The sequence below is a fragment of the Burkholderia sp. GW821-FHT14F03 genome (assembly GCF_058803765.1).
This window is the reverse complement of the sequence record NZ_JBXAPG010000039.1, coordinates 1-54,297: the sequence shown is the minus strand read 5'-3', so window position 1 is coordinate 54,297 and position 54,297 is coordinate 1. Positions and strand designations below refer to the sequence as shown.

Sequence of the window (54,297 nt, the reverse complement as noted above, 5' to 3'; positions counted from 1 at the left end):
GGAGTCGGCAGTGCTGCGCATTGAAAAACAACGGCGCGGATGGATGCGGTTTCTGAAACGGGGCCTGTTCGCGCTCGGCATGCTGATCGCGTTGGCGGCGCCCTGGGCGGCCGCGCGCGCCGAGACCTGCACGGTGACCGCGCCCGCGCCGAGCTTCGGTTCGGTGAGCCCGATCGCGCTCACCGCGGTCACGACCACGTCGACCATGACCGTCACCTGCACCTGGTCCGCGATCACGCTCGTGCCGAACGTGCTCGTGTGCCTGAACCTGGGCGGCACGAGCCCGCGCTACCTGACCAGCGGCGCGAACCAGATGCAGTACGACCTGTATCAGGACGCCGGCTATACGACGAGCTGGGGCTCGACCTACTCGGGCACGACGCCGATTTCGCTGATCCTGACGAAGCCGGCGCTGTCGACCACCACGAGCGCGAACGTGACGATCTACGGAAAGATCGCCGCGAACCAGCCGACGGTGCCGTCGGTCGGCAACGCGAACACGGTCTACTCGCAAAACTTCGGCGGCAGCCAGACCTCGCTCAACTACCTGTTCTACCTGTTGGGGCCGCCGAGCTGCACGGGGCAGACCGCGTACGGCACGTTCGCGTTCACGGCCACCGCGACGGTGATCAACAACTGCAACATCACGGCGACCAACGTCGCGTTCGCGGCGGCCGGCCTCTTGACGAGCGCGCTGACCGCGACCGGCTCGATCAGCGCGCAGTGCACCAACGGCGACGCGTTCGAGATCGCGCTGAACGGCGGCACGAGCGGCAGCGTCTCCGCGCGCACGATGCTGCGCTCGGGCGGCGGCGGTTCGGTCGGCTATCAGCTGTATCTCGATGCCGCGCACGCGAACCCGTGGGGCGACGGCACGAGCGGCACCTCGATGGCGACCGGCACGGGCAGCGGCGTCGCGCAGGCGCTCACCGTGTACGGCCGGGTGCCGACGCAGGCCACGCCCGCGCCGGGCAGCTACAGCGACACGATCACCGCGACCATCAGCTTCTGAGGGGCGGCGCGTCGCCCTCGCGCACCAGCACGACGAGCTTGAGATCCTCGCGATGCGCGGGCTTGAGCGTCAGCTGCTGGTAGACGAGCCGCCCGTCGCGCGGATGGTCGAACTCGCGCACGCCGCCCTCGCGCTCGCCGACATCCTGCGACGCCCAGTAATGCGCGAACGCGTCGCTGTCGGCGAGCAGGGCGTCGATCAGCGCGCGGGTCGGCGCGTCGTTCTGGTGGCGGATCGAGTCGGCGCGGAATTCGGCGGCCAGCCGGCGCGCCCGGGTTTCCCAGTCGACGATCAGCGTGCGCGCGGCCGGATCGATGAAGGTGAAGCGCAGCAGGTTGCGGTCGTGCTCGCCGTCGAGCCAGCCGGTGAACAGCGCGGCGGCCGGTGCGTTCCACGCGAGGGCGTTCCATTGGCGATCGAGCAGGTAGGCGGGCGTCGTGATCAGCGCGACTGTCGCGACCAGGGTGGCGGGCACGTCGGTGGCCGCGAGCGCCGGTTCGGCCGGGTCGCGCTGCGCGGCCAGCTCGAACAGGTAGGCGCGCTCGGCGCGCGACAGCTGCAGCGCGACGGCGATCCGCGCGAGCGCATCGGCGGAGGCCGACACCTGCCGGCCCTGCTCGATCCAGGTGTACCAGGTCGGACTCACGCCGCACAGCTGCGCGACTTCCTCGCGCCGCAGCCCCGGCGTGCGCCGGCGCGGCCCCGGCGCGAGCCCGACCGCCGCGGGCGTCAGGCGCTCGCGGTGGGCGCGGATGAACTCGCCGAGCGCGCGGGCCGGCGTGGCGTCGAGGGGGGGCGGGGCGGATGAGGTGGTGCGCATGCGAAAAACAGGGGCGGATAACAGACGGGTGGCACGGATACCGGAATAACTGCTTGACTTGTACCGGTACTGATCGGGTTCTATTGTAGCGGCTCGCCGGCTCGTGGTGCGTCGAGCCGGCCTTCCCTTCAATACCAGCATAGAGAGGTGCATGCGATGAAACATCACGATCAGGTGGCGGATGCGTTCGGTTCGACGGCGGCCGCCTATTTGACGAGCACGGTGCACGCGACCGGCGCGGATCTCGCCGCGCTGGCCGCGGAGATCGCCGCGACGCCGGACGCGCTCGTGCTCGACCTGGGCTGCGGCGCGGGCCATGCGAGCTTCGCGGCGGCGGGCGCCGGCGCGGCCGAGGTGGTCGCCTACGACATCGCGGCGCCGATGCTCGCGACGGTGACGGCGGCCGCGCGCGAACGCGGCCTCGGCAACATTCGCGTGCAGCAGGGGCCGGCCGAGTCGCTGCCGTTCGCGGACCAGGCGTTCGACTGGGTCGTGAGCCGGATGAGCGCGCACCACTGGCACGACGTGCCGCGCGCGCTCGCCGAGGTGCGCCGCGTCCTGAAGCCGGGCGGCCGCGTGCTGTTCATCGATATCGCGGGCGGCGACCACCCGCTGCTCGATACCCACATCCAGGCGATCGAGCTGTTGCGCGATGCGTCGCATATTCGCGACTACCGCGCGGACGAATGGCTCGCGCTGTTCGCGCGGGCGGGCTTCAGCGCGCAGGTGCGCACGCGCTGGCGCTTGTCGATCGAGTTTGCGTCGTGGGTGGCGCGGATGCGGACGCCGCCGGAGCGGGTCGAGGCGATCCGCTCGATGTGGCGCGGCGCGCCCGACGAGGTGCGCGCCCATTACGCGGTGCAGCCCGACGGCTCGTTCGAGCTCGACGCGCTGATGATCGACGCGCGCTGACGGCGGCGGCCCGCCTGCGGGCGGGCGAGCCGCCGCGCAGGGGCCGCGCCGGCGCGCGGGTCAGCCGGTGTTGCGCAGGCCGGCCGCGATGCCGTTGATGGTCAGGTGGATCCCGCGCCGCAGCCGCGCGTTGCTGTCGCCCGCGCGGTGCCGCTTGATCAGCTCGACCTGCAGGTGGTTGAGCGGATCGAGGTACGGGAAGCGGTTCTTGATCGAGCGCGCGAGCAGCGGGTTGCCGGCGAGCCGGCCTTCATGCCCGGTGATCTCGGCCAGGGCCGCCGAGGTGCGCTCCCATTCGGCGACGATGCGCGCGAACACGTGCTGGCGCAGCTTCTTGTCCGCGACCAGCTGCGCATAGCGCGAGGCGACCGCGAGGTCGGTCTTCGCGAGCACCATGTCCATGTTCGACAGCAGGTGCGCGAAGAACGGCCAGGTCTTGTTCATGCGGCGCAGCAGCGCGACCCGCTTGGCGCGCGCGGCGGCGTCCGGCGCGGTGTCGAGATAGGCGGCCACTGCGCCGCCGAAGCCGTACCAGCCGGTCAGCAGCAGGCGGCACTGGCCCCACGAGAAGCCCCACGGGATCGCGCGCAGGTCCTCGATCTTGCGCTGCTTCGGATCCTGGAGCTTGCGCGAGGCCGGCCGGCTGCCGATGTTGAGTTCGGCGATCTCGTTGATCGGGGTCGACGAGAAGAAATACTCGGTGAAACCGGGCGTCTCGTAGACGAGCGCGCGGTAGGCGGCCATCGCCTCGTCGGACAGCGTCTGCATCACGGCCTCGAACGCGGCCAGCTGCGCGGGCGCGTTGTTGCGCGGCAGCAGCGACGCCTCGAGCGTCGCGGCCACCACCGTTTCGAGGTTGCGCCGGCCGATCTCGGGGTTGCCGAACTTGCTCGCGATCACCTCGCCCTGTTCGGTGAGGCGGATCTGGCCGGCGACCGTGCCCGGCGGCTGCGACAGGATCGCCTGATAGGTCGGGCCGCCGCCGCGGCCGACCGTGCCGCCGCGCCCGTGGAACAGCCGCAGCGTGATCCCGTGCGCATGGAACAGCTCGACGAGCGCCAGCTCCGCGCGGTACAGCTCCCAGTTCGAGGTCAGGAAGCCGCCGTCCTTGTTGCTGTCGGAATAGCCGAGCATCACCTCCTGCTCGCCGCCCTGGTGCGCGACGAGCGCCGCGACGCCCGGCAGGGCGAGGAACTCGCCCATGATGTGCGACGCGTTGCGCAGGTCGGCGATGGTCTCGAACAGCGGGATCACCATCAGCGCGTTGCGCGCGTCGCCGGCGTCGAGCGCGCCGGCGAGCAGGCCGGTCTCCTTCTGCAGCAGCAGGACCTCGACCAGGTCGCTGACGGTCTCGGTGTGCGAAATGATGTAGTTGCGCACCGCGCGCGCGCCGAACTGCGCGCGGACCTCGCGGGCCTTTTCCAGCACGCCCAGTTCGCTCTGCGCGAGCGCCGAGTAGTCGAGGAACGGCGAGCGCAGCGGGCGCGGCTGGGCGAGCGCGTCGAGCAGCACGCGCAGCTTGTCGGCCTCGGACAGCGCCGCATAGTCGGGCTCGACGCCCGCGCGCGCGAACAGCTCCGCGACCACGGCCTCGTGGATGTCGGAGCTTTGCCGCAGGTCGATGCTCGCGAGGTGGAAGCCGAACACCTCGGCCGCGCGGATCAGCGGCTTGAGGCGCGGCGTCGCGAGCGATTCACCGTGATGGCGCGCGAGCGACGCGAGCAGCACGCGCAGGTCGGCGGCGAATTCGTCGGCGTCCGCGTAGGGCGTGGCGCGCACGGGCGCCGCGCCGCGTCCGGCGCTGCGCACCGGCACCGTGCCCTGGCCGAGCCGCACCCGCGCGCTCGCGGCGAGCCGCGTATACACGCCGATCAGCGCGCGCCGGTAGGGCTCGTCGACGCGGTGCGGCGACTGGTCGGGCGAGGCGGCGGCGAGCGCCTTCAGCTCGTCGCTCGCGCCCACCAGCAGGTGCGACACCGACAGCTCGGCGCCGAGCTTGTGCACCTGCTCCAGGTAGTGCTCGAGGATCACCGCGGCCTGGCGGTTGATCGCCTCGTCGAGCGTCGCGGCCGTCACGTTCGGGTTGCCGTCGCGGTCGCCGCCGATCCAGCTGCCCATCTGGAAGAACGCCGGCAGGCGCGCGGGCAGGCCGTGCTCGGCGAGCGCCGCCTCGATGTCGCCGTACAGCGCGGGCAGCTCCTCCAGGAAGGTGGCGCGGTAGTAGGACAGCGCGTTCTCGATCTCGTCGGCGACCGTGAGGCGCGCGTCGCGCAGCATCCGGGTCTGCCACAGCGAGGTCACGCGCGCGCGCAGCAGCGCCTCGTTGGTCGCGCGCTCGCGCGCGGTCAGCGGCTGGTCGCGCTCGGCGAGCAGGCGCGCGATGTCGTGCTGGGCGTCGAGGATGCTCTTGCGCTGCACCTCGGTCGGATGCGCGGTCAGCACGGGCACGATCAGCGCGTTGTCGAAGAAGCGCGCGATCGCCGCCGCGGAGCCCTCGCCCGCGTCGTCCAGCTGGGCGAGCGCATAGGCGACGGTGCCCGCCTGCGGCGAGGAGCCCGCGAGCGCGTGGATGCGGCGGCGGCGGTTGTGGTGGCGGTCTTCCGCGATGTTCGCGAGGTGCGAGAAGTAGCTGAACGCGCGCACCACGCTCACGGTCTGCTCGGGCGTCAGCTTGCGCAGCTTCTTCTCCAGCGTCTGCGCGGCTTCCTTGTCGTCCTCGCGGCGGAACTTGACCGCGGTCTGGCGGATCGTCTCGACCACGTCGAACACCGCATCGCCTTCCTGCTCGCGCACCACGTCGCCGAGCAGCCGGCCCAGGTAGCGGATGTCCTCGAACAGCGGCTGATCCTTGTCCTCGCGCGTACGACCGTTCGTGCGGGGCGCGGGGCCGGCCGGATCGTTGGCGGCGCGGCGGGCGGCGGGGGCCGGCTTCGCGCGCTTGCGCGCGCTGACGGGGGTGTCGGAGGACGAGGCAGCATTGCGGCGCGTGGCGCGCGCCGATCCGGAAGACTTCACGATGGGTTTCCTTGGGAAAGCACGAGTGAACAGGGAACTGCGGTCTGGCTGGATTGCGGCACTGCGGCCCATCACGCGGCCCGCGCGGGCCCGGCCGGCGCGCCTTCCCGCCGCAGGGCGGGCAAGGCGTGCGTGCTACCATTGTTCGTTCCTAGATCCCGTCCTGCAATGTATCTGCAATGAATTCCGAGACCCTTTCGGCCAAGCTCCCCACGACGCTGACGATCGCCTCGCGTGAAAGCCGCCTGGCCCTGTGGCAGGCCGAACATGTGCGTGATGCGCTGCGCAAATTATATCCAGCTTGTGACGTGAACATCCTCGGGATGACCACGCGCGGCGACCAGATTCTCGACCGCACGCTGTCGAAGGTGGGCGGCAAGGGCCTGTTCGTGAAGGAACTCGAGGCCGCGCTCGCGGACGGCCGCGCCGATCTCGCGGTGCATTCGCTCAAGGACGTGCCGATGGAGCTGCCCGACGGCTTCGCGCTCGCGGCGGTGATGAGCCGCGAGGACCCGCGCGACGCGTTCGTGTCGAACGACTACGCGAGCCTCGCCGAGCTGCCCGCGGGCGCCGTGGTCGGCACCTCCAGCCTGCGCCGCGAGGCGATGCTGCGCGCGCGCCATCCGCACCTCGAGGTGCGGCCGCTGCGCGGCAATCTCGATACGCGGCTCGGCAAGCTGGACCGGGGCGACTACGCGGCGGTGATCCTCGCGGCCGCCGGCCTCAAGCGGCTCGGCCTCGGCGCGCGGATCCGCGCGCTGCTCGAGGTCGACGCGAGCCTGCCCGCCGCCGGCCAGGGCGCGCTCGGCATCGAGATCGCCGCGCGCCGCGCCGATGTGGCCGCCTGGCTCGCGCCGCTGCACGACCCGGCGACCGCGCTCGCGGTCGAGGCCGAGCGGATGGTGTCGCGCCGCCTGGGCGGCAGCTGCGAGGTGCCGCTCGCCGCGCATGCGGTGTGGCGCGGCGGCGTGCTGCATCTGGCCGGCAGCGTGTCGTCGACCGACGGCCGCCGGGTGCTGCTCGCCCGCGCCGAGGCGAACGCGGCCAGCGTGGCCGATGCGCTCGCGCTCGGCCGCGCGGTCGCCGACGACCTCGAACGCCAGGGCGCGCGCGAGATCGTCGACGCGCTGCTCGCCGCGAGCGCGCAGAAGGGCGACGCGTGATGGCGGGCGGGCGCCGCTTCACCGCGCTGCTCACCCGTCCCGACGGGCAATCGACGGCGCTCGCCGCGCGTCTCGCGGCCGAGGCGTTCGAGGTGCTCGACTTCCCGCTGATCGACATCGCGCCGCTCGACGATCCCGAGCCGCTCGCCGCCGCGTTCGCGCGGCTCGACGCGTATGCGCTCGTCGTGTTCGTGTCGCCGAATGCGATCGACCAGGCGTTCGCGCGCCATCCGGCGATCTGGCCGCATCCGCTGCCGATCGGCGTGGTCGGGCCGGGCAGCGTCGCGGCGCTCGAGCGGCACGGCATCGCGGGCGGCGCGTATCGCGTGATCGCGCCGCACACGCCGGCCGACGGCGGCGAGCCGCATTACGATTCGGAAAGCCTGTTCGTGGCGATCGACGCGGCCTTCGGCGGCGCGGCGGGCCTGGCCGGCAAGCGGGTGCTGATCGTGCGCGGCGACGGCGGGCGCGAGTGGCTGGCCGAGCGCCTGCGCGACGCGGGCGTCGAGGTCGAGCTGGTGGCGGCCTACCGGCGCATCGTGCCGGAGCCGTCGATCGGCGCCTGGGAGCGCGTGCATGCGCTGCTGTCGGGCGCGCCGCACGCGTGGCTCGTCACGAGTTCCGAGGGCGTGCGCAATCTCGACGCGCTCGCGCACGAACACCTGAACGATGCGGAGATCGAGGCGCTGCGCCACGCGCCGCTCGTCGCGCCGCATCCGCGCATCGCGGAGACCGCGCGCGCATTGGGTTTTGATAGGATTACGCTGTCCGGCGCGGGCGACGAACGTATCGTCCGCGCCTTCCGTTCGTTGGCCGAAACGGCCGCTCAACCGGCGACAGCCGCACCGGTGCCCCCACGCATGACAGATACCAACGATACCCATTCCAATCCGTCCCGTCCCGCCGCGCAGGCTGTTCCGCCCAATCCGCCGTTCACGCCGTTCGAGGCCAAGGCGCGGCGCGGCGGCGGCGCGCTCGCGGCGCTGTGGCTCGTGGCCATCGCGATCGGCGCCGGCGCGGGCGTCGGCGGCTACGCGCTGAATCGCAAGATCGACCGGCTCGACCAGCACACGGTCGACCGCCAGAAGGCGCTCGACGCGCAGACGGCCGAAACCCGCGTGAAGACCGACCAGGCGCTCGTGAACGTGCATCAGGTCGACGCGCAGCTCGCGCAGTTCGAGGGCAAGCTGTCCGACGCGCAGAACGCGCAGCAGGCGCTCCAGCAGCAGTACCAGGATCTCGCGCGCAACCGCGACGCCTGGATGCTCGAGGAGATCGACCAGATGCTGTCGAGCGCGAGCCAGCAGCTGCAGCTGACCGGCAACACCCAGCTCGCGCTGATCGCGCTGCAGAACGCCGACGCGCGGCTCGCGACCTCGCAGAGCGCGCAGGCCGTGACGGTCCGCAAGGCGCTCGCGCAGGACATCGACAAGCTGAAGGCCGCGCCGTCGGCCGACCTGACGGGGCTCGCGATCAAGCTCGACGACGCGATCGGCCGGATCGACGCGCTGCCGCTCGCGGGCGAGGCGCTGACGCCGCACGCGGGCCCGCAGCCGGTCCATGCGCAGGCGGACGCCGCGCCCGGCGAGCCGCGCTGGAAGGGCTGGTGGCGCGACTTCTCGGCGGGCGTCGGCCAGCAATTGAAGGGGCTCGTGCAGGTGCGCCGGATCGACAACGCGGACGCGATGCTCGCGGCGCCCGACCAGGGCTACTACGTGCGCGAGAACGTGAAGCTGCGGCTGCTCGCCGCGCGCCTGTCGCTGCTCGCGCGCAACGATGCCGCGATGAAATCCGACCTGCACGCCGCGCAGGCGGCGCTCGCGCGTTATTTCGACGGCGCGGCGCGGGATACCCGGGTGGTTCAGGACCTGCTCAAGCAGCTCGACGCGGCGTCGCTGACCGTGGCGGTGCCGAACCTGAACACGAGCCTGAACGCCGTGCAACAGTTCAAGAGCCGGGGGTGACATGAGCGTGCGTGGAATCATTTGGCTCGCCGTGCTGTTCGCGATCGCCGCGGCGCTCGCGACGGTGGGGCGTTTCGACACCGGCCAGGTGCTGCTCGTCTATCCGCCGTACCGGGTCGACCTGTCGCTGAACCTGTTCGTGCTCGGCATCATCGTGCTGTTCATCGCGCTGTATGCGCTGCTGCGGATCGTGCGCAACATCTGGCGCATGCCGCAGCGGGTCGCCGCGTATCGGGCGCGCGCGCGCAACGAGAAGGCGCAGGTGGCGCTGCGCGACGCGATCGCGAACCTGTACGCGGGCCGCTTCACGCGCGCCGAGAAGGCCGCGCGCGATTCGCTCGTGATCGACGCGAACCAGGGCGCGGCGGGGCTCGTCGGCGCGACGGCCGCGCACCGCATGCACGAGTACGCGCGGCGCGACGAATGGCTCGCGAAGGTCGACGCGCCGGAATGGCAGGACGCGCGCCTGCTCGCGACGGCCGACATGCGCGCCGACGGCCGCGACGCGGAGGGCGCGCTGGGCGCGCTGGCCGAGATGCAGGCGTCGGGCGGCAAGCGGATCCATGCGCAGCAGGTGGCGCTGCGCGCGCAGCAGCAGTTGAAGAACTGGGCGGAAGTGCTGAAGCTCGCGAAGCTGCTCGAGAAGCGCGAGGCGCTGCATCCGGCCGCGGCCGTGCGGCTGCGCCAGCAGGCGGCCGAACATCTGCTGCGCGACCGCCGGCACGATCCGGACGCGCTGCTCGAAGTCTGGCAGTCGCTGTCGGTCGCCGAGCGCCAGTCGCCGCGCCTCGCCGATCTGGCGGCCGAACTGATGGTCGCGCTCGAGCGCCGCCCGGAAGCGCGCCGGATCGTCGAGGATGCGCTCGCGCACAACTGGGACGCGCGGCTGTTGCGCCGTTATCCGGATACGGCGGGCGCCGACGCGCTGCCGCTGATCCAGAAGGCCGAGACCTGGAAGAAGGACCGCCCGGAAGACGCCGACCTGCTGTTCGCGCTCGGCCGGCTGTGTCAGCAGCAGCAGCTGTGGGGCAAGGCCCAGTCGTTCCTCGAGGCGGCGCTCAAGCTCGCGGACAGCGAGGCGCTCAAGGTGCGCACCCACCGCGCGCTCGCGCGGCTGTTCGAGCATCTCGGCGAGACCGACAAGGCGGCGAAGCACTACCGCGAAAGCGCGCTGGCGATGACGACGGTCTGAACGCGTCGCGGCATCGTTGCCTGACGAAACCCCACGCGCCCGAAGGGCCCGTGGGGTTTGTTTTTGGGGGCGACGTGCAACGGCGACGTGCGACGACGACGCGCAGCCGTCGACATGCACCGCATGCCGTGCCGCTCAGCGGTTGACGAGCGCCTTCGGCACCGACAGCGCCAGCAGCCCGCCCAGCACCATGAAGCCGGCGAGCATGTACATCCCCGCCGCGGTCGACGCGGTGACCTGCTTGAGCCAGCCGATCAGATAGGGGCTCAGGAAGCCGGCGAGATTGCCGACCGAGTTGATGAGCGCGATGCCCGCGGCGGCGGCCGCGCCGCCGAGGAACGCGGTGGGCAGGCTCCAGAACAGCGGCAGCGTGGTCAGGATGCCCATCGTGGCGAGCGTGAGGCCGAGCATCGCGAGCGCGGTCTGATGCGCCCACACGACCGAGAGCACGAGCCCGAGCGCGCCGAGCGCGGCCGGCAGCGCGACGTGCCAGCGCCGTTCGCCGCGCCGGTCGGCGCTGCGCGCGATCAGGATCATCGCGACCACCGCGGCCGCGTAGGGGATCGCCGAGAGCAGGCCGATCATCAGCGAATCGGTGACGCCCGTCGACTTGATGATGGTCGGCAGCCAGAAGCCGACGCCGTAGAGCCCCATCACGAACGAGAAATAGATCGCGGCCATCAGCCACACGCGCGGGGTCGCGAACACCGCGCCGAGCGACGGGTGCTGCTTGCCGGCCTCCTCGGCGTGGACGTTGCGCGCGAGCAGCGCCTTCTCTTCGTCGGTGAGCCAGCGCGCGCCGTCGATGCGGTCGTCGAGCTTGAGCAGCACGAGCAGGCCGACCAGCACGGAGGGGATGCCTTCCAGCAGGAACAGCCACTGCCAGCCGTGCCAGCCGTTGGCGCCGTCGAACGCCTTCAGGATGTAGCCCGACACCGGGCCGCCGATCACGCCCGACAGCGCGATCGCCGTCATGAAGAAGGTGGTCATGCGGCCGCGCCGGTGGGCCGGATACCAGTAGGTGAGGTACAGGATCACGCCCGGGAAGAAGCCCGCCTCGGCGACGCCGAGCAGGAAGCGCATCACGTAGAACATCACGGGCGTCGTGACGAACATCATCAGCGCCGAGATGATGCCCCAGGTGATCATGATGCGCGCGATCCACAGGCGCGCGCCGACCCGGTGCAGGATGATGTTGCTCGGCACTTCGAACAGAAAGTAGCCGAAGAAGAAGATGCCGGCGCCGAGCCCGTAGACGGCGTCCGACAGGTTCAGGTCGGCCGCCATCTGCAGCTTCGCGAAGCCGACGTTGACGCGGTCGAGGTAGGCGACCACGTAGCAGAGCAGCAAAAGCGGCGTGAGGCGCCACGAGACCTTGCGATAGATCGCTTCCTCGAACGCGGACGACGCGGGTGCGGAACTGGCCATGATGTCTCCTGCGAGTGTCGTGGGGAATCGGCGCGCGGCGGCGGGCCGCCGCGCGGGTTACACGCAGCGTCCGCCGTCGACCTCGAGGCACACGCCGGTGATGAACTCGGCTTCGTCGGAGGCGAGATAGAGCGCGGCGTTCGCGACGTCCTGGGGCGTCGACAGGCGGCCGAGCGGAATCGTCGCGAGGAAGCGCGCGCGGTTGTCGGGGGTGTCGGGGACGCCCATGAACTCGGTCATCAGCGAGGTTTCGCCGAGCACCGGATTCACGCAGTTGACGCGGATCCGGTCCGGGCCCAGCTCGGCCGCGAGCGTCTTGCTCGCGGTGATCAGCGCGCCCTTGGTGCTGTTGTACCAGACGAGGCCGGGGCGCGGCCGCACGCCCGCGGTCGACGCGATGTTGACGAACACGCCGCCGCCCCGGCCGCGGAAGTAGGGGACGAGGGTGCGCACGCACCAGAACAGGCTCTTCATGTTGACCGCGTAGACGCGGTCGTACTCGGCCTCGGTCACGTCGAGCACCGGCTTGTTGCGATGCGTGGTGCCGGCGTTGTTGACGACGATCTGCACCTGGCCGAAATCGTCGAGCGCCGCGGCCAGCAGCGCGCGCCAGTCGTCCTCGCGCGCGACGTCGCCCGGCGCCGCGATCGCGCGGCCGCCCGCGAGCGCGATCTCGCTCGCGACGCGTTCCGCGGCGGCGCGGTTCAGATCGTTGACGACGACCTGCGCGCCTTCGCGCGCGTACGTCTTCGCGATGCCTTCGCCGAAGCCCGAGCCGCCGCCCGTGACGATGGCCGTCTTGCCGTTCAAGCGCATGATGGTGTCTCCTCCTGTCGATGGATCGTGATGGGCGCGGCCGCGCCGCTAGCCGTGCTTGAGCGCGATGGTCTTCAGCACGGTGAAGCCGTACAGCGCCTCGAAGCCCTTCTCGCGGCCGTGCCCGGAGCGGCCGACGCCGCCGAACGGCAGCTCGACGCCGCCGCCCGCGCCGTAGTTGTTGACGAACACCTGGCCTGCGCGCACGCGGCGCGCGATGCGCAGCTGGCGCGCGCCGTCGCGCGTCCACACGCCCGCGACCAGCCCGTACGGCGTGCCGTTGGCGAGCGCGAGCGCTTCCTCCTCGTCGCGAAAGCGCAGCGCCGCGAGCACCGGGCCGAACACTTCCTCCTGGGCGAGCCGATGGCTCGGCGGCACGTCGCGCAGCAGCGCGGGCGCCTGGTAGAAGCCGGTCTCGGGAGCCTCGGGCACGACCTCGCCGTGCGCGGCCATCGCGATGCCGTCGTGCTGCGCGTCGGACAGGAAGTCCCACACGCGTTGCTGCTGCTTCGCGTTGATCAGCGGCCCGCAGTCGAGATCGGCCTGGCTCGGACCGACCCGCAGCGCGTTGAAGGCGGTCGCGAGCCGGTCGATGAGCGGCTCGTAGATCGCGTGCTCGATCAGCACCCGGCTGCCCGCCGAACAGGTCTGCCCGCTGTTCTGCACGATCGCGCCGACGAGCACCGGCAGGGCGGCGTCGAGGTCGGCGTCGGCGAACACGATCTGCGGCGACTTGCCGCCGAGTTCGAGCGTGACGGGCACGTGGTGCTCGGCCGCCATCTGCGCGACGAGCCGGCCGGTGTCGGGCGAGCCGGTGAACGAGAGGTGGTCGACGCCCGGGTGGCGCGCGAGCGCCGCGCCCGCCTCGTGGCCGTAGCCCGTCACGAGATTCAGCGCGCCCGCCGGCAGGCCGGCCTCGGCCGCGAGCGCGGCGACCCGCAGCAGCGACAGGCAGGCATCCTCGGCGGGCTTCACCACGCACGCGTTGCCTGCCGCGAGCGCGGCGCCGACGCTGCGGCCGAAGATCTGCATCGGATAGTTCCACGGGATGATATGGCCGGTCACGCCATGCGGCTCGCGGATCGTCAGCACGGTGTAACCGGGCTGGTAGGGCAGCGTTTCGCCGTGCAGCTTGTCGGCCGCGCCGGCGTAGAACTCGAAGTAGCGGGCCAGCGCGGCGGCGTCCGCGCGGGCCTGGCTCAGCGGCTTGCCGGTGTCGCGCGCCTCGATCCGGGCGAGCGCCTCGCGTTCCTCGGCGACCCGCTGTGCGAGCCGGTACAGCACGCGCCCGCGTTCGGCCGCGCCCGTCGCGCCCCACGGACCCTCGAAGGCGGCGCGGGCGGCGCGCACCGCGGCGTCGACGTCGGGGGCGGCGCCGCGCGCGAGCTGCGCGAACGGCGCGCCGTCGGATGGATCAATCACGGGGATCGTTTCGCCGTGCGCGGGCGGGACCCACTCGCCCGCGATGAAGTGTGCCGCCTGGGGTGCCATGCCGCCTCCTTGCGTGTCGCGACCGGTCATTCGAGTGCGAAGCGTCGCCGGTCGATTGGCTATAATGGCGCATTCTTCCGGGGCCGCGCTATCGTGGCGCACCCTGTCCCGAATTCCACCACTCGAACCTCAGAGCACACTATGAGCTTTAGCAACGTTCCGGCCGGCAAGGACCTGCCGCAAGACTTCAACGTCATCATCGAAATTCCGGCGCAGAGCGAGCCGGTGAAGTATGAGGCCGACAAGGAACTGGGCCTGCTCGTGGTCGATCGCTTCATCGGCACGGGCATGCGTTACCCGGTCAACTACGGCTTCATTCCGCAGACGCTGTCGGGCGACGGCGATCCCGTCGACGTGCTCGTGATCACGCCGTTCCCGCTGCTGGCCGGCTCGGTCGTGCGCGCGCGCGCGCTCGGCATGCTGCAGATGACCGACGAGTCGGGCGTCGACGCGAAGCTGGTCGCGGTGCCGCACGACAAGGTCTGCCCGATGACGGCGAACCTGAAGTCGATGGACGACGTGCCGGGCTACCTGAAGGATCAGATCAAGCACTTCTTCGAACAGTACAAGGCGCTCGAGAAGGGCAAGTGGGTGAAGGTCGAGGGCTGGGCCGGCATCGACGCGGCGCACAAGGAAATCACCGACGGCGTGGCGAACTTCAAGAAGTAAGCCGGCATGCGGCGGCGCGGCCGGCGCATGCCGGTCGCGACGTCGAAGCGCATCACGAACCGCGCGAGTCTCCCTGGAGGCCGCGCGGTTTTGTTTTGCGCGCGCGCCGCGGCGGCGCGGAGGCAAGGACGGCTTCTTTGGCCGGGCCGCGCTTGGGGCCGGGGGGCTTGGCCTGGGTTTTGATTTGGGCCTTGGCTTCGGTTTTGACGCCGGCTTTGGCTTTAGCCTTGGCACCCGCACCCGCACCCGCACCCGCACCCGCACCCGCACCCGCACCCGCACCCGCACCCGCACCCGCACCCGCTTTTACTTTTGCTCCGGCTCCGGCTCCGGCTCCGGCTCCGGCTTTGGCTTTCGTCTTGACCTTGGCTTCGACACCGACGTCGACGCTCCCGCTGGTTTTGGCCTGGACTTTGCGCCGGGTTTCGCGTTTGACTGCGGTCTTGCTCCCGGCCGCGGCGGCGTTCTCCCCGGCGCGTCTGCTTCGTTTGGCCCGGGCGGGCGGCGTGGCGGCGACTTCCGCGTCATCGGCGGCTGCCTCGCCGGCCTCCGCTTTCACCTCGACCGGCACCGCCGCCGCGACCGGCAGCACCGATTCGAGCGTGCGCACGCCGGCCGCCAGCTCGCGCTTTTGCACGGGCGTGAGCCGTTTCACCCAGTATTCGGCGCGCGAGGCGCTCGAGCGGTCGGGCAGCGGAAACGACGCGAGCACGGCGAGCGGCTTGCGCGCGCGCGTGTAGCGCGCGCCCGTGCCGTTCGCATGCTGCTCGAAGCGCGTCGCGACATCGGTGGTGATGCCGGTGTACACGCTGCCGTCGGCGCATTCGATCAGGTAGAGATGCCAGGACATGAAGGGAAGGCGGAACGCGAAGCCGCCAGTGTCTCAGAAAAGCGCCGGGCCGCCTCGTTTCAGCCCGCGCCGTCCTTGAACGGATTGTGTTCTCGCAGTTCGTCGACATACGCGTGGATGTGGCCGGTCTCGCGTTCGAGGAAGCGCCCGACCGCATCCGCGAACGCCGGATGCGCGAGCCAGTGCGCGGAGCGCGTGACGGTCGGCAGGAAGCCGCGCGCGAGCTTGTGCTCGCCCTGCGCGCCGCCCTCGAAGGCGTCGAGCCGCTCCTCGATGCAGAAATCGAGCAGTTGGTAATACGCGGTCTCGAAGTGCAGGCAAGGCACGTCCTCGAGCGCGCCCCAGTAGCGGCCGTACAGCGTGCCGCCGCCGTCCGGGCCGCGCTGGTAGACGGCGAGCGCGCTCGCGATCGGCTTGCCCGCATGCTCCGCGATCACGAGCAGCAGGTTGTCCGGCATCGTCGCGCCGAGGGTGCGGAAGAATTCGAGGTTCAGGTAGGGCGTCGAATAGTGCTCGCGGTAAGTGCGCTGGTAGCAGCGCGAGAAAAAGCGCCAGTCGGCGTCGCTCGCGTCCTCGCCGCGCACGCGGCGGAACGTGATGCCGGCGTCCGCGACCTTGCGGCGTTCCGCGCGGATGTTCTTGCGCTTCTTCTGTTCGAGCGTCGCGAGAAACGCGTCGAAGTCGCGATAGCCCTGGTTGAGCCAATGGAACTGCACGCCCTCGCGCAGCATCATCCCGAGCCCGGCGAGCAGCTCGGCCTCGGCCTCGGTCGGGAACAACACATGCAGCGACGATACCTCGCTCTGCCCGGCGAGCGCGACGAGCGTCGCGGCCAGCTGGCGGCGCGCATCGTCGTCGACGGCGAGGAGGCGCGCGCCCTGGACCGGCGTGAACGGCACCGCGCACAGCAGCTTCGGATAGTAGGGCACGCCGTTGCGCTGGTAGGCGTCGGCCCAGGCCCAGTCGAACACGTATTCGCCGTACGAGTGGCTCTTCAGGTAGGCCGGCGCGGCGGCCGCGAGGCGGCCCGTGCGCGGGTCGGTGAGCACCACGTAGCGCGGCGTCCAGCCGGTGTCGTCGACCGCGCAGTGCGCGCCGTGCAGCGCGCTCAGGAAGGCGTGGCGCAGGAACGGCGTCGGCCGCCCGGAGGCGGCGAGGAGGGCGTCCCATTCGGCCGGGTCCGCGTCGAGCGGAGAGGACAGAATGCCCGTGCGATAATCGATGCGTTCGTGTTTCAACGGTATCAATCCGTTCCGTTCCATGTGGCGGACGCCGCGGCGTCCGCCGGCAGGTTTATCCAAAGCCGTTCGCGCGGCGCGCCGGCGAGGCCGCCGCTGATCCCGTCATGAAGACTCGTATCGCTCTTGCCCAACTCAACGTCACCGTCGGCGATTTCGCCGGCAACGTCGCGCGGCTGGTGGCCGCCGCGCACGCCGCGCACCAGGATGGCGCACACCTCCTGATCACGCCGGAACTCGCGCTGTCGGGCTATCCGCCCGAGGATCTGCTGCTGCGTCCGGCGTTCTACGCGGCCTCGGCCGCCGCGCTCGCGGAGCTGGCCGCGCAGCTGAAGCCGCTCGACGGCCTCGCGGTGCTGGTCGGCCATCCGCTGCGCGCGCCCAGCGCCGATGGTAATGCAAACCGCCCGATCGAGCGCGGCGCGGCGCCCGCCGACACCTACAACGCGGCGTCGCTGATCGTCGGCGGCGAGATCGTCGGCACCTACCGGAAGCAGGACCTGCCGAACGCCGAGGTGTTCGACGAGAAGCGCTATTTCGCGACCGATGCCGAGCCGTTCGTGTTCGACCTGCATGGCACGCGCTACGGCGTGGTGATCTGCGAGGACGTCTGGCATGCGTCGGCCGCGCAGATCGCGAAGGCGGCGGGCGCGCAGGTGCTGCTCGTGCCGAACGGCTCGCCGTACCACCTGAACAAGGAGGCGGTGCGCGTCGACATCCTGCGCGCGCGGATCCGCGAGACCGGGCTGCCCGTCGTGTACGTGAACCTCGTCGGCGGCCAGGACGAACTGGTGTTCGACGGCGGCTCGTTCGTGCTCGACGGCGCGGGCGAACTGGTCGCGCGGATGCAGCAGTTCGCCGAGGGCCACGCGATCGTCGAGTTCGACGGCGCGCGGCCGCTGCCGGGCGCGATCGAGCCGACGCTGACGGTCGAGGCGCAGGTGTATCGCGCGCTGGTGCTCGGCGTGCGCGACTACATCGGCAAGAACGGTTTCCCGGGCGCGCTGATCGGCCTGTCGGGCGGCGTCGATTCGGCGCTGGTGCTCGCGATCGCGTGCGACGCGCTGGGCGCGGAGCGCGTGCGCGCGGTGATGATGCCGTCGCGCTATACCGCGGACATCTCGACGACCGACGCGGCCGAGATGGCGCGCCGGGTCGGCGTGCGCTACGACGAGATCGCGATCGCGCCGATGTTCGACGCGTTCCGCGGCGCGCTCGCGAGCGAGTTCGCGGGGCGCGCGGAGGACGCGACCGAGGAGAACATCCAGGCGCGCATCCGCGGCACGCTGCTGATGGCGCTGTCGAACAAGTTCGGCTCGATCGTGCTGACGACGGGCAACAAGAGCGAGATGGCGGTCGGCTACTGCACGCTGTACGGCGACATGGCGGGCGGCTTCGCGGTCATCAAGGACATCGCGAAGACGCTGGTCTACCGGCTGTGCCACTACCGCAACGGGGCGGCCGAGTACGACTCGCGCGACATCATCCCCGAGCGGATCCTGACGCGCGCGCCGTCGGCGGAACTGCGCGAGAACCAGACCGACCAGGACAGCCTGCCGCCGTACGAGGTGCTCGACGCGATCATGCGGATGTACATGGAGGAGGACCGGCCGCTTTCGGAGATCGTCGCGGCGGGTTATGCGCAGGCGGATGTGACGCGTGTCACGCGGCTCATCAAGATCAACGAATACAAGCGCCGCCAGGCGCCGATCGGGATCCGCGTCACGCATCGCGCGTTCGGGCGCGACTGGCGCTACCCGATCACGTCGCGGTTCGCGGAGCGGATCGACTGACGCGCGGCGGGCAGGGCATGGGCCGCGCGGCATGCCGCGCGGCGGAGCGAGACTTTCATTCAATCAGAGGGGCACCATCATGAAACGCATCACCGCCATCATCAAGCCGTTCAAGCTCGACGAAGTTCGCGAGGCGCTCGCCGAGGTCGGCCTGACCGGGCTCACGGTCACCGAGGTCAAGGGTTTCGGCCGGCAGAAGGGGCATACCGAACTGTATCGCGGCGCGGAGTATGTGGTCGACTTCCTGCCCAAGATGAAGATCGAGGTGGTGGTCGCCGCGAGCCAGGTCGACCAGGTGATCGACGCGGTGATCGGCGCCGCGCGCACCGGCAAGATCGGCGACGGCAAGATCTTCGTGTCGGACGTCGAACGCGTGATCCGGATCCGCACCGGCGAGGAGAACGAGGCGGCGGTCTGAACGGGCGCGTTGCCCGATGTCCGACGAGACAATAAAAAACGGTGCGATACCCGGGTGGGTACCGCACCGATACGCGCCTCTCGCAGCAGCGTGAAAACTTCGTCTTGAGTTGGAATCAGCCGCGCGCGGCTCAGAACAGGTGCTGGATGCCCGCGTACACGCCCGTCTGGCTGCCGCCGAACTTCGGATTGCCGTTCGCGATGTCCGTACCCGCCGGGTTCGCGTTCAGGCCGAAGTTCGCGGTCTTGCTGTTGCGCACCGTCGCGACCTGCAGGTCGAGCAGCGTGCGCTTCGACAGGTTGTACGAGCCGCCGACCGTGTAGATGTTCGCGTTGCCGCCGCCGTTGTTGGCGTTCACGTGGTACACGGCGGCGATCAGCGCGGCAGCCGGCGTGGCCTGCCAGGTCACGCCGCCCCAGACCTGCTGGGTGGTCGTGACGCCGTTGTTGGCCGGATTGCCCGCGGTGGAGTTCGCGTGCGACGACTGATAGGCCGCCTGCAGCTTGAACTGGCCGAGGAACACGTTCACGCCCGCGAAGTATTCGCGCGAGTAGTTGAACACGTCGTCGAGCTGGCCGGTGACCGGGTTGCGCGCTTCGTCGTAGACGCCGCGCACCTGGAACAGCGCGTTCGTGTAGGTGACCTGCAGGCCTTCGCTGCGACCTTGGCCGGTGCTGCCGTTGCCGTTCCAGTTGGTCGCGTTCGACAGCGAGTACTGGCCGTACACGTCGAAGCCGTAGAATTTCGGCGACTGATACGAGATGTTGTTGCTGGTCTTGTTCCAGTTACGGCCGCGCACGAGCGACGCGGTCGACCACGACGACTGGCCGAACGGATCGAAGTCCCACACGCCGTTCGCGATCGCGAGTTCGCGGCCGAGCAGCAGGGTACCGTAGCTGTCGTTGGCGATACCGATCGTCGCCCAGCGATTCCAGAGGCTGCCGCCGCCCGGGCCGGTGCCGTCCATCGTGTTGAAGCTGCCTTCCAGCTGGAACACCACCTTGTTGCCGCCGCCGATGTCCTCGGAGCCCTTCAAGCCCCACAGGCTGGTGCCCCAGTTGCCGCTTTCGGCACGCCAGCGGCTCGCGCTGCCGCCGTTCGCGCTGGGCAGGCCGTTCATATACTCGATGCCGGCGTCGATCCGGCCGTACAGCGTGACGCTGCTTTGAGCCTGCGCCGCCACCCCGGCGGTCATCAGTGCCGCCGCGAGCAAAGCTTTCTTCATCATCTCCTCCATACCCTGTCAAAAAGTCAACCCAGTACCACGCGAGATGTCCGGAACCGGATTCCGGACAAAATTGGGATAACCAGGGAGACCGCGTGCGGGGCCGGCTGGGCAGTGCACGTCGGGAGCGACGGATGGACCGTTTTGCGAACCCGTGCGACCGGATGGGCCTGCCGGGGTCTCCTTGTTGTCATGAAGTAAAACTACTTTTCATGATCTTCGTTTTGCTACTTTGGTTACTAATTTAGCAAAAATACACTTTGGTGGCGACGAAAATCGTTGTTTGACTAGCCCGTGTCGCCAAATTGCAATGATGGTGTGCGGCAGGTCGCACGCGCGGCATGCGTAAGATGGGCGCTACCCTTGTCGAATAAGGGACTCACGATTTCGCACGGGGAGGCTCAAGGATTGCGAGTATTGACGGTGATAATTGTCAGGCGTAGTGCGAAATTGCTCCTATTTGGTAAGCATTTAGTAATTTCAGCCGGCGTCCGCGGTTTCAGTCGAACGCGGGCACGGCCTGCAATAGTTGCGCGCGCAGCCATTGATGCGCGTCGGTGCGCGCGCGCTGCGCATGGGTGTAGACCTTGACCGTGTAGCGCGGTATCTCGAACGGCGCATCGAGGATCCGGATCGGCGCGGCGTGGCGCAGCGCGAGCGCGGCGCGGTGCGGCACCGTCATCAGCAGCGCCGAGTCGGCGATGATGAACGGCGCGGCCAGCACGGTCGGCAGTTGCACGGCGACATCGCGCGCGAGTCCGAGCCGTTCGAGCACGTGGTCGACCATGCCGCGCGGTTCGTTCCAGGGCGTCACCACCACGTGCCGCTCGGCCAGGTACTGGTCGAGGCTCAACGGGCCGTCGATGCGCGGATGCGGATCGCGCGCGATCACCACGTAGTCGTCGGAGAACCAGTCGAACTCCTCGACGCCCGTCGCATGGGCGGCCGGATCGTCGTTGTAGCCGAGCGCGAAGTCGACGCGGCCCGAGGCGAGGTCGTCGGTCGCGACGCGGCGGCTCGAATAGACGATCCGGAAGCGCAGCCGCGGCGCCTGCTGCTGCATGCGCGCGATGAACGCGGGCAGGACCGCGAACGCCGTGTAGTCGGTCGCCGCGAACACGAAGGTGTGGTCGCTGTCCGCGGGATCGAAATGGCGGGTGCGCTGCAGGCCCTGCGACATCACGCCGAGAGCGTCGCCGACCCATCCCGCCATCTGTTCGGCGCGCGCCGTCGGCTGCATCGCGTTGCCGAGCCGCACGAACAGCTCGTCGCCCGTCGCCTGGCGCAGGCGCGCGAGCGCGTGGCTCAGCGCGGAGGGGCTCAGCGCCATCTCGTGCGCGGCCGCGCTCACCGAGCGATGGCGGCACAGCGCGTCGAACACGAGCAGCAGATTGAGGTCGAGGCGGCGCAGATCGGAATGCATGGATTTCATGTCTGGATGAAGAAATTGCACTTCCTGCATGAAGGGGCACACCGTAGCATGAGGGGTCCGGCGGCGCCAGTGCTGCGCCCGTCATCCGATGCAACCGAGGAGCCGTGCCTTGACTACCTGGATTCGCCCCGCCGCGCGCGCCGACGCCGCGCTGATCCTGCGCTTCGTGACCGAGCTGGCCGAGTATGAAAACGCGCGCGACCAGGTCGTCGCGACCGTCGAATCGATCGAGCGCAGCCTGTTCGGCGCGACGCCCGCCGCGCGTGCGCTGATCGTCGAGGTGGGCGGCGAGGCGGCCGGGTTCGCGGTGTACTGCCGCTCGTATTCGACCTGGCTCGGCCAGGCCGGCCTGTACCTCGAGGATGTCTACGTGGCGCCGCATGCGCGCGGCGCGGGCGTGGGTCAGGCGCTGATGCGCGCGCTGGCGCGCATCGCGGTGGAGGAGGGTTGCGGCCGTTTCGAATGGAGCGTGCTCGACTGGAATGCGCCGGCGATCCGCTTCTACGAGGCGCTGGGCGCGGCCGCGCAGCCCGAGTGGGTGCGCTACCGGCTCGCGGGCGACGCGCTGCGCGCCGCGGCCGCCGACGCGCCCGCCGCCGCGGGCTGAGCGAGGGCAAGCGCGCCTTGAATGGCGCGGGCTGCCGGCGCGCGGGCGGGTGGCTTCGCCCCGGCGCGCGCCGCCCGCCGCCGCGGCCCGGCCGTTACTTGAGGCTGCCGGACAGGAACTGCTTCAGGCGTTCGCTGCGGGTGCCGCCGAACACCTCGGCGGGCGCGCCTTCTTCCTCGACGCGGCCCTGGTGCAGGAACATCACGTGGTTCGACACGTTGCGCGCGAAGCCCATCTCGTGCGTGACGACGATCATGGTGCGGCCTTCCTCGGCCAGCTTCTGCATCACCTTCAGCACTTCGCCGACCAGTTCCGGATCGAGCGCGGAAGTCGGCTCGTCGAACAGCATCACGTCCGGCTGCATCGCCAGCGCGCGCGCGATCGCGACGCGCTGCTGCTGGCCGCCCGACAGGTGCGACGGATACTGCTTCTCGAGGCGCGGCGCGAGCCCCACCTTCTCCAGGTATTCGCGCGCGCGTTCCTCGGCCTCGCGCTTCGACAGCCCCAGCACGTTGACGGGGGCCTCGATCACGTTCTCCAGCACGTTCAGGTGCGACCACAGGTTGAAGTGCTGGAACACCATCGCGAGCTTGGTGCGCACGCGGCGCAGCTGCTGCGGGTCGGCGGCCTTGAGCGCGCCGCCCTTGTCGCGCGCGGTGCGGACTTCTTCGCCGTCGACGAAGATGCGGCCCGCATTGGGCTGCTCGAGGAAGTTGATGCAGCGGAGCATCGTGCTCTTGCCCGAACCGGACGAGCCGATCACGCTGATCACGTCGCCGGCGTTCGCTTTCAGCGACACGCCCTTGAGCACCTCGTTGCTGCCGTACTGCTTGTGAAGATCGTCGACGAAAAGCTTGTGCATCTGGGTAGTCATCAGAGGGTCCTGGCGCGGCTTACTTGCCCTGCGGGCGCAGGTAGGCGAGCCAGCGGTGCTCGGCGCGGCGGAACAGCCACACGAGCGTAAACGAGATCGAGAGATAGAGCAGGGCGGCGATGCCGAACGCGTGGAACGACATGTAGGTCGCCGAATTCACGTCGCGCGCGATCTTGAGGATGTCGGGCACGGTCGCGGTGAACGCGACCGTGGTCGCGTGCAGCATCAGGATCACTTCGTTGCTGTACAGCGGCAGCGCGCGCCGCAGCGCCGACGGCAGCACGACGCGCCGGTACAGCGTGAAGCTCGACATCCCGTAGGCGCGCGCCGCCTCGATCTCGCCGTACGAGGTGGCCTTGATCGCGCCCGCGAAGATCTCGGTCGTATACGCGCAGGTGTTGAGCGTGAACGCGAGCAGCGTGCAGTTCATGCCGTCGCGGAAGAACGAATCGAGGAGCGGCGTGCCGCGCACCGCCTGCAGGCTGTAGAGGCCCGTGTAGCAGAGCAGCAGCTGCACGTAGAGCGGGGTGCCGCGGAACACGTAGGTGTAGAGCCACACCGCGCCCGACAGCCATTTCCTCTTCGACACGCGCGCGACCGCGAGCGGGACCGACAGGCAAAAGCCGATGCCGATCGACACGACGAGCAGCCACAGCGTGATCGCGAGGCCCGTGAAGCGATACCCGTCGGTATACAGGTAGTTGCGCCAGTATTCTTGGATCAGGTCGATCATAGGTCTGCCTTTCGGACGCCGGTCGAGTAACGCTTTTCAAGCCACATCAGCACGAAGTTCGAGATCGTCGTGATCGCGAGGTAGATCGCGCCGGCCAGCAGGGTGAAGAAGAAGAACCGCAGCGTGCCCTTGCCGGCGTCCTGCGAGGCCTTGACGACGTCCGCGAGGCCGATGATCGACACGAGCGCGGTCGACTTGACGAGCACCTGCCAGTTGTTGCCGATGCCCGGCAGCGCGAAGCGCATCATCTGCGGGAACATGATCCGCGTGAACACCTGCCAGTTCGTCATGCCGTACGCGCTGCCCGCCTCGAGCTGGCCGCGCGGCACCGACAGGAACGCGCCGCGGAAGGTCTCGGTGAAGTACGCGCCGTAGATGAAGCCGAGCACCAGCACGCCGGCCGCGAACGGATCGATGTCGATCTGATCCCAGTTCATCAGGTCGGTCAGCTGGTTCAGCCAGATCTGCAGGCTGTAGAACAAGAGCAGCATCAGCACCAGGTCGGGCACGCCGCGGATCAGCGTCGTATACAGCGTGCCGGCGCCCTGTGACAGGCGGTTGCGCGACAGCTTCGCCGCCGCGCCGAGCAGGCCGAGCAGGAACGAGAGCACCAGCGACAGCACCGCAAGCTTGACGGTCTGCCAGGTGCCGGAAAGAATCAGCGGGCCGTAGCCTTGAAGAAACATATGAAGTCCTTGACGACGCGCGCGCGGCGTCGCGAAAGACGCGCCCCGCGCTGTGCGGAACGCCCCGTGCGTATCGGACTGCCCGGCCGCGGCGCGGGCAGCGCGTGATCGGCGCGCGGTCGCCTCGCGGGCGGCCGCGCGACCGGCTTACTTCGCCGAATAGATGCTGAACGAGAAGTAGCGGTGCGACAGCCTGTCGTACGTCCCGTCCTTGTGCATCGCGGCCAGCGCCTGATTGATCTTCTCCTTCAGGTCGATATCCTCCTTGCGCAGGCCCATCGCGGTGCCGTCGCCGAGGGTCTTCGGATCCTTCACGTCCGGGCCGGCCCAGGCGAAGCCCTTGCCGCGCGCCGTGCGCAGGAAACCGTAGTCGGCCTGCAGCTCGTCCTGCAGCGCGGCGTCGAGCCGGCCCGAACCGAGGTCGGCGTAGACCTGGTCCTGGTTCTGGTAGGGGACGATCGTCACGCCCTGCGGTTCCCAGTGGGTCTTCGCGAAGGTTTCCTGGGTCGAGCCCTGCTCGACCCCGACCCGCTTGCCCTTCAGCGATTCGACCGTGGGCCGCAGCGGCGAGCCGGCCGGCGCGATCATGCGCGCGGGCGCGTCGTACAGCTTGTCGGAGAAGTCGATCTGCTCGCGGCGCTTGTCGGTGATCGTCAGCGACGACACGATCACGTCGAACTTCTTGGCCTTCAGTGCGGGGATGATGCCGTCGAGATCCTGCGGGACCCAGACGCACTTCGCGTTGATCCGCTTGCAGACCTCCTTGGTCAGGTCGACGTCGAAACCGACGATGTCGCCGCTGGGGGCCGTCGATTCGAACGGCGGATAGCTGGCGTCGACGCCGATCCGCACGGTCTTCCAATCTTTCGCGAAGGCGCCGCCCGCCGCAAGGGCGAGGGCTGCGCACAGGGCGAGCTTCTTCATGTCGTTCCTCTTCCTGACTGCCTGGGCCGCGTGCCGGGATGAGCCGGGGCGCGGCGTGCCGGCCGTATTCTAGGTAGCCAAAATTCGCGTTCGCCGGCTTTTCTCGTCGCCTCCCGCAGGGAAGGGACGGCCAAAAGCGCGGTATTTTACCCGAACCCCGACCGGGCCCCGGAAGAAACTGGCGCGGGCCGCCGGGCGGGCGATTGGCGCGATCCGGGCAACGATCCGGTGCGGACGCGCGGATTGTTGCGCGAGGGGTGCGCCCCTACATTGGTTCCGTGCCATTCAATCGAACGGAGACCGCCATGTTCCGGATTCGCCGCGCGGCCGAGCGCGACCATGCCAGCCAGGGGTGGCTCGAACGCCACCGCAGTTTCGCGGCGCCCGATGCGCCCGACGACCCGCACCCGCCGCTCGGCGCGCTGTACGCGCTCAATGACGAATGCATCGCGCCGACCCGCGGTTTCAGCCTGCACCCGCATCGCGACCTGGAAATCGTCACCTACGTGCTGGAGGGGGCGCTCGCGCATCGCGACAGCATGGGCAACGGCGCGATCCTGCGGGCGGGCGATGCGCAGCGGCTGAGCGCCGGGCGGGGGATGCTGCACAGCACCTACAACGCGTCGTGCGCCCTGCCGCTGCGCCTGCTGCAGATCTGGCTGCGGCCGGGCGAGCGCGGCGGGCGGCCGGACTATGCGGGGCAGCGCCGCGCGGAGCACGGCCGGCGCGGGCTGCGGGCGCTCGCGGCGCCGGGCGGGCGCGACGGGGTGTTGTCGCTGCGCGCCGACGCGGCGATCTACGTCGGGCTGTTCGACGGCCCGGAGCGGGCCGTGTTCGACCTCGCGGCGAGGCGGCGCGCCTATGTGCACGTTGTGCGCGGCGCGCTGGCGGTCAACGGCGAGCGGCTGGAGGCGGGCGACGGCGCGCGGATCGGCGGGGTCGACGCGGTCTCGTTCGCGTGCGGCGAGCAGGCGGAGGTGCTGCTGTTCGATCTGGGGTGACGGTCGGCGGAAGGCGGAAGGCGGAAGGCGGAAGGTGGAAGGTGGACGGTGGACGGTGGAAGGTGGAAGGTGGAAGGTGGAAGGTGGAAGGCGCAAGGCGCAAGGCGGCTGCCACCCGATCGCGCGCCTCGCCGCCCGCGCGTGAAAACGCCGCGACGGGGCGCGAACCCCGGCGCGGCGTTGTCATGAGCGCGGCCCGGGAGGCCGCGGCAGGCGCTTACTGCGGCTGGGCCGGCGCGGCGGCCGACGCGCCTTGCGCGGCGCGGTGCTGCTGCCAGCGTTCCTTCATCTTCTCGTGGCGCTGCGCCATCTTCGCCATGTGCTCCTTGAACGCCGTGCTGACGGTGGTCTTCTGCTGGTCGTTCAGGCCGTTGTAGAACGCGAGCCAGGCGGCCGAAGTCTGTTCGCGCAGCTGCGCGTTCTGTTGCTCGACCTGCTGGCGGGCCGCGTGCAGCGCGTTCATGTCGAGGATCGGCTGGTTCCGCTGGGCGGCGAACTGCTGGCGGATCTGCTCGTGGTTCTTGCGCATCGCCGCGCCGTTCTGCTTCATGGTGTTGAGGGCGGCCTGCCACTGCTGTTCCTGCGCGGTGGACAGGTTCAGCTTGTCGTGCAGGCGCTTCATCATCATGAACGGACCGCCTTCGTGCCCGTCGTGCATCCGGTGCATGCCGGGGCCGCCGGACGGCGGCTGGTCGGCAGGCGCGGCTTGGGCGGTGGCGCCGAAGGCAAGGGCGAGCACGGCGGAGGCGGCGATGGCCACCCGGGACATCTTCTTATACATTTCGGATACTCCTGTGTGAACGGGGCCACGATGCGGCGGGCGTCCAGCGATTGCGCCGACGCTCGCCGGCATCCGGTAAGACGCAGCGTAGCCAAGCGCTACCCGCGGCGTGTTACGCGACGGCGGAGGGTGTTTACCAGCCATTACACTTCCCTTGCGTCGTAACCCGCAGTAACCCTTTCGGAACGTTGTTTCTCCTAAGTCTCCCAACCTGCACGATAAACTTCACGCCATGACTACCCAGATCCTCATCGTCGACGACGACCAAGAACTGCGCGACCTGCTGCGCGACTACCTCGTTCGCCAGGGCATGGAGGTGTCGGTCCTGCACGACGCCGCATCGCTCGAAAAGCGCCTCGAACGCGAGCGTCCCGACCTGATCGTGCTCGATCTCATGATGCCGGGCGTCGACGGCCTGACCGCGCTGCGGCAGCTGCGCGCGGCGGGCGACGACATCCCCGTGATCATGCTGACCGCGCGCGCGGACGACGTCGACCGCATCGTCGGCCTCGAACTGGGCGCGGACGACTACCTCGGCAAGCCGTTCAACCCGCGCGAGCTGCTCGCGCGCGTGCAGGCGGTGCTGCGGCGGCGCCGCACGACGCCGTCGGCGGCGGCGCCCGAGCAGCGCGAGCCGTACGCGTTCGGCCGCTTCGTGCTCGATTTCCAGGCCCGCACGCTGGCCGTCGACGGCAAGCCGGCGACGCTGTCGAGCAGCGAATTCGCGCTCCTGAAGATCTTCGTCAACAACGCGCTGCGCACGCTGACCCGCGAGCGCCTCCTGGAGCTGCTGCACGGGCCGGAATACGACGGCACCGACCGCGGCATCGACGTGCAGGTCTGGCGCCTGCGCCGCATCCTCGAGAGCGATCCGTCGACGCCGCGTTTCATCCAGACGGTACGGGGCCGCGGCTACGTGTTCGTGCCGAACGGCGAGGCTCATGCGCAAACCCATTGATTCGCTGTTCGGGCGGCTGGCACTCCTCGTGGTGGGGGTGCTGTTGCTGTCGCATTTCGCGTGGTACACGGCGATCCGGCTCGAGCGCAACCAGTTTCAGGCGCGCTACGCGGTCGAGGAAGCCGCCTTCCTCGTCGACGCGGTGCGCCAGCACGCCGAGCGCGCGCCCGGCCAGCCGCTGCCGTCGCGGGTGCGGCTCGTGCCGCCGGACAGCCCCGACGTGCCGCGCGACGATCCGGACCTGCCGGTGCCGCTGCGGCGTTTCGTCGACGACCTGCGCGAGCGCATGCCGGCCGGCACCCAGGTGCGGATCGGCGCGCCGGGCCGGCCGCCCGTGCTGTGGGTGAAGGAACCGTCCGACGCCGAATGGATCGTGGTGCCCGCGCAGCCGCTGCGCCCGCCGCGTTCGCTCGACCGGATGGTGCTGTGGCTCGTGATGATCTTCTCGGCGGCGGTGATGGCCGCGCTGTTCGCCGCCTGGCAGCTGCAGCAGCCGCTGCGTTCGCTCGCGCGCGCGGTCGCGCGCTTCGGCCGCGGCATGCCGGTGCCGCCGCTGCGCGAGCGCGGCCCGCGCGAGCTGCGCCAGCTGACGCGCGGCTTCAACCAGATGGTCCAGCAGGTGTCGGGCGCGGAAAACGATCGCGCGGTGATGCTCGCGGGTGTCGCGCACGACCTGCGCACGCCGCTCGCGCGCATGCGGCTGCGGGCCGAGATGATGGACGACGCGCGCCTGCGCGACGGCGTGGTGCGCGACGTCGACTCGATGTCGCACATCGTCGACCAGTTCCTCGTGTTCGCGCACGGCGGCGCCGATCGCAGCGAAGTGGTCGAGGTCGACCAGGCCTGCGAGCGGGTGGCGAGAACCTACCGTGCGGTGGCGCCCAACGCGCCGGCGGTGCGGACCGAGCTGAACGCGGGGCCGGGCTTCCGGCTGCCGACCGCGTCGCTCGACCGGATCCTGTCGAACCTGCTCGACAACGCGCACGCCTACGGCGCGCCGCCCGTGACGATCGCGACCGCGCGCACCCCCGAGGGCTATGCGCTGACGGTCAGCGACCACGGCAAGGGCATCGCGCCGCGCGACCTGGCCGACGCGAGCCGGCCGTTCGTGCGGCTCGACCCGGCGCGCGGCGGCAACGGCCACAGCGGGCTCGGGCTCGCGATCGTCGAGCGGCTCGTGCAGCGCACGGGCGGCGCGTGCGAGATCGGCAACCGGGAAGAGGGGGGCTTGCAGATCACGATGACCTTCCCGCTCGACGTGATGTCGAAGGAAGCGCCGCAGGCGGCGACTTCGTGACCGCATGAGCGCGGCGCCCGGCGGGCGCAGGCGCCGGGCGGCGGGCCTACTCGCCGAACAGCGTGCTCAGCGTTTCGGCCGCGTTGCTGTCGATGGTGTTGTAGGTGACGCTCTTCGCGTCGAAGATATAGAGCGTCGTGTACTTGCCGAGCCGGTCCAGGATGTCGTCCTGGAGCGTCTCGGGCACGATGTTCATGTTCAGGTACCAGGCCGTCGACGACAGCCGCGTCTGGAACGTCCCATACTCCTGCATCAGGTGATAGAACGCCTCGGCGTCCTGATCGCGGCATACGATTACCAGGTTTCCTGCCATTCATTCCTCCAGCGGATGGGCGATGCGTTGCAAGGGCTGCGAGTCCCGATCATACCTCCGCCGCACCGATCGTTCGATTCCGGACACGTTTTTGCACCGCCGGATCGGCCGGGCGGGTTCCCGGGCGGGCCGGTTCACGGCATAATTCGGGCCTGCAGAACGGCCCCGGCCGCTGGCGATCCGCCTGCAGCTCCTTTCAGATTCCTCCGCCGCTCGCCCGTTCAGGGCCTGGCTTGTCCGCGGCTGTGGGGGAATTTCCACCCGCCGCACCCCGGATGGTTGTGCCTGAAATACAGGATGGTGTAGTGTCGTGCCGTCGCAAAGCAGCATGAACGTTGCTTGCGGCCGGCAGGGCCGCGCAGGAGCGGCCCTGCCGGGGTAACCGAAGTCCAAACGATTGATCGCGTCCGCGCGCCAAGCCATGAGTCATATTCGCTTTCTGGCCTCATTTTTCGATTCTTGCGGCATTGCCGGGGAGGGCGCCTGATGGATTTCGGATTCAATCCGAACCGGATCGCCAATGCGTCCGCATGGCGGGTTCTGCCGAACCGCTGGGACTTCATCGCGTTTCCGCTGATCATCTGCCTGATCGCCATGGCGGTGGTCGGCTTCCACGAGACCATGGCGCCGATCGCCGTGCTCGATACGCAGAAGATCTCGCTCGATCCGTCCAACCTGCCCGAGTACGCGCTGCGCACCACGCTGCGGATGCTCGCGGCGATGGTCGCCTCGCTCGTGTTCACGCTCGTCTACGGCACGCTGGCCGCCAAGAGCCGGCGCGCCGGGATGGTGCTGGTGCCGATCCTCGACATCCTGCAGTCGGTGCCGGTGCTCGGCTATATCTCGTTTACGGTGACCTTCTTCCTCGCGCTGTTCCCGAGCCGCGTGCTTGGCGCGGAGATGGCCGCGATCTTCGCGATCTTCACGAGCCAGGCCTGGAACATGACGTTCAGCTTCTACCAGTCGCTGCGCACCGTGCCGCGCGACCTCGACGAAGTGTCGCGCGGGTTCCACCTGACCGCGTGGCAGCGCTTCTGGAAGCTCGAGGTGCCGTTCTCGATGCCGGGCCTGATCTGGAACATGATGATGTCGATGTCGGGCGGCTGGTTCTTCGTGGTCGCGTCCGAGGCCATCACGGTCGGCAACCACACGATCACGCTGCCGGGCATCGGCGCGTATCTCGCGCAGGCGATCACCGACCAGAACCTGAAGGCGGTCGGCTGGGTGATCCTCGCCATGACGGTCGTGATCCTCGCCTACGACCAGCTGCTGTTCCGCCCGCTCGTCGCCTGGGCCGACAAGTTCCGCATGGAGAACACCAGTTCGGGCAATGCGCCGGAGTCCTGGCTGCTCGACCTCGTGCGCCGCACCCGCCTGATCCACCAGCTGCTCGTGCCGGCCGGCTGGCTGTTCGCGAAAGCCGCGCGGATCCCGTTGCGCCTGCCGGCGTTCGATACGTCGCGCTTCACCTTGCCGCGCGTCGAGAAGAAGGCGTCGAAGGTCGCCGACATCGGCTGGGCGATCCTGGTCCTGCTCGGCACCGTGTACGTGGTGTGGCGCGTGGTCGCCTACGTGCAGACCGGCGTGACGATGGCCGAGGTCGGCAACGTGTTCGTGCTCGGCCTGATCACGCTGCTGCGCGTGATGCTGCTGATCGTGCTGGCCTCGATCGTGTGGGTGCCGATCGGCGTGTGGATCGGCCTGCGCCCCGCGATCGCGGAGAAGGTGCAGCCGCTCGCGCAGTTCCTCGCCGCGTTCCCGGCCAACCTGCTGTTCCCGGTATTCGTGATCGTGATCGCGCATTACCGCCTGAACGCCGACATCTGGCTGTCGCCGCTGATCGTGCTCGGCACCCAGTGGTATATCCTGTTCAACGTGATCGCGGGCGCGACGGCCTACCCGAACGACTATCGCGAGGCGGCCACCAACTTCCGCATCCGCGGCTGGCAGTGGTGGCGGCAGGCGATCCTGCCGGGGATCTTCCCGTACTACGTGACGGGCGCGATCACCGCCTCGGGCGGCGCCTGGAACGCGAGCATCGTGTCGGAGCTGGTCCAGTGGGGCGACACCAAGATCCAGGCGCACGGCCTCGGCGCGTATATCGCGCAGACCACCGCCGCGGGCGACTATCCGAAGATCATTCTGGGCATCGCGGTGATGTCCCTGTTCGTGACCCTGTTCAACCGCCTCCTGTGGCGCCCGCTGTATGCCTATGCCGAAGCGAAGCTGCGGCTCGACTGAGCAAGATTGAGAGCGAAACGCGATGCAAAATCCGAATGCTGTAAACGCCCCCGTCCAGATGCCGCCGCGCCTCGGCGAGGAAATCCTGCGCGTCGACGACGTCAGCCGCGGCTTCAACAAGACCCAGGGCGAATTGCTCGTGCTCGATGGCGTGAACCTGTCGCTGCGCGAAGGCGAGATCGTCGGCATGCTCGGCCGTTCGGGCTCGGGCAAGTCGACGCTGCTGCGCATCATCGCCGGCCTGATCGAGCCGACGGGCGGTGAGATCACCTATCTCGACAAGCCGCTCGACGGCCCGGCCGAAGGCGTCGCGATGGTGTTCCAGACCTTCGCGCTGTTCCCGTGGCTGACCGTGCTGCAGAACGTGGAGGCGGGCCTCGAGGCGCTCGGCGTCGGCGCGCGCGAGCGGCGCGAACGCGCGCTCGCGGCGATCGACCTGATCGGTCTCGACGGTTTCGAGAACGCGTATCCGCGCGAGCTGTCGGGCGGCATGCGTCAGCGCGTCGGCTTCGCCCGCGCGCTGGTGGTCGATCCGACGCTGCTGCTGATGGACGAGCCGTTCTCCGCGCTCGACGTGCTGACGGCCGAGACGTTGCGCACCGACCTGCTCGATCTGTGGACGCAGGGCCGGATGCCGATCAAGTCGGTGCTGATCGTCACGCACAACATCGAGGAAGCGGTGTTCATGTGCGACCGGATCCTCGTGCTGTCGTCGAACCCGGGGCGGGTGATCGCCGAGATCAAGGTGCCGTTCAAGCATCCGCGCAACCGGCTGGATCCGGCGTTCCGCCGGCTCGTCGACGACATCTACGCGAAGATGACCTCGCGCCAGATCGGCGAGGCGACCAAGAAGGGGCTCGAGCTGGGCAGCTGGCTGCCGCAGGTGTCGACCAACCTGATGGCCGGCCTGATCGAGACGCTCGCGGCGGCGCCGTACCACGGCCGCGCGGACATGCCCGAGATCGCCCGCACGCTGCATCTGGAGGTCGACGACCTGTTTCCGATCGCGGAAGTGCTGCAATACCTGGGTTTCGCCGACGTGCGCGAGGGGGACGTGTTCCTCACGCCGCCCGCGCGCGTGTTCGCCGAGTTCGGCACGCAGGAGCGCAAGATGATGTTCGCCGAGCACCTGCTGCGGCACGTGCCGCTCGCGGCGCGGATCAAGAAGGTGCTGAACGAGCGCCCGGGGCATCGCGCGCCGCGCGTGCGCTTCGAGCAGGAGCTGGAGGATTTCCTGTCGGACAGCGCGGCCGAGGAAACGCTCGACGCGGTGATCGACTGGGGCCGCTACGGCGAGATCTTCTCGTATAACGACCAGACGGAGATCTTCAGTCTGGAGGACGTCGAGTCCTGATGGCGCGTCGCGCGGCCGGCGCGTCCGGCCGCGCGGGATCTCACTGCAGATTGCCCCAGCGATCCACCGCCGGCTCCGCTGACGCCCACTTCCATCCCTGCGCCTGCTGGCAGGCGCTCGCCATGAACCAGTCGGCGCGCTCGCCGTCCTTCATCGAGAACACGAACTCCTTGCACAGCGCGAGCGACGTCGAGAACGCGCGCGTGACGCGCACCTCGCCTTCGCCGTTCTCGAGCGGCACCCGGTTCTTCACCTTCCACGGCCGCGTCTCGCCGACCGCGAGGCCGCCCGCCACCTGCGCGATCGCATCCTGCTGATTCTGGTGGAGCTTGCGCATGGTGCGGTTGACGGCCTCGTCGGTGGCGGCCTGCACCGCGATGCCGACGCCGACGGCGACGGCCGGGTTCGCGGTGACGAGGCCCGTCGCCGCGCCCGCCAGCGCGCCGCTTGCAGCGCCCACCGAGCCGCAGCCGGACAGCCCGAGCGAGGCCGCCGCCAGCAGCGCGAGCGCGGCGGCGGCCGGCAGCCTGCGCGCGCCGCTCATTGCAGCGCGCCCCAGCGTTCGGTCGCCGGTTCGGCCGACGCCCATTTCCAGGTCGGGCCGTCGCGGCAGATCGTCGCCACGTAGAACGCCGATTGTGCGGCTGTGTCCTTGGTGGCCGGGCTGTCGACCGAGAACACGATTTCCTTGCAATCGAGCGGGCCGACGCTGATGAGACGGCTCACGGTCACGCGGCCGCGCTCGTCGTCCTCGATCGGGAAGGTGTGGTGGGTCGCCCACGGTGCGACGCCGCCCACGTCGAGCGGACCGGCCGCATTGGCGACCTGCGCCTGCGAATAGCGGTGGGCGACCCGCTGCGAGTACTGGACGCCGGCTCGCGCGCCGGCTACGGCGCCCAGGCCGATGCCGGTCGCGACGGAGGCGTTGTTGGTGACTTTCGAGGCGATCGTCGCGCCGGCGATGCCAGCGCCCGCCGTCGCGCCCTCGCTGTAGAGCGAATTGCAACCGGCGAGCAGTGTCGAGAAGGCGACGATGCTGAGCATTGCCCAGGTCGTCAAGCGGCGCGCTGGCGCCTCGATGCGTTGTTTCATCCCTGATTGCGGTCCTGTCTGCTTGCGCCACGGGCGCGGGCCGCGCGGCGACTGCGCCATTGTTCTGCAATTGTCCGAAGAGAAATGCAAAGAATTGACAAACCCGACCGGTGGGCCGGTCGGCAGGCGGCGGTTATTGTCGGGGAAACCGCCGCGCAAGGGTCGTATCGTTACAAAATGAAGGTAATTGTTACCTTGAGGCCCTGGATTCCCACCTAAACTCGTTAGTCATGGACTGTTTCTACGACGGCGATGCGCCGCTCCGATCATGAGACACCCCGCCATGCGCCGCACCCGGCGCCCCGGTTCACCTGGGCGCGATGCCGGGCCGGGTTCCCCGCCACCGCCGTCCGGGCCGGCTTCGTCCGCGCCTGCTGAGCCGTCCGACGCGCCTGCCGACGGCGATCACAACCAGGGCGGCGCGCGTCCCGAAGGGCTCGATTACCAGCGCGACCTGGGCACGGAGCAGGACGCATGACCATCTCGCCGCGCCTGCGCGCGGCACGTCAATCCGAATCGTCGCGACGCGTCGGGCCGCGGGCCTGATGCGGCGCCCGCGCGCCCGTTTTCCCGGCGCCATTCGTCAACAGGAGGGAAAGCCGTAATGAGCAGATTGATCGTGGTATCGAATCGCGTGGCCGCCGGCCAGGACGCGCGCCCGTCGGCGGGCGGGCTCGCGGTCGGCGTACTCGACGCGCTGCGGGACACGGGCGGCATCTGGTTCGGCTGGAACGGGGAGATCGTCGGCGAGGCCGGCGGCGCGCCGACGATCGAGCAGGACGGCCGCGTCACCTATGCGACCGTCGGCCTGACCCGGCGCGACTACGACCAGTACTATCGCGGCTTCTCGAACGCGACGCTGTGGCCCGCGTTCCACTATCGCGCCGACCTCGCGCGCTTCGACCGCCAGGAATACGGGGGTTATCTGCGCGTCAACGCGGCGCTCGCGAAGCAACTGAGCACCCTGATCGAGCCCGACGATCTGATCTGGGTGCACGACTACCATCTGCTGCCGTTCGCGCAGTGCCTGCGCGAGCTGGGCGTGAAGAACCCGATCGGGTTCTTCCTGCATATCCCGTTCCCGACGCCGGAGATTTTGCGGGTCGTGCCGCCGCACGAGGAACTCGTGAAATTCATGTGTGCGTACGACATCGCGGGTTTCCAGACCGAGGCGGACAAGCAGGCGTTCGTCGACTACGTCGAACGGCGCGGCGTCGGCACCGCGAGCGACGACGGCATGCTGCATGCGCACGGCCGCGTGGTGAAGGTCGCCGCCTATCCGATCGGCATCCATCCGGACGCGATTGCGCAGGCCGCCGTCGATTTCGGCGGGCGCAAGCCCGTGAAGGCGCTGCGCGAGACGATGCGCGGCCGCAAGCTGGTGATGAGCGTCGACCGGCTCGATTACTCCAAGGGGCTCGTCGAGCGCTTCCAGGCGTTCGAGCGCATGCTCGCGAACGCGCCCGGCTGGCAGGGGCGGGTGTCGCTCGTGCAGATCGCGCCGCCGACCCGCTCGGACGTGCAGAGTTACCAGCGCATCCGCCAGACCCTCGAAGGCGAGGCGGGGCGCATCAACGGCCGCTTCGCGCAACTCGACTGGACGCCGATCCAGTATCTGAACCGCAAGTACGAGCGCAATCTGCTGATGGCGCTGTTCCGGCTGTCGCAGGTCGGCTACGTGACGCCGTTGCGCGACGGGATGAACCTGGTCGCCAAGGAGTACGTCGCGTCGCAGGATCCCGCGGATCCGGGCGTGCTGGTGCTGTCCGAGTTCGCGGGAGCGGCCGCGCAGTTGCCGGGCGCGCTGCTGGTCAATCCGCACGACCTGTCGCAGACCGCGCAGGCGCTCGAGCGCGCGCTCGCGATGCCGCTCGTCGAGCGGCAGGCGCGCCATGCGGAGAACTACGCGTTATTGCGGCGCGACGATTTGTCGGCGTGGCGCGAGGCCTTCCTTGCCGACCTGCGCAGCGTGGCCACGGCGGCGTCGGTCACGCTGCGGGCGGGGCGGCGGATCGCCCATGTCTGACGACGCGCTGATGCCGGACGACGCGGCGCGCTTCTTCATCGTCACGGGCGGACCGGGCGCGGGCAAGAGCACCTTGCTCAATGCGTTGGCGGCGCGCGGCTACGCGCGCTCGCAGGAGGCCGGGCGCGGCGTGATCCAGGATCAGGTCGCGATCGGCGGGCGCGCGCTGCCGTGGGACGACCGCGCCGCATTCGCCGAGCTCATGCTGAGCTGGGAGATGCGTTCGCATCATCTGGCGCGGCGCTGCACGGGGCCGGTGTTCTTCGATCGAGGCGTGCCTGACGTGATCGGCTACCTGACCTTGAGCGGCCTGCCCGTGCCGGCGCACGCGCACGCGGCCGCCGCGCGGTTCCTCTACCACCGCACGGTGTTCGTCGCGCCGCCGTGGCCGGACATCTACGCCCGGGACGCGGAGCGTCAGCAGGACTACGCCGAGGCCGTCCGCACCTGCGACACGATGCGCGACACCTATGCCGCGCTCGACTACCGCCTCGTCGAGCTGCCGCGCGCGAGCGTCGAGGCGCGCTGCCGCTTCGTGCTCGACGCCGTCGGCGCGGCCTGACGCATCCCGCTCAGGCCGGCCGGCGCGCGATCCCGACATCGGCCTCGACCAGGGTCGGGGCGCGGGTCGGGTCGAAGTCCGTCCAGCGGCCGTTGCGCCAGTCGCCGTCGGCGCGTTCGACGTCCGCGCCGCCTGCTTCCGCGAGCGTCCGCGCGGCGTCGCGCTGGGTGTCGGGCGTTACGTGCACCGCGACCAGCATGCCGGAGCCGCGCGTCTCGTGATGCACGGCGCGCACCCGCATCTCGTGCAGGTGCTGGCGCGAGAAGTCGCGCAGATGCACGGACTTGCCGATCATCGCGCCCACGTAGGCGCCGGCGCCGGCCGCGCACAGCGCGACGACGAGCGAGGGCGTGAACAGCGCGAACAGCGCGACCCCGCAGATCGCGCCGGTGACCGCGCCGAGCATCGTGTGGCGCGGCGCGTCGGCCGATGGCGGCGCGGGCGGGTATTCGGACGAATGGCGCGCGTGCTGGCCGCGCGGGTTGACGAAGAAAAAGCTGACGTCCTCGGCGGGGAAGCCGCGTTCGACCAACCGCTGGGCGGCGGTGGCGGCGGCGGCCTGCGTCGGGAAGCGGGCTGCGACGATCAATGACATGGCACCCTCCTGGCGATGGCAAAAGCCATCCTGGCCCCGTCGCCACGGATGGCGAATGAAGGTGCGGACCGCGCGGCGCGGGTAAGCGTTGGACCGGCGGCGCGCGCCGAAGTGCGATGCGCGTGCGTCCGGCCCGGAGCGGGCCGCGGCTCAGGCCGTCGGCGACTGCTGGGGCGCGCGCAGGCGCAGCGTGCTGACGACGGCCGCGAGCGCGGCGAACGCGGCGGCCGCGTAGAGCGCGGTGGTCGGGCCATGCTGCGGCGCAATGCCGAAGATCAGCGCGACCAGGGCCGCGCCGAGCGTCTGGCCGGTCAGGCGCGCGGTGCCGAGCATGCCGCTCGCGCCGCCGCTGCGCGCGCGCGGCGCGGCCGACAGGATCGCGCGGTTGTTGGGCGACTGGAACAGGCCGAAGCCGAGCCCGCACAGCCCCATCCGCCAGACGATGTCGAGCGGGGCGGGGTGCGCGCCGAGCGTCGCCAGCGCGGCGAGCCCGGCGGCGAACAGCGCGAGCCCGACGCCGCCCAGCGCGCCGGCCGGATAGCGGTCCGACAGCACGCCCGCGAGCGGCGCGGCGAACACGATCACGAGCGGCCACGGCGTCATGTAGAGCCCCGTTTCCACCTGCGAGAAGCCGAGCGTGTGCTGCAGCCAGAACGGCAGCGCGACGAACGCGAGCATCTGCGACGTGAACGACGCGACCGAGGTGCCGATCGACAGCGCGAACACCGGGATCCTGAGCAGGTCGACGGGCAGGAGCGGTGCCGCTTGCGTGAGCTGGCGGCGCACGAAGAAGTAGCCGAGCACGAGCGCGGCGAGCGCGGCCGCCGCCACGTGCGTATAGCGCTCGCCGTGGCCGAGCCCGTCGACCGCGAAGATCAGCAGCCCGAATACGCAGGCGTTCAGGAGCGCGCTCAGGTAGTCGTAGGGGGCGTCGTGCCCGCGATTGGCGGGCAGCGCGCGCAGGCTGCCGAGCACGGCGGCGATGCCGATCGGCACGTTGATCGCGAACAGCCAGGGCCAGGGCGCGATCGCGAGCACCGCGGACGCGATCGTCGGCCCGATCGCCGACGACAGCGCGACCACCATCGCGTTGATCGCGACGCCGCGGCCGAGCTGCGCGGTCGGATAGATCATGCGCACCAGCGCCGTGTTGACGCTCATGATGCCGGCCGCGCCGAATCCCTGGATCACGCGCAGCGTCGCGAGCGACGCCAGCGAGCCGGACAGCGCGCAGCCGAGCGAGGCGGCGGTGAACAGCGCGAGGCCGGCGACATAGACGCGCCGATAGCCGATCCGGTCGCCGAGCGCCGCGAGCGGCAGCAGCGAGATCGTGATGGCGAGCTGGTAGGCGTTGACGATCCAGATCGAACCTGCGTCGGAGGTGCGCAGGTCGCGCGCGATGGTGGGCAGCGCGACGTTCGCGATGGCGCCGTCGAGCACGGCGAGCGTGATGCCGAGCGCGACGCACAGGATGGCCCAGTAGCGCTGGGGGAAGGGCAGGCCGGTGTCGGCGTTCATGGCGGAGAGAGCGGCGAAGGAGTGGGCGCGCGGCCGGATCGTTGCGCGTGCAACCGGGTGGCGGCGCGATGTGCCGTTCGGCCTGGAACAGGCGCGGCGGGCGGGTTCGCCACCGCGCGGCGGCGTGCGCTCACGCTTCGAAATCGAGCCCGCCGAGCAGGACGAGCGGCTCGGCCTGGGTGCGCGACCCGAAGTCGATGTCGCGGGCCTCCTGCCAGGCCGGCAGCTTCCTGGGCAGCGCGGTGAGATAGCGCGCGAAACGCGCCGCGCCGTCCGCCGCCATCAGGCGCTCGATCTCGTCGGTGTCCCAGGTCAGCTCGATGTTGATCGGATGCGAGTAGCCGCGCACGTGTTCGTCCGTCACGCTCAGGATGCGCACCTGGGTCGGGTGCCCGTGCCCGCTGTACGGAACGATTTCGGTTCTCAGGCGAGGGTCGAGCAGGCCGGCGATCGTCTGCGCGATGCGCGGCGCGAATTCCGAGTCGAAGCGGTGGGCGGTCTCAGGACTCATGGGGGCGTCTCCGTGATGACGAAAATCCTAGCACGGCAGGCGCGCATCGCGCGTAATGGCGCGTTACCACTTGCTGCATCTATTACCGTTGCCCGGCGGCACAATGGCTTCCATCACGGGACATACGCGTCCCGCGCAAGGGAGCACGACATGAAGAAGATCGCCGCAGTCCTGGTATTGGCCGGCAGCCTCGCGGCGGCCGGCCCGGCGTCCGCGCACGATCGCGGCGGCGCGATCGTCGGCGCATTGATCGGCGGAGCGGTGCTGGGCGCGGTCGTCGCGTCGGCGCTGAATCCGGCGCCGGTGGTGGCCTATCAGGCGCCCGCGTATCCGCAGCCGGCGTATCCGGCGTATCAGGCGCCGGCTTATCAAGCGCCCGGCTATGACGCGCCGACCTATCAGCAAGCCTCCACCTACCAACCCGCGCCGGCCTACGGCGGTCCGCCGCCCGGCTATTGCTACGACTCGTATCAGCGCGCCTATGTCGCCTGCGGCGCGGGCGGGTATCGCAACGACGGCTACGGGTACGGCGGGTACGCGCAGCCGCGACCGGCGGGCTGGTAAGTACGCACGAGACACGCATGCGATGCACGGCCGGTCGCCGGTCGCACATCGTGTGGGGGTGTGATGGTTTGGAGTGAGTCCGGAGTTGAGTCCGGAGTGGGTCGGAAGACGGTTGTACAGGCAGTATCCCGGGTCGACTGCGTGCCTTGGCAAGGTGGCGGTGGAATCGGGCGGAGCGCGTCACCCTGCAGATTTCTTCTTCTCAGGCGTCGGTCTCGACCGACGCTTTCCCTTCGTATTCCATAGCAAGCCCGTTCGGGGCGCATGCTTTTGCATTGTCGTCGGCGCGATGGCGAGCGAGCGGATGCGTTGCGTTTCCGGCGTGGCGATGCGGGACGAGTCGTCCTTGCGGTTGCGGCGCCCGGCGCGGCAGCCGGACGCCCTGTGATACAACTTGTTGCAAATCCCCGGATCAGTGGCGTCCGCCTCCGCCATGACCGCCCCGGCCGCCGCCTTGCCAGGTGCCCCGACCGCCGTCTCCGCGGCCGCCATGCCAGCCGCCGTCGCCGCGCCAGCCGCGATGCCCGCGCCAGTCCCCGCCCCCGCCGCCCCAGACGTTGATCGTGCCGTAGACGGGCGCATAGCCCGGGCCATAGCCCGGCGCATAGGCGTAGCCGCCCGGATAGTACGGCTGGGCATAGCCATAGCCGCCGTCCGGAACGGCGACGCAGCCCGCCAGCAGCGCGCCGGCGGACAGGATTGCAAAGAGTCGGAACATGAGGATCTCCTGTCGTTTCATATAGGAATGTCCGGTGTAGAGAGGAGTTCGCGTCCAAATGTGTCCGCGGATTACAATCGTGTAAGTTTGAGCCGTGGCCGCGGCGTTGCCGCTGCTGCGATGCGTATCCACTGTCAGTCAGGAGTTCTTCGATGAAATTGCATCCCGTTTCCCGCTTCGCGAACTGGGTCATCTGCGCGGCGTTGGCCGGCGCCGCGGGCGCGGTGGTGGCCGCGACGCCCGAACAGGGCGCCGATGCACCGCTGACGCCGAAGGTATCGGCCGAGGACATCAAGATGTTCCCGGCCGCCAAGCCGGGCCAGAAACGCGCGGTGATCGCGCTGCCGGCGGAACAGGCGGAAGGCGATATCCGCGTCGAGCTGATCGTCGGCAAGACGATGCCGATCGACTGCAACCAGCAGTGGTTTGGCGGCAGCCTCAAGCAGGAAGTCGTGCAGGGCTGGGGTTACGCGTATTACCAGCTGGCCGACGTGAACGGCCCGGCGTCGACGCTCATGGCGTGTCCGGGGCAGGCGAAGCAGAACGGCTTCGTGCCGGTGCGCGGCGACGGTTACCTGTTGCGCTACAACAGCCGTCTGCCGATCGTCGTCTACGTGCCGAGCGGGTTTGAGGTGCGTTATCGCCTGTGGCGCGCGTCGAACGAGGTCGCGCGCGCGGTCGAGCAGTAAGCGGCCCGAGCTGCCGCGCGCGTCAGCGCAGCGAGCAGTCGAGCCACCGGCGGATCCGGACCGCATCCGCGATATGCGCGTGCGGGCCGGGTGCGCCGAGCAGCACGATATCCACCGGGCGTCCGTGAGCCATGTAGCGCATCACGACGCAATGGCCGGCCTCGTTGATGAAGCCGGTTTTCTGCAGGGTGATGCGATCGTCGCCCGTGCGCACGAGCGGATTCGAATTCACGTAGACGAGACGGCCGTGGCCCGGCGTCATGGTCTGCCGCTTGTCCACCGAGAACGCGCGGATGCGCGGATAGCGGTTCGCCGCCGCGACGAGCTTCGCGAGATCGCGCGCCGTGGACACATTGCGCGGCGACAGCCCTGTGCCGTTGACGAAGTGCGTATTCACCATGCCGAGCGTGCGCGCCTTGCGGTTCATCGCGGCGACGAACGCGGGACGGCCGCCCTGGTAGTCGCGCGACAGCGCGGCCGCCGCGCGGTTCTCCGACGACATCAGCGCGATATGCAGCATGTCCTTGCGCGATAACACCGAGCCCACCTTCAGGCGCGAGCCGGTGAATTTCTCGTAGTCGCGATCCTGCGCACCGACTTTCAGCCGCCGTGCGAGCGGTGCGCCGCTGTCGAGCGCGACCACCGACGTCATCAATTTCGAAATCGACGCGATCGGCAGGATCCGGTTCGCCTGCTTTTCCGCGAGCACGGTGCCGGTCCGCTCGTCGACCACGTAGACCGCGCGCGAACGCAGCAACTGGCGCGACGCCTGGGTGTAGCCGCAACTCGCGAGCAACTGGGGACGGACAGCGGCGATGCGCGGCGGCTGGCCGCGCTTGCGGCCGGATGCGTTCGCCTGCGTCGCGTTCGCGCGGCGTTTGGCCGGTTGCGATGCGGCCGCATCGGTGCGGGAACGGGCTCGGCGCGGCTTCTTCCTGATCTTCGTGGGGCGGACGGCCTTTTTCACGTGCGTGTTGCGGACGGCGCGGCAATGGCGCCCGTGGGACGGCGTCGCCTTCGTGCAGTTGACACCGGCGGCCTGGGCGGGCGTGGCGACGCCGGGCAGCAGGCTGGTGGCGAGCCAGACGACGAACGCGAGCGGCATGAGGAGGCGGGCGGTCATGCGCGGACGGGGGAGGTGACGGGTCATGGGCGGTGGACGGGCTGGAAACGGACGGTGCGAGGTAGGACAGGCGGCCGGCCGATAAATTCGGCGCGGGAGGGAGAGCGGAGGGCTAGTCCCAGATGCCGCGTATCGCGACGGCGACGATCACCGGGACCGAGAACACCAGCGGGATCGCGAAGTACGGGGCTTCGCGGTCGACGATGTAGGAGTAGATCACCCAGCCCGCGCCGACGGCGAAGGTTGCCAGGCCGGCGAAGATCGCGAGCAGGTTCAGCGCGCGGTTGTGCGGGCGATGCGGGGGCTTCGGCGGTGCGCTTTCCGGGGGCGGCGATGGCGTGTTCATGGGCGATCGGATGACGGCGGGCGGTTGATGGTGGCCGGATCATCGGGCCGGCGCGGTGGTCTCCCGGCCATCATCGCAGCAAGCGGAGCAGGGGGCAAGGCGACGGGGCGCGGGGGATCAGCAGCCGCTCAGTAGCCGTGCGTGACGAGCGACAGCACCGACCGGTCGGGATGCGTGCCGTCGATGATGCTGCGGCCGATCTGGAAGGCGTCGCGGGCGGCGTCGTCGGGGGTGGGGAAGCGGGCCTCGCCGTCCGCGCGGAACGGGACGACGTGGTCGGGCAGGGTTGGGTTCGCGCCGGGGTGGCAGACGTAGCCGGCGTAGGTCTGGTGCGTTGCGTCAGGCGGGATCGGGATCAGCGTGACGTGGATCTCGAAGCCCTCGTAGTCGAGTTCGCGGGTTGGCAGTGCCGGTTGGTCGGACATGGTGACCTCCGTGCGCCGCACGCGGGTGGGCGGCGGCGAGGCGTGCGCGGCGGGTGGGCGCGGACGGTGGGGTGATGTAGGGAAGTTTAGGCGATGGGGTGGGAAGGGGGCGGACATGTCGGAGACGTCGTGTTCGTGTCCCCGCGTCGGGTCGGCATTTTGATGCCGGTGCTCCGGTTCGCCGAGCGTGAGGCCGCGTCTCACAGCCGAGGGTAAGTCCTACTTGGACGGAATTTTCCGAGGCTTACAGTAAACGTACTTTGTCAACGAAGTACATTTATTGGGATGGTGTGGCGATGACGTGTCCGTTGCGATCAGGATCGACTGCTTTGGCGCTGGCCGATGCATACGCCCGTGGCGACGCCGATCCGCTTGACGTTGTCGAGGTTGCGTTGGCTTATGCCAGTGAGGCTCGCGCGACTTTCATCGCGACGCTGGATGCGCGCGCGCTCGAGGAGGCCGCCGCGTCCGCCGCACGCTGGCGTGCGGGCAAGCCGCTCGGTCCATTGGATGGGGTGCCGGTTGCGTGGAAGGATTTGTTCGATGTTGCCGGGGCCGTCACCACGGCCGGCGCCGCGATTTACCGCAGCCGTGCGTCAGCCGCAAGCGATGCAGCCCTCGTGACGGCGGCGCGGCGCGCGGGGCTGATTGCGATCGGCAAGACCAACCTCAGCGAGTTCGCGTATTCGGGATTGGGACTCAATCCGCATTTCGGCACACCGACCTATCCGCATGGCGATATGACGGAAGGTGCGCGAGCGCCGGGCGGTTCGCCGTCGGGCGCTGCGATCGCACTGGCCGAGAACATCGTGCCGCTGTCGGTCGGCACCGACACCGCGGGCTCTATCCGCATTCCCGCCGCATTCAATGGCTTGGTCGGCTATCGAGCGAGCACCGCGCGCTATCCGCGCGGCGGCATGACCGCGCTCGCGCCGACGCTCGATACGGGCGGCCCGCTCGCGCGCACCGTTGCCGACTGCATGGCCTTCGACGCGGTGGTGCGCGGCGCCTCCTTCATTGCGCCATGTGCCTCGCTGCGGACGCAGCGGTTCGTTATCGATCCGGGCTGGCTGTCCGGTTACACGCTGGAACCGGCGGTCGCGCGCGATTTCGAGCAGTTCGTCGCGCGTCTTCGGGAAACCGGCGCGCGTGTCGAAGCGCACGCATTCGCATCGTTGAGCAAGGTGCGCGATCTGGGCGCGCGATACGGCTGGTTGGGCGCGATCGAGGCGTTCGAGACCCATCGCGCGCTGCTCGAATCGAGCGAGGCGGAGGGTCTCGACCCGCGCGTGCGCGGGCGATTGGAGGCCAGCCGCGATCTGAGCGATGGTCGTCTCGATACCTTGCACGCGGCGCGTGCCGGCCTGCTGACCCTGTTTCGCGATGAACTCGGCGATGCGACGTTCGTCGCGCCGACCGTCGCACACGTTGCGCCGCCGCTCGATCCGCTTGAAGCCGATCCTGAACGCTTTTCCCGGATCAATCTCGCGACGCTTGCACTGACGATGCCCGGCAGTTTTCTCGATACCCCGGCCATTGCATTGCCCGCCGGCGCGGACGACGGCGGCTGGCCGACCAGCGTGCAATTGATGCGGGCGCGAGGCGACGACGACGCGCTGCTGGCCGTCGCGCTCGCCATCGAAAAACACGAAGACTGATCCAGAGAGGAGGAGGGACGATGGCAAAGGAAATCCTGATCACATTCGGCGTCGATGTCGACGCTGTGGCCGGCTGGCTCGGCTCATACGGCGGCGAGGATTCGCCGGATGACATTTCGCGCGGCATGTTTGCGGGCGAGGTCGGTACGCCGCGGCTGCTCAAGCTGTTCGAGCGCGAGGGACTGAGGACCACCTGGTTCATTCCCGGGCATTCGATCGAAACTTTCCCCGAGCAGATGCGCGCGGTCGCGGCGGCTGGGCACGAGATCGGCGTTCACGGCTATAGCCACGAGAACCCGATTGCGATGACGCCGGAGCAGGAGGAGGTGGTGCTCGATCGCAGCATCGAGTTGGTCACGCAGCTCGCCGGACGCCGCCCTACCGGCTATGTCGCGCCGTGGTGGGAATTCAGCGAGGTGACCAACGCACTGCTCGTGAAGAAAGGCATCAAGTACGACCACAGCCTGATGCACAACGATTTCCACCCGTACTACGTGCGGGTCGGCGACAACTGGACCCGGATCGACTACGCGCGGCACCCGGACACCTGGATGAAGCCGCTCGTGCGCGGCGAGGAAACAGACCTCGTCGAGATTCCCGCGAACTGGTATCTCGACGACCTGCCGCCGATGATGTTCATCAAGAAGGCGCCGAACAGCCACGGTTTCGTCAACCCGCGCGATATCGAACAGATGTGGCGTGACCAGTTCGACTGGGTCTATCGCGAACACGACTACGCGGTATTCCCGATCACGATTCATCCCGATGTCTCGGGACGTCCGCAAGTGCTGCTGATGCTCGAACGGTTGATCGCACACTTCAAGGCGCATGACGGCGTGCGCTTTTGCACCTGCGACGAGATTGCCGACGATTTCCTGCGGCGTCGGCCGCGCGTGAAGTCAGCCTGACGAACCTGCTCAGATCATCCGTTGAGGAGCATCACCATGTCCCAGCCCATCGCACCGACTGCGCTTTATGCGCCGCCGCCGATTCTTCCCGCCGACGTCAGACGCGCGACCTTCGTCGCGTTCCTGGCGTGGGTGTTCGCTGTCTACGATTTCATCCTGTTCGGCACCCTGCTGCCCGAGATCGGCCGTCACTACGGCTGGGATACGCGGACACAGGCGGAAATCGCCACGTACGTCGCGGTCGGCACGGCAGTCATCGCCTTTGCCATCGGGCCGTTGCTCGACCGGCTCGGCCGCAAGGCGGGGCTGGTGTGGACCGTTGCGGGCGCCGCGCTGTGTTCGGCGCTGACGGTCGCAGGCGGTGCGCTGGGCAAGGTGCCGCTCGTGCTGATCCGCTCGCTTGCGGGCCTTGGCTATGCCGAGGAAACCGTCAATGCGACGTACCTGAACGAGTTGTACGCCGCCGCAAACGATCCCAGGCTGAATCGTCGCAAGGGGTTCCTCTACAGCCTGGTACAAGGCGGCTGGCCGATCGGCGCGCTGCTCGCGGCCGGCCTCACCGCGTTGCTGCTGCCGCGGATCGGCTGGCAGGGCTGCTTCCTGTTCGCGGCGTTTCCGGCGCTGGTGATCGTCTTCCTGACCCGGCGGCTGAAGGAAAGCCCGCAATTTCTGCTGCACCAGGAAATCCGTCGGCTGCGCGAACATGGGGATGAGCCGGCCGCGCAATCGCTCGCAGCCGCACATGGCGTCGACTACGAGCAGCATCGCCGCGCAGGTGTCGCGGCGGCCTTCCGGGGTGACGCGTTGCGCGCGACGCTGGTGCTCGGCGGCAGCGTGCTGCTCAACTGGGCGGCGATCCAGGTGTTCAGCGTGTTGGGCACGACGGTGCTGACCCAGGTGCATGGCGTGTCGTTCGAAGGTTCACTGCTGATTCTCGTGTTGTCGAACGTGGTGGGCTATTGCGGCTACCTGACGCATGGCTGGATCGGTGACCGGATCGGACGGCGCAACACGCTGGCGGCGGGCTGGATGCTCGGCGGACTGGCCTTTGCCGCGATGCTGGCAGGGCCGAGCGACACAGGGGTCGTCGTCGCGTTGTACAGCATCGGGCTGTTCTTCCTGATCGGTCCTTATTCCGCCGCGCTGTTTTTTATCGGCGAAAGCTACCCGACCGCGATTCGCGGCACCGGCGGCGCGATCGTGCATGCGATGGGGCCCGTCGGCGCGATTCTCGCAGGCGTGGGCGTGACCACGATGCTGAACGCGGGTGGCGACTGGATGCATGCCGCGCTGTGGTTCGGCGCGTTGCCGTGCCTGCTGTCCGGATTGCTGGTATTCGCGGCGAAGCACGTTGATCCGGCGGTCGTTCCCGATCATTTCGTTCAAGGAGAGCGCGTATGAAAGTCGCACTCGTGACCGGCGCCGCGAGCGGCATCGGACAGGCCTTGGCGGTTGCCTATGCGCAGGCGGGTGTCGCGGTCGTCGGCGGCTATTTCCCGGGGGACCCGCATGATCCGCAGGCGACTCAACGCGCCGTGGAGGAAGCGGGCGGCAGTTGCGCGATGCATCCCGTCGACGTGCGCTCGGCCGAGGCGGTCGACGCATTCGCACAGGTTGCGCTCGAGCGCTTCGGCCGGCTCGACTACGCGGTTGCGAACGCCGGGCTGTTGCGTGCCGCGCCGCTTGCCGCGATGCGCGATGAGCAGTGGCACGAGATGCTCGACGTGGACCTGACGGGCGTGATGCGCACCTTTCGCGCCGCGGCGGGCCGGCTGGCGGACGGCGGCGCGCTGGTCGCGGTGTCATCGATCGCGGGCGGGGTGTACGGATGGGATGCGCATGCGCATTACGCCGCCGCGAAGGCGGGGGTACTCGGCTTGTGCCGCGCGGTCGCGGTCGAACTCGCGCCGCGCGGGATCCGCTGCAACGCTGTCATCCCGGGGCTCGTCGAGACGCCGCAGTCGCTCGACGCCGTCAATTCGCTCGGGCCGGCCGGGCTTGCGCAGGCGGCGCGCGGCATTCCGCTGGGCCGGGTCGGTCGGGCCCGCGAGATCGCGACGCTGATCCGCTTCCTGACCAGCGACGACGCGTCCTATATCACCGGGCAGTCGATCGTCGCGGACGGCGGCCTGACGGTGCGCTGGCCCGGTTGAGCCGCCGGTGCGCCGTTCCATTTGCTCTGGAGGGAACCACCATGTCCGAACAAACTTGGATGCTCGACGGCCGGCGCGCGATCGTGACCGGCGCGGCCAGCGGGATCGGCGCCGCGATCGCCCGCGCCTATGCACGGGCGGGCGCGCGGCTCGTGCTGGTCGATCGTGACGCCAACCGGCTCGCCGTCTCGGCCGATGTCTGCCGCGGACTGGGTGCGGAGGTCGCGACGGTGCTCGCCGATGTCGGCGAGGACGACGGCGCACGCGCGATCGCCGCACGCTGCATCGCGCAATTCGGCGGGATCGATATCCTCGTCAACAACGCGGGCATGCTGACCCAGGCGCGCTGCGTCGATCTGAGCGTGGCGATGTGGGACGAGATGATGCGCGTCGATTTGCGCAGTGTTTTCCTGTGTACCCGTCACGCGCTCCCGTCGATGCTGGCACAGCGCTGGGGGCGTGTGATCAATGTCGCGTCGCAGCTTGGGATCAAGGGCGGCGTCGAGCTTTCGCACTATGCGGCCGCGAAGGCCGGGGTGATCGGTTTTACCAAGTCGCTCGCGCTCGAAGTGGCGCCCGACAACGTGCTGGTCAATGCGCTCGCGCCCGGGCCGATCGAAACGCCGCTGGTCGACGGAATCAGCGACGCATGGAAACGCGCGAAAGCTGCCGAATTGCCGTTGCGCCGCTTCGGCCTTGCCGACGAGGTGGCGCCTGCCGCGCTCTTGCTCGCATCGGACCCGGGCGGCAATCTGTTTGTCGGACAGACGCTCGGCCCGAATGCCGGCGACGTGATGCCCTGACGGAGACGCCGATGTGCGGGATGTGCGGATTGCTGGGAGGCGGGCGGCATTGGTCAAGCGTGGTTGTGGCGGGCAGCGGGGACAACGCACGCCGCCAGCGACAGGTCCAGGTCGCGTTGGCGAAACGGGTGCTGGCGCGAGTCAGGCTGGGGCTCGACGATTTTCACGGGCGGGCGTTCGTGCTGTCGTCGCCGACCGGCGCGCGCGTGCTCGTCGACGACTTCGCTCAGGTGTGGCGGGCCGCGGAAACAATGCTCGGTGTGCCGCTCGATCCGTTGACGATGTTCGCGGAAGAGGAGGGGCGCGAATGAATGCGGCCTACGATGTCGTGCCGGTCACGATCGTGACGGGTTTTCTCGGCAGCGGCAAGTCGACGCTGATCGCCGATGTGCTGCGCGGCGAAGCCGCGCGCGATACCGCCGTGCTGGTCAACGAGTTCGGCGAAGTGGGCCTCGACCATCTGCTGATCGGCGAGGTCGAGGCGCAGACCGTGCTGCTGGATAACGGCTGTCTTTGCTGTTCGATCCGGGGCGAGCTGAAAGACGCATTGGTCGATCTGTTCTCGCGCCGCGCGCGCGGCGCCGTGTCGGCCTTTTCCCGTGTCGTGATCGAAACGACGGGGTTGGCTATGCCTGCGCCGATTGTCGCGACCTTGCTTGCCGATCCGATCGTGCGCAGCCATTACACGCTGTGCGCGACGGTGACGGTCGTCGATGCGCTGCACGCGAAGACTCAGGGCGACCGGCATCCGGAGTGGCTCGCGCAGATCGTCGCGGCGGACCGCGTGCTGATCAGCAAGACGGACCTTTGCGATGAGCCGGCGCTGCGTGCGGTGCGCGAACGGATTCAGGCGTTGAATCCCGCCGCCTCGATCGCGACGCGAGAGAGCTTCGATAATGACGCGGCCTTGTTGGCATGGCTCGCCGAATCCGCCGATCCGCTCGACCTGCTCCGACGGCTGGGCCGTGGGGAGTCCAGCATGGCTGCGTTGCCCGGGATGGCGCCGCCCGCGCCCGCGCGCTTCGGGCGCGGGGGGCTGGCGCACCGGCGAGACGCGGAGCCGGCCGGCATCCGTGCGTTCTGCCTGGATTTCGACGCGCCACTCGACTGGCCGGTATTCACGCTCTGGTTCACACTGCTGCTGAATCGGCACGGTGATAGCATCCTGAGGGTCAAGGGCGTGCTGGCGCTGGCCGGAGCGAGCCGGCCGGTCGTGCTGCATGCTGTTCAGCACCTCGTGCATCCGGTGCTGCATCTGGATGCATGGCCCGCTGATGAGCGCGTGTCCCGGCTCGTGTTCATCGTCGACGGATTGTCACGCGACGCATTCGACGCTTCGTACCATCGTTTCCGACTCGCACTCTCGGAGCCTCGCCAGTGATGCCCACGCGATTGCCTTCCACGTCTTCATTCGCCGCGCCGCGCGCGCCCGCCGTGCATCGGGCGCGTGTCGAGTTGCGCGTGCTCGGCACCACCGTCACGCTGCAAGAGCCGGTGCGCAAGGCTGCCGAGCAGGATCTCGGGATCCGGTTGCGTTTCCTGGTCGAGGACGGCTCGGCGGTTCAGCGCGACGGCGTGATGCATCCCGAGGGCTACGAACTGTACGACCAGTGGTTCCATAGTCTCGACTGCCTGTGGCCCGCGCACGCGCTGCAGCCGCTCGAGCTGGCGAGGATCCGGGGGTGGGACGGCATTGGGCCGCTCGCGCGCACCGGCTGCCTGCCGGGGCATCCGCGCGCGCGCGCGGGCGGTGGACCGGCGAACCGTTTGTACGTACAGGCGGACGGATCGCTTGGGGCTACCCCGACCGCGCGCATCAGCATGCTGCCGCTGACGCACAACGCGGACAGTTTCGCGTATCTCGCCGATGCATTGCCGCCGGCGCTGCTGGAGGGTGGTGAAAGCTGGGCATGGCTGCTGGCGCCGGAACTGGCCGGACGCGTGGCGCTGCAGGCGGACCCGGCGATCGGTGCGATCGATGCGGCGCTTGCGGTCGAGGCGAGCGGACTGATGCGCTTTGCCGACCTCGGCAATCTGACGATCGAAGAGATCGACGGATTGATTGCCATCCTGGTCGCGTTCAAGCGGCGCGGTCATTTCGCCGGATTCTGGTCGAGCTTTGCCGAGGCGGCGCGACTGATGATCGCGAACAAGGTGGCGATCCAGAGCATCTGGTCGCCGGCTGTCGGGGAGCTGGCGCGCGCAGGAGTGCGTCATACCCTGGCTGCGCCTCGGGAAGGCTACCGTGCGTGGTTCGGTGGCCTCGCGATGTCGCGTGCCGCGCACGGGCGGGTGCTCGATGCCGCGTACGATTACCTGAACTGGTGGCTGGACGGTGCGGCGGGGGCGGCCATGATGCGGCAGGGCCTCTATCTGCCCAACCCGGCGCGCGTGCGCGCGCAGCTGGATGTCGACGAATGGGCTTACTGGTACGATGGCGAGCCGGCGGCGCGGGACCTGCCCGGGCCGGGCCGCCAACGCCTCGTGGCCGCGGGGCAGCGCCGCGACGGCGGCGGCTACGCGGCCCGCATGGGCCGCATTGCAGTCTGGAATTCCGTAATGGACGAACATAACTATCTGGCGCGCCGATGGAACGAATTCATGCGCGCATGACGACGCGTATTCTCCGGCGATGACGACACGTGAGCGGTCCGCCGCGATGATGCCCGACACCGGCGCCGACAGCCGGCTGCGCTACCAACTGATTCACGACCGTTTGAAGAGCGCGATCGTGCGCGGCCGGATCACGGCGGGCCTCGTGCTGCTCGAAGGGCCGGTCGCGCGGCTGTTCGGCACGAGCCGCGTACCGGTGCGCAAGGCATTCGAAATGCTGCACGCCGGCGGTTTGTTGCATACGTTCGACGGACGGGGCTATCTGGTCGCACATCCGGAAGGCGGTGTTCCGTCGCCGGTGCGCGAGCCGCTGTCGGAGGCTGCACTCGGTTTCGACGAGACGCCGCCGCCGCTTGACCTGCCGTCTCACAGCGAAAGGATCTATGACGCGCTGGAGGCCGCGGTGTCGTTGAGCATCGTGTTCGGCCATTTCCGGATCAATGAAGGGGACGCTGCGGATACGTTCGGCGTGAGCCGGGGTGTCGTGCGCGAAGCACTGCAGCGATTGCGCGACCTGGGGCTCGTCGAGAAAACCGCGTATTCGCACTGGCTGTGTGGTCCGCTGACGGCGCGTGCGGTGGCGCAGGACTATGAGTTGCGCATGCTGTTGGAGCCGGCCGCGCTGGCGGCGAGCCAGCCGTTTTTATCGCACGACGTTCTGGTTGCTGCGCGTGATGCGCTCGACCGTGCGATTGCGACACCGGATGAGGTCGATGCCGCCGCGTTACATCGGCTTGAGCTGACACTGCATGTCGAGTGCCTCGCGTATGCACCCAATCGGAAGTTGCTCGGGATGGTCGGGCGCGCGCACATGCCGTTGACGGTGAATCATGCGTTCTATGAGGCGTTTCATATGCATCCCGATGTTGGCACGCTGGTTGAACATCGCGAGGTCGTGACGCGATTGATCGCGGGGGATGCGAATGGCGCAGCGGATGCGCTTGCCGCGCACCTGCAGGCGGGGTGCCGGCGTACGTTGCAACGGTTGAAGGTGTTGGCGGTGTTGCCGGAGCCGGAGTTGCCGGGGTATATGCAGCGGATTGTTTGAGGGGGAAGCTGGATACGAGGTGCCCCGTTGAGCGATGGCCAGGCGAAGTATTGGGCAATTGAGGGAATGTGATGATCCCTCGTCGTTGGGGCGCTCAACCAAGCCGTTGTGTTTCGTGGATGCCGGCGCCGCCGGCGTGGGCGATGGAGCCGCCGCCTATGCGGACGTCGACCGAGCGACTGCGGAACGCGTTTTCGCCGTCGCGGCCGACGACCAACGCGAGATCGACAAATTGAAGGTGTTGCAGGCTTACGTCTGCGCGGTGCGGTCGGATGTGCCAGGATGCGGCGACCGCTAATGGGAAACAGGGCGGCCGGTCAGGTGCGTGCGCGGGTGGTCTGCGTGCGCGCGATTGCGATATTCACCGCCCATACGATTGCACCAACAACGAGGGTCGACGCGATAAGAACTGCGGTCATGCCGAGTACCGGCATGTCGTCAGGGTTCGCAAGTTCGTCATGCCCTGTCACGTGCAACAGTGCGCGCAACCCGTCGTCGAGCAGGCTGGGCATGTTCATGGGAAGGTTGATGATGGCATTGCCGAGTATCCACCCGCCGATGAGGGTGACGAAAATGCTCAGTGCAATGCGGCCAAATTTTTTCATTTCACTTCAACCGTTCCGTAGGCTTTGAGGTTCGACCCGGGAACCGGCAAATCGGCCCCATTCTTTCGCAAGAACTCGGCGAATTTATAGAAGGTCGTTGGGTTCGTGACGGTGATGCAGCCTTCGCTAAGTCGCATGCGGCCGACCGGGTGTAGGCGAAACTGGCCGCGTTTGATTTTTCCGACGTATGTCGAATCGCCGGTGTCCTTGTTCCACAGCATAAACCACTGGGTGTGGTCGGTACTGCCAAAGCCGTGTTGGCCCCAAGCGTCATGCAGCCACCCTAGGCGGCCGCCAGATTGCCTGTCAACGATGTAATACGTGCCTTTCGGAATAGGCCCGATCGTTTCGATGCCCGTCGCGTTAGGATTGTCGCGCCCGCTATCTCTGCCGGAGAACGCGGGCAGCATGCCAACGCCAGGACAGTTCAGAAACGATGTGCTTTTGCTGTTGAGTTCGAATGTGCATCGAATCGGCATGATCGACCTTTTATGGGGCCTCGGATTCGCGAAGTGTACACGGCGAGCGGCGTTGCCAGTCCCGGTAACTTTCGCAGGTCACCAGGGTGCGTCCGAAAATTGACCGGACTGCCATGCACGAGGTCCTAACGCGGCTAGTGCCGACTATCACGATCAAGACCGTGGAAACGGAAGAGTTTCACGATCGGTTTTGGATCGATCCTGATGCATACAAGGGGCTCGTAATGGGGACATCGCTTAACGGCGTCACCAAGAAGATCGCACTGATCGACCACCTCGGCCGGGAGGACGTAATGCAGATCGCGGCGCTAGCGAGGTCGATGTAGTGCGCACTGCTATTTTCCCCGTGCGCGATCGATCTGCTCTTGAATGTAGCCGTCAAGCTGCAGGACGCTTTCGTTCAGCGCCTCGCGAAACGTTTCCGTCTGCTTCATGAAGTCGCAGTACTTCTTGAGCGCCGCGTCGAGTCCTTTTCTTTCTGCAACGAGCGGTGCCGCTTCTTCCAACTGGAAACCGGGTCGGTCTTGATCTGCCAGTTGTAGTTATGCCCTAGCCATTCTACGTACGCGCCCATGTTGGACCTGTCCGCATTTTTGTGGGCGAGGCGGTTGAACAACCCGTGATCAGCGGGCTTGCGTAAATCGCTCCCCGAAC

Annotated in this window: 56 protein-coding genes and 1 pseudogene; 30 read left to right on the top strand and 27 right to left on the bottom strand. The window is 68.9% G+C overall.

Translation table 11 applies throughout. The annotated features are described in order from the left end of the window. Window positions 1–43 precede the first annotated feature (43 nt). The gene (locus AC1RQF_RS24315) at window positions 44–1,012 is read left to right on the top strand and encodes a Csu type fimbrial protein (protein WP_273998636.1); all 969 of its coding nucleotides are present in this window, start codon (window positions 44–46) and stop codon (window positions 1,010–1,012) included. On the opposite strand, the gene AC1RQF_RS24310 is transcribed toward AC1RQF_RS24315, so the two are convergent. Further along, window positions 1,002–1,832, bottom strand: coding sequence for a helix-turn-helix transcriptional regulator (locus AC1RQF_RS24310; RefSeq protein WP_273998635.1), 831 nt, complete (start codon window positions 1,830–1,832; stop codon window positions 1,002–1,004). The genes AC1RQF_RS24315 and AC1RQF_RS24310 overlap by 11 nt on opposite strands. Before the next feature lie 156 nt (window positions 1,833–1,988). Between AC1RQF_RS24310 and AC1RQF_RS24305 the strand changes: the two genes are divergently transcribed. After that, entirely contained in the window at window positions 1,989–2,744 is a 756-nt protein-coding gene (locus tag AC1RQF_RS24305; RefSeq protein ID WP_273998634.1) for a class I SAM-dependent methyltransferase, read from the top strand. A gap of 60 nt (window positions 2,745–2,804) precedes the next feature. Here AC1RQF_RS24305 and ppc read toward each other — a convergent pair whose 3' ends face one another. Beyond that, window positions 2,805–5,759: a phosphoenolpyruvate carboxylase gene (gene ppc / locus AC1RQF_RS24300; RefSeq protein ID WP_273998633.1), complete on the bottom strand. Its 2,955-nt coding sequence runs from the start codon at window positions 5,757–5,759 to the stop codon at window positions 2,805–2,807. A gap of 179 nt (window positions 5,760–5,938) precedes the next feature. On the opposite strand from ppc, the gene hemC reads away from it, so the two are divergent. Genes hemC through AC1RQF_RS24285 form a run of 3 tightly spaced genes read left to right on the top strand, consistent with a single transcriptional unit; the run spans window position 5,939 to window position 10,078 of the window. Beyond that, the gene (gene hemC, locus AC1RQF_RS24295; protein WP_492873142.1) at window positions 5,939–6,922 is read left to right on the top strand and encodes a hydroxymethylbilane synthase; all 984 of its coding nucleotides are present in this window, start codon (window positions 5,939–5,941) and stop codon (window positions 6,920–6,922) included. After that, complete coding sequence (gene hemDX / locus AC1RQF_RS24290; RefSeq protein ID WP_274004352.1) at window positions 6,922–8,886, top strand: fused uroporphyrinogen-III synthase HemD/membrane protein HemX; 1,965 nt, start codon at window positions 6,922–6,924, stop codon at window positions 8,884–8,886. Before hemC ends, hemDX begins: the two co-directional genes overlap by 1 nt. Window position 8,887: 1 nt before the next feature. Continuing rightward, window positions 8,888–10,078 (top strand): heme biosynthesis protein HemY, encoded by a 1,191-nt coding sequence (locus tag AC1RQF_RS24285; protein WP_273998631.1) that lies wholly within the window; start codon window positions 8,888–8,890, stop codon window positions 10,076–10,078. Between the two features lie 135 nt (window positions 10,079–10,213). Here the strand turns inward: AC1RQF_RS24285 and AC1RQF_RS24280 are convergent, their stop codons facing one another. The 3 genes from AC1RQF_RS24280 to AC1RQF_RS24270 are packed head-to-tail and all read right to left on the bottom strand — an operon-like array spanning window position 10,214 to window position 13,813. Beyond that, on the bottom strand, window positions 10,214–11,506 hold the full coding sequence (locus tag AC1RQF_RS24280) for an MFS transporter (RefSeq protein WP_273998630.1): 1,293 nt from the start codon (window positions 11,504–11,506) through the stop codon (window positions 10,214–10,216). Window positions 11,507–11,563: 57 nt separating this feature from the next. After that, the gene (locus tag AC1RQF_RS24275) at window positions 11,564–12,322 is read right to left on the bottom strand and encodes an SDR family oxidoreductase (RefSeq protein WP_273998628.1); all 759 of its coding nucleotides are present in this window, start codon (window positions 12,320–12,322) and stop codon (window positions 11,564–11,566) included. A gap of 48 nt (window positions 12,323–12,370) precedes the next feature. After that, window positions 12,371–13,813 carry an aldehyde dehydrogenase family protein gene (locus tag AC1RQF_RS24270; RefSeq protein WP_492873141.1) on the bottom strand — a complete coding sequence of 481 codons (1,443 nt, stop codon included), beginning with the start codon at window positions 13,811–13,813 and terminating at the stop codon, window positions 12,371–12,373. A 141-nt stretch (window positions 13,814–13,954) separates the two neighbouring features. On the opposite strand from AC1RQF_RS24270, the gene ppa reads away from it, so the two are divergent. Beyond that, window positions 13,955–14,482, top strand: coding sequence for an inorganic diphosphatase (ppa, locus tag AC1RQF_RS24265; RefSeq protein WP_273998626.1), 528 nt, complete (start codon window positions 13,955–13,957; stop codon window positions 14,480–14,482). 52 nt (window positions 14,483–14,534) lie between these two features. On the opposite strand, the gene AC1RQF_RS24260 is transcribed toward ppa, so the two are convergent. After that, entirely contained in the window at window positions 14,535–15,332 is a 798-nt protein-coding gene (locus AC1RQF_RS24260; protein WP_492873140.1) for a GIY-YIG nuclease family protein, read from the bottom strand. A 59-nt stretch (window positions 15,333–15,391) separates the two neighbouring features. After that, window positions 15,392–16,570, bottom strand: a complete 1,179-nt coding sequence (locus tag AC1RQF_RS24255; protein WP_273998624.1) for a GNAT family N-acetyltransferase — start codon at window positions 16,568–16,570, stop codon at window positions 15,392–15,394. Window positions 16,571–16,677: 107 nt separating this feature from the next. Here AC1RQF_RS24255 and AC1RQF_RS24250 point away from each other — a divergent pair, with 107 nt between their 5' ends. After that, window positions 16,678–18,363, top strand: coding sequence for an NAD+ synthase (locus AC1RQF_RS24250; RefSeq protein ID WP_492873139.1), 1,686 nt, complete (start codon window positions 16,678–16,680; stop codon window positions 18,361–18,363). A 79-nt stretch (window positions 18,364–18,442) separates the two neighbouring features. Continuing rightward, the gene (locus AC1RQF_RS24245) at window positions 18,443–18,781 is read left to right on the top strand and encodes a P-II family nitrogen regulator (protein WP_252982396.1); all 339 of its coding nucleotides are present in this window, start codon (window positions 18,443–18,445) and stop codon (window positions 18,779–18,781) included. A 130-nt stretch (window positions 18,782–18,911) separates the two neighbouring features. Here AC1RQF_RS24245 and AC1RQF_RS24240 read toward each other — a convergent pair whose 3' ends face one another. Continuing rightward, window positions 18,912–20,006 (bottom strand): porin, encoded by a 1,095-nt coding sequence (locus AC1RQF_RS24240; RefSeq protein ID WP_273998621.1) that lies wholly within the window; start codon window positions 20,004–20,006, stop codon window positions 18,912–18,914. A gap of 499 nt (window positions 20,007–20,505) precedes the next feature. Then, window positions 20,506–21,459 (bottom strand): LysR family transcriptional regulator, encoded by a 954-nt coding sequence (locus AC1RQF_RS24235; protein WP_274004350.1) that lies wholly within the window; start codon window positions 21,457–21,459, stop codon window positions 20,506–20,508. A gap of 67 nt (window positions 21,460–21,526) precedes the next feature. Here AC1RQF_RS24235 and AC1RQF_RS24230 point away from each other — a divergent pair, with 67 nt between their 5' ends. Next, complete coding sequence (locus AC1RQF_RS24230) at window positions 21,527–22,045, top strand: GNAT family N-acetyltransferase (RefSeq protein WP_443111526.1); 519 nt, start codon at window positions 21,527–21,529, stop codon at window positions 22,043–22,045. Between the two features lie 94 nt (window positions 22,046–22,139). Here the strand turns inward: AC1RQF_RS24230 and AC1RQF_RS24225 are convergent, their stop codons facing one another. The 4 genes from AC1RQF_RS24225 to AC1RQF_RS24210 form a co-directional block, all read right to left on the bottom strand. After that, window positions 22,140–22,919, bottom strand: a complete 780-nt coding sequence (locus tag AC1RQF_RS24225; RefSeq protein WP_273998618.1) for an ABC transporter ATP-binding protein — start codon at window positions 22,917–22,919, stop codon at window positions 22,140–22,142. A gap of 19 nt (window positions 22,920–22,938) precedes the next feature. Further along, entirely contained in the window at window positions 22,939–23,652 is a 714-nt protein-coding gene (locus AC1RQF_RS24220; protein ID WP_273998617.1) for an ABC transporter permease, read from the bottom strand. Further along, entirely contained in the window at window positions 23,649–24,338 is a 690-nt protein-coding gene (locus tag AC1RQF_RS24215; RefSeq protein ID WP_273998616.1) for an ABC transporter permease, read from the bottom strand. The genes AC1RQF_RS24220 and AC1RQF_RS24215 overlap by 4 nt, the downstream gene beginning before the upstream one ends. Window positions 24,339–24,485: 147 nt before the next feature. Then, window positions 24,486–25,262: an ABC transporter substrate-binding protein gene (locus tag AC1RQF_RS24210; protein WP_273998614.1), complete on the bottom strand. Its 777-nt coding sequence runs from the start codon at window positions 25,260–25,262 to the stop codon at window positions 24,486–24,488. A gap of 305 nt (window positions 25,263–25,567) precedes the next feature. On the opposite strand from AC1RQF_RS24210, the gene AC1RQF_RS24205 reads away from it, so the two are divergent. Beyond that, window positions 25,568–26,263: a pirin family protein gene (locus AC1RQF_RS24205; protein ID WP_273998613.1), complete on the top strand. Its 696-nt coding sequence runs from the start codon at window positions 25,568–25,570 to the stop codon at window positions 26,261–26,263. 217 nt (window positions 26,264–26,480) lie between these two features. On the opposite strand, the gene AC1RQF_RS24200 is transcribed toward AC1RQF_RS24205, so the two are convergent. Continuing rightward, the gene (locus AC1RQF_RS24200; RefSeq protein WP_492873138.1) at window positions 26,481–27,044 is read right to left on the bottom strand and encodes a Spy/CpxP family protein refolding chaperone; all 564 of its coding nucleotides are present in this window, start codon (window positions 27,042–27,044) and stop codon (window positions 26,481–26,483) included. A 232-nt stretch (window positions 27,045–27,276) separates the two neighbouring features. On the opposite strand from AC1RQF_RS24200, the gene AC1RQF_RS24195 reads away from it, so the two are divergent. Beyond that, entirely contained in the window at window positions 27,277–28,002 is a 726-nt protein-coding gene (locus AC1RQF_RS24195; protein ID WP_252982387.1) for a response regulator, read from the top strand. Continuing rightward, window positions 27,986–29,299, top strand: coding sequence for an ATP-binding protein (locus AC1RQF_RS24190; RefSeq protein WP_273998610.1), 1,314 nt, complete (start codon window positions 27,986–27,988; stop codon window positions 29,297–29,299). Before AC1RQF_RS24195 ends, AC1RQF_RS24190 begins: the two co-directional genes overlap by 17 nt. 46 nt (window positions 29,300–29,345) lie before the next feature. Here the strand turns inward: AC1RQF_RS24190 and AC1RQF_RS24185 are convergent, their stop codons facing one another. Then, window positions 29,346–29,612 carry a double-stranded DNA-specific endonuclease gene (locus tag AC1RQF_RS24185; RefSeq protein WP_252982384.1) on the bottom strand — a complete coding sequence of 89 codons (267 nt, stop codon included), beginning with the start codon at window positions 29,610–29,612 and terminating at the stop codon, window positions 29,346–29,348. Window positions 29,613–30,098: 486 nt separating this feature from the next. Here AC1RQF_RS24185 and AC1RQF_RS24180 point away from each other — a divergent pair, with 486 nt between their 5' ends. Together AC1RQF_RS24180 and AC1RQF_RS24175 are read left to right on the top strand one after the other, a co-directional pair. Next, the gene (locus tag AC1RQF_RS24180) at window positions 30,099–31,853 is read left to right on the top strand and encodes an ABC transporter permease (protein ID WP_273998606.1); all 1,755 of its coding nucleotides are present in this window, start codon (window positions 30,099–30,101) and stop codon (window positions 31,851–31,853) included. Between the two features lie 22 nt (window positions 31,854–31,875). Next, window positions 31,876–33,207, top strand: coding sequence for an ABC transporter ATP-binding protein (locus AC1RQF_RS24175; protein WP_273998605.1), 1,332 nt, complete (start codon window positions 31,876–31,878; stop codon window positions 33,205–33,207). A 40-nt stretch (window positions 33,208–33,247) separates the two neighbouring features. Here the strand turns inward: AC1RQF_RS24175 and AC1RQF_RS24170 are convergent, their stop codons facing one another. After that, a complete protein-coding gene (locus tag AC1RQF_RS24170) occupies window positions 33,248–33,751 on the bottom strand; it encodes a hypothetical protein (RefSeq protein WP_273998602.1) in 504 nt (167 codons plus the stop codon). Further along, complete coding sequence (locus AC1RQF_RS24165) at window positions 33,748–34,299, bottom strand: hypothetical protein (protein WP_492873137.1); 552 nt, start codon at window positions 34,297–34,299, stop codon at window positions 33,748–33,750. Before AC1RQF_RS24165 ends, AC1RQF_RS24170 begins: the two co-directional genes overlap by 4 nt. Before the next feature lie 283 nt (window positions 34,300–34,582). On the opposite strand from AC1RQF_RS24165, the gene AC1RQF_RS24160 reads away from it, so the two are divergent. The 3 genes from AC1RQF_RS24160 to AC1RQF_RS24150 all read left to right on the top strand — a co-directional run bounded on the left by AC1RQF_RS24160 (window position 34,583) and on the right by AC1RQF_RS24150 (window position 36,887). Next, window positions 34,583–34,777 carry a hypothetical protein gene (locus tag AC1RQF_RS24160; protein WP_274004348.1) on the top strand — a complete coding sequence of 65 codons (195 nt, stop codon included), beginning with the start codon at window positions 34,583–34,585 and terminating at the stop codon, window positions 34,775–34,777. A 126-nt stretch (window positions 34,778–34,903) separates the two neighbouring features. Continuing rightward, on the top strand, window positions 34,904–36,325 hold the full coding sequence (gene otsA, locus AC1RQF_RS24155) for an alpha,alpha-trehalose-phosphate synthase (UDP-forming) (protein WP_273998599.1): 1,422 nt from the start codon (window positions 34,904–34,906) through the stop codon (window positions 36,323–36,325). Continuing rightward, window positions 36,318–36,887 (top strand): AAA family ATPase, encoded by a 570-nt coding sequence (locus AC1RQF_RS24150; RefSeq protein ID WP_273998597.1) that lies wholly within the window; start codon window positions 36,318–36,320, stop codon window positions 36,885–36,887. The genes otsA and AC1RQF_RS24150 overlap by 8 nt, the downstream gene beginning before the upstream one ends. Window positions 36,888–36,897: 10 nt before the next feature. Here the strand turns inward: AC1RQF_RS24150 and AC1RQF_RS24145 are convergent, their stop codons facing one another. The 3 genes from AC1RQF_RS24145 to AC1RQF_RS24135 form a co-directional block, all read right to left on the bottom strand. Next, complete coding sequence (locus tag AC1RQF_RS24145; RefSeq protein ID WP_273998596.1) at window positions 36,898–37,482, bottom strand: glycine zipper domain-containing protein; 585 nt, start codon at window positions 37,480–37,482, stop codon at window positions 36,898–36,900. 150 nt (window positions 37,483–37,632) lie between these two features. Further along, a complete protein-coding gene (locus tag AC1RQF_RS24140) occupies window positions 37,633–39,000 on the bottom strand; it encodes an MFS transporter (RefSeq protein ID WP_273998594.1) in 1,368 nt (455 codons plus the stop codon). A gap of 130 nt (window positions 39,001–39,130) precedes the next feature. Further along, complete coding sequence (locus AC1RQF_RS24135; protein WP_273998592.1) at window positions 39,131–39,511, bottom strand: DUF5594 family protein; 381 nt, start codon at window positions 39,509–39,511, stop codon at window positions 39,131–39,133. A 150-nt stretch (window positions 39,512–39,661) separates the two neighbouring features. On the opposite strand from AC1RQF_RS24135, the gene AC1RQF_RS24130 reads away from it, so the two are divergent. After that, window positions 39,662–40,075, top strand: a complete 414-nt coding sequence (locus AC1RQF_RS24130) for an ecotin precursor (protein WP_492873136.1) — start codon at window positions 39,662–39,664, stop codon at window positions 40,073–40,075. A gap of 412 nt (window positions 40,076–40,487) precedes the next feature. On the opposite strand, the gene AC1RQF_RS24125 is transcribed toward AC1RQF_RS24130, so the two are convergent. Continuing rightward, the gene (locus AC1RQF_RS24125; RefSeq protein WP_273998589.1) at window positions 40,488–40,793 is read right to left on the bottom strand and encodes a hypothetical protein; all 306 of its coding nucleotides are present in this window, start codon (window positions 40,791–40,793) and stop codon (window positions 40,488–40,490) included. A gap of 152 nt (window positions 40,794–40,945) precedes the next feature. On the opposite strand from AC1RQF_RS24125, the gene eco reads away from it, so the two are divergent. Next, window positions 40,946–41,482, top strand: a complete 537-nt coding sequence (gene eco / locus AC1RQF_RS24120; RefSeq protein WP_443111525.1) for a serine protease inhibitor ecotin — start codon at window positions 40,946–40,948, stop codon at window positions 41,480–41,482. A gap of 22 nt (window positions 41,483–41,504) precedes the next feature. Here the strand turns inward: eco and AC1RQF_RS24115 are convergent, their stop codons facing one another. The 3 genes from AC1RQF_RS24115 to AC1RQF_RS24105 all read right to left on the bottom strand — a co-directional run bounded on the left by AC1RQF_RS24115 (window position 41,505) and on the right by AC1RQF_RS24105 (window position 43,376). Next, window positions 41,505–42,605: a serine hydrolase gene (locus AC1RQF_RS24115; protein WP_492873135.1), complete on the bottom strand. Its 1,101-nt coding sequence runs from the start codon at window positions 42,603–42,605 to the stop codon at window positions 41,505–41,507. A gap of 112 nt (window positions 42,606–42,717) precedes the next feature. Next, window positions 42,718–42,951 carry a hypothetical protein gene (locus AC1RQF_RS24110; RefSeq protein ID WP_273998586.1) on the bottom strand — a complete coding sequence of 78 codons (234 nt, stop codon included), beginning with the start codon at window positions 42,949–42,951 and terminating at the stop codon, window positions 42,718–42,720. Between the two features lie 128 nt (window positions 42,952–43,079). Next, window positions 43,080–43,376 (bottom strand): hypothetical protein, encoded by a 297-nt coding sequence (locus tag AC1RQF_RS24105; RefSeq protein WP_492873134.1) that lies wholly within the window; start codon window positions 43,374–43,376, stop codon window positions 43,080–43,082. Between the two features lie 329 nt (window positions 43,377–43,705). Here AC1RQF_RS24105 and AC1RQF_RS24100 point away from each other — a divergent pair, with 329 nt between their 5' ends. The 10 genes and pseudogenes from AC1RQF_RS24100 to AC1RQF_RS24055 form a co-directional block, all read left to right on the top strand. Beyond that, a complete protein-coding gene (locus AC1RQF_RS24100) occupies window positions 43,706–45,034 on the top strand; it encodes an amidase family protein (protein ID WP_492873133.1) in 1,329 nt (442 codons plus the stop codon). 20 nt (window positions 45,035–45,054) lie between these two features. After that, window positions 45,055–45,942: a polysaccharide deacetylase family protein gene (locus AC1RQF_RS24095; RefSeq protein WP_273998580.1), complete on the top strand. Its 888-nt coding sequence runs from the start codon at window positions 45,055–45,057 to the stop codon at window positions 45,940–45,942. 36 nt (window positions 45,943–45,978) lie between these two features. Next, window positions 45,979–47,343, top strand: coding sequence for an MFS transporter (locus tag AC1RQF_RS24090; protein ID WP_273998579.1), 1,365 nt, complete (start codon window positions 45,979–45,981; stop codon window positions 47,341–47,343). Next, a complete protein-coding gene (locus AC1RQF_RS24085) occupies window positions 47,340–48,095 on the top strand; it encodes an SDR family NAD(P)-dependent oxidoreductase (RefSeq protein WP_273998577.1) in 756 nt (251 codons plus the stop codon). The genes AC1RQF_RS24090 and AC1RQF_RS24085 overlap by 4 nt, the downstream gene beginning before the upstream one ends. A 41-nt stretch (window positions 48,096–48,136) precedes the next feature. Then, window positions 48,137–48,898 (top strand): SDR family NAD(P)-dependent oxidoreductase, encoded by a 762-nt coding sequence (locus tag AC1RQF_RS24080; protein WP_492873132.1) that lies wholly within the window; start codon window positions 48,137–48,139, stop codon window positions 48,896–48,898. A gap of 20 nt (window positions 48,899–48,918) precedes the next feature. Beyond that, entirely contained in the window at window positions 48,919–49,209 is a 291-nt protein-coding gene (locus AC1RQF_RS24075) for a hypothetical protein (protein WP_492873131.1), read from the top strand. Between the two features lie 17 nt (window positions 49,210–49,226). Then, the gene (locus AC1RQF_RS24070; protein ID WP_492873130.1) at window positions 49,227–50,279 is read left to right on the top strand and encodes a CobW family GTP-binding protein; all 1,053 of its coding nucleotides are present in this window, start codon (window positions 49,227–49,229) and stop codon (window positions 50,277–50,279) included. 80 nt (window positions 50,280–50,359) lie between these two features. After that, on the top strand, window positions 50,360–51,511 hold the full coding sequence (locus AC1RQF_RS24065) for an ABC transporter substrate-binding protein (RefSeq protein WP_492873129.1): 1,152 nt from the start codon (window positions 50,360–50,362) through the stop codon (window positions 51,509–51,511). A 19-nt stretch (window positions 51,512–51,530) separates the two neighbouring features. Continuing rightward, on the top strand, window positions 51,531–52,559 hold the full coding sequence (locus tag AC1RQF_RS24060) for a GntR family transcriptional regulator (protein ID WP_492873128.1): 1,029 nt from the start codon (window positions 51,531–51,533) through the stop codon (window positions 52,557–52,559). 121 nt (window positions 52,560–52,680) lie between these two features. Beyond that, window positions 52,681–52,857 (top strand): annotated as a pseudogene (locus AC1RQF_RS24055) (lysis system i-spanin subunit Rz); the annotation flags it as partial. Window positions 52,858–52,876: 19 nt separating this feature from the next. On the opposite strand, the gene AC1RQF_RS24050 reads toward AC1RQF_RS24055, so the two are convergent. Both AC1RQF_RS24050 and AC1RQF_RS24045 read right to left on the bottom strand, forming a co-directional pair. Then, a complete protein-coding gene (locus AC1RQF_RS24050) occupies window positions 52,877–53,164 on the bottom strand; it encodes a hypothetical protein (RefSeq protein WP_273998563.1) in 288 nt (95 codons plus the stop codon). Further along, window positions 53,161–53,643: a DUF2778 domain-containing protein gene (locus AC1RQF_RS24045; RefSeq protein WP_492873127.1), complete on the bottom strand. Its 483-nt coding sequence runs from the start codon at window positions 53,641–53,643 to the stop codon at window positions 53,161–53,163. Before AC1RQF_RS24045 ends, AC1RQF_RS24050 begins: the two co-directional genes overlap by 4 nt. A gap of 161 nt (window positions 53,644–53,804) precedes the next feature. Here AC1RQF_RS24045 and AC1RQF_RS24040 point away from each other — a divergent pair, with 161 nt between their 5' ends. After that, a complete protein-coding gene (locus AC1RQF_RS24040; protein ID WP_492873126.1) occupies window positions 53,805–53,969 on the top strand; it encodes a hypothetical protein in 165 nt (54 codons plus the stop codon). Between the two features lie 104 nt (window positions 53,970–54,073). Here AC1RQF_RS24040 and AC1RQF_RS24035 read toward each other — a convergent pair. Then, on the bottom strand, window positions 54,074–54,297 hold a 224-nt coding region (locus AC1RQF_RS24035), incomplete at its 5' end, for a hypothetical protein (protein WP_492873125.1).

Excerpts from the sequence above, each read along its gene's own strand:
- AC1RQF_RS24230 (WP_443111526.1), top strand. The coding sequence starts at position 21,527 with ATGCAACCGAGGAGCCGTGCCTTGACTACCTGGATTCGCCCCGCCGCG.
- AC1RQF_RS24270 (WP_492873141.1), bottom strand. The coding sequence starts at position 13,813 with ATGGCACCCCAGGCGGCACACTTCATCGCGGGCGAGTGGGTCCCGCCC.
- AC1RQF_RS24215 (WP_273998616.1), bottom strand. The coding sequence starts at position 24,338 with ATGTTTCTTCAAGGCTACGGCCCGCTGATTCTTTCCGGCACCTGGCAG.
- AC1RQF_RS24080 (WP_492873132.1), top strand. The coding sequence starts at position 48,137 with ATGTCCGAACAAACTTGGATGCTCGACGGCCGGCGCGCGATCGTGACC.
- AC1RQF_RS24110 (WP_273998586.1), bottom strand. The coding sequence starts at position 42,951 with ATGAACACGCCATCGCCGCCCCCGGAAAGCGCACCGCCGAAGCCCCCG.
- AC1RQF_RS24160 (WP_274004348.1), top strand. The coding sequence starts at position 34,583 with ATGCGCCGCACCCGGCGCCCCGGTTCACCTGGGCGCGATGCCGGGCCG.
- AC1RQF_RS24145 (WP_273998596.1), bottom strand. The coding sequence starts at position 37,482 with ATGTCATTGATCGTCGCAGCCCGCTTCCCGACGCAGGCCGCCGCCGCC.
- AC1RQF_RS24210 (WP_273998614.1), bottom strand. The coding sequence starts at position 25,262 with ATGAAGAAGCTCGCCCTGTGCGCAGCCCTCGCCCTTGCGGCGGGCGGC.
- AC1RQF_RS24175 (WP_273998605.1), top strand. The coding sequence starts at position 31,876 with ATGCAAAATCCGAATGCTGTAAACGCCCCCGTCCAGATGCCGCCGCGC.
- AC1RQF_RS24185 (WP_252982384.1), bottom strand. The coding sequence starts at position 29,612 with ATGGCAGGAAACCTGGTAATCGTATGCCGCGATCAGGACGCCGAGGCG.
- AC1RQF_RS24090 (WP_273998579.1), top strand. The coding sequence starts at position 45,979 with ATGTCCCAGCCCATCGCACCGACTGCGCTTTATGCGCCGCCGCCGATT.
- AC1RQF_RS24305 (WP_273998634.1), top strand. The coding sequence starts at position 1,989 with ATGAAACATCACGATCAGGTGGCGGATGCGTTCGGTTCGACGGCGGCC.
- AC1RQF_RS24240 (WP_273998621.1), bottom strand. The coding sequence starts at position 20,006 with ATGAAGAAAGCTTTGCTCGCGGCGGCACTGATGACCGCCGGGGTGGCG.
- AC1RQF_RS24310 (WP_273998635.1), bottom strand. The coding sequence starts at position 1,832 with ATGCGCACCACCTCATCCGCCCCGCCCCCCCTCGACGCCACGCCGGCC.
- AC1RQF_RS24275 (WP_273998628.1), bottom strand. The coding sequence starts at position 12,322 with ATGCGCTTGAACGGCAAGACGGCCATCGTCACGGGCGGCGGCTCGGGC.
- eco (WP_443111525.1), top strand. The coding sequence starts at position 40,946 with ATGAAATTGCATCCCGTTTCCCGCTTCGCGAACTGGGTCATCTGCGCG.
- AC1RQF_RS24140 (WP_273998594.1), bottom strand. The coding sequence starts at position 39,000 with ATGAACGCCGACACCGGCCTGCCCTTCCCCCAGCGCTACTGGGCCATC.
- AC1RQF_RS24130 (WP_492873136.1), top strand. The coding sequence starts at position 39,662 with ATGAAGAAGATCGCCGCAGTCCTGGTATTGGCCGGCAGCCTCGCGGCG.
- AC1RQF_RS24165 (WP_492873137.1), bottom strand. The coding sequence starts at position 34,299 with ATGAAACAACGCATCGAGGCGCCAGCGCGCCGCTTGACGACCTGGGCA.
- AC1RQF_RS24205 (WP_273998613.1), top strand. The coding sequence starts at position 25,568 with ATGTTCCGGATTCGCCGCGCGGCCGAGCGCGACCATGCCAGCCAGGGG.
- AC1RQF_RS24075 (WP_492873131.1), top strand. The coding sequence starts at position 48,919 with ATGTGCGGATTGCTGGGAGGCGGGCGGCATTGGTCAAGCGTGGTTGTG.
- AC1RQF_RS24060 (WP_492873128.1), top strand. The coding sequence starts at position 51,531 with ATGACGACACGTGAGCGGTCCGCCGCGATGATGCCCGACACCGGCGCC.
- AC1RQF_RS24315 (WP_273998636.1), top strand. The coding sequence starts at position 44 with ATGCGGTTTCTGAAACGGGGCCTGTTCGCGCTCGGCATGCTGATCGCG.
- hemC (WP_492873142.1), top strand. The coding sequence starts at position 5,939 with ATGAATTCCGAGACCCTTTCGGCCAAGCTCCCCACGACGCTGACGATC.
- AC1RQF_RS24085 (WP_273998577.1), top strand. The coding sequence starts at position 47,340 with ATGAAAGTCGCACTCGTGACCGGCGCCGCGAGCGGCATCGGACAGGCC.
- AC1RQF_RS24125 (WP_273998589.1), bottom strand. The coding sequence starts at position 40,793 with ATGTTCCGACTCTTTGCAATCCTGTCCGCCGGCGCGCTGCTGGCGGGC.
- AC1RQF_RS24150 (WP_273998597.1), top strand. The coding sequence starts at position 36,318 with ATGTCTGACGACGCGCTGATGCCGGACGACGCGGCGCGCTTCTTCATC.
- AC1RQF_RS24200 (WP_492873138.1), bottom strand. The coding sequence starts at position 27,044 with ATGTATAAGAAGATGTCCCGGGTGGCCATCGCCGCCTCCGCCGTGCTC.
- AC1RQF_RS24105 (WP_492873134.1), bottom strand. The coding sequence starts at position 43,376 with ATGTCCGACCAACCGGCACTGCCAACCCGCGAACTCGACTACGAGGGC.
- otsA (WP_273998599.1), top strand. The coding sequence starts at position 34,904 with ATGAGCAGATTGATCGTGGTATCGAATCGCGTGGCCGCCGGCCAGGAC.
- AC1RQF_RS24170 (WP_273998602.1), bottom strand. The coding sequence starts at position 33,751 with ATGAGCGGCGCGCGCAGGCTGCCGGCCGCCGCCGCGCTCGCGCTGCTG.
- AC1RQF_RS24260 (WP_492873140.1), bottom strand. The coding sequence starts at position 15,332 with ATGTCCTGGCATCTCTACCTGATCGAATGCGCCGACGGCAGCGTGTAC.
- AC1RQF_RS24050 (WP_273998563.1), bottom strand. The coding sequence starts at position 53,164 with ATGAAAAAATTTGGCCGCATTGCACTGAGCATTTTCGTCACCCTCATC.
- AC1RQF_RS24135 (WP_273998592.1), bottom strand. The coding sequence starts at position 39,511 with ATGAGTCCTGAGACCGCCCACCGCTTCGACTCGGAATTCGCGCCGCGC.
- AC1RQF_RS24220 (WP_273998617.1), bottom strand. The coding sequence starts at position 23,652 with ATGATCGACCTGATCCAAGAATACTGGCGCAACTACCTGTATACCGAC.
- AC1RQF_RS24225 (WP_273998618.1), bottom strand. The coding sequence starts at position 22,919 with ATGACTACCCAGATGCACAAGCTTTTCGTCGACGATCTTCACAAGCAG.
- AC1RQF_RS24190 (WP_273998610.1), top strand. The coding sequence starts at position 27,986 with ATGCGCAAACCCATTGATTCGCTGTTCGGGCGGCTGGCACTCCTCGTG.
- AC1RQF_RS24045 (WP_492873127.1), bottom strand. The coding sequence starts at position 53,643 with ATGCCGATTCGATGCACATTCGAACTCAACAGCAAAAGCACATCGTTT.
- AC1RQF_RS24245 (WP_252982396.1), top strand. The coding sequence starts at position 18,443 with ATGAAACGCATCACCGCCATCATCAAGCCGTTCAAGCTCGACGAAGTT.
- AC1RQF_RS24095 (WP_273998580.1), top strand. The coding sequence starts at position 45,055 with ATGGCAAAGGAAATCCTGATCACATTCGGCGTCGATGTCGACGCTGTG.
- hemDX (WP_274004352.1), top strand. The coding sequence starts at position 6,922 with ATGGCGGGCGGGCGCCGCTTCACCGCGCTGCTCACCCGTCCCGACGGG.
- AC1RQF_RS24250 (WP_492873139.1), top strand. The coding sequence starts at position 16,678 with ATGAAGACTCGTATCGCTCTTGCCCAACTCAACGTCACCGTCGGCGAT.
- AC1RQF_RS24280 (WP_273998630.1), bottom strand. The coding sequence starts at position 11,506 with ATGGCCAGTTCCGCACCCGCGTCGTCCGCGTTCGAGGAAGCGATCTAT.
- AC1RQF_RS24180 (WP_273998606.1), top strand. The coding sequence starts at position 30,099 with ATGGATTTCGGATTCAATCCGAACCGGATCGCCAATGCGTCCGCATGG.
- AC1RQF_RS24195 (WP_252982387.1), top strand. The coding sequence starts at position 27,277 with ATGACTACCCAGATCCTCATCGTCGACGACGACCAAGAACTGCGCGAC.
- AC1RQF_RS24285 (WP_273998631.1), top strand. The coding sequence starts at position 8,888 with ATGAGCGTGCGTGGAATCATTTGGCTCGCCGTGCTGTTCGCGATCGCC.
- ppa (WP_273998626.1), top strand. The coding sequence starts at position 13,955 with ATGAGCTTTAGCAACGTTCCGGCCGGCAAGGACCTGCCGCAAGACTTC.
- AC1RQF_RS24115 (WP_492873135.1), bottom strand. The coding sequence starts at position 42,605 with ATGACCGCCCGCCTCCTCATGCCGCTCGCGTTCGTCGTCTGGCTCGCC.